We start from the raw sequence: 55952 nt of genomic DNA, 5'->3' as shown, positions 1-55952 counted from the left end.
TGCGGACCGGGCGGATTCGACATCCGGGTTACGGCAGGGTCAGGAGAGGAAGCCACCGTCGACGTTAAGGGCCACGCCGGTGGTGTAGCTGGACGCATCGCTGGCGAGGTAGAGCACGGTGCCGGCCATTTCGCTCGGGTCGGCGACGCGCTTGAGCGGGATGCGTTGCAGCGCCATCTTCAGGATGCTGTCGTTCTTGGTCAGCGCGGAGGCGAACTTGGTATCGGTAAGGCCCGGCAGCAGGGCGTTGCAGCGGATACCGAACTGCGCGCATTCCTTGGCGAATACCTTGGTCATGCTGATCACCGCCGCTTTGGTCACCGAGTAGATGCCCTGGAACTCGCCCGGCGAAACGCCGTTGATCGAGGCGACGTTGATGATGCTGCCTCCGCCGTTTTCCTTCATCAGCTTGCCGCCTTCGATGGACATGAAGTAATAGCCGCGGATGTTCACGTCGACGGTCTTCTGGAAGGCAGAGAGGTCGGTGTCCAGCACGTTGCAGAACTGCGGGTTGGTGGCGGCGTTGTTGACCAGGATGTCCAGGCGCCCGAACTGCTCGCGAATCTGCGCGAACACGCTCTGGATCTGTTCCATTTCGCCGATGTGGCAGGCGATGGCGGTGGCCTTGCCCCCTTCGGCGGTGATCGCGTCGGCCACGGCTTGGCAGCCATCGATCTTGCGGCTCGACACGATGACATGGGCGCCTTGCTGGGCGAGCAGTTTGGCGATCGCTTCGCCGATACCGCGGCTGGCGCCGGAGACGAAGGCGATTTTGCCGTCGAGGTCGAACAGGTGCGTCTTGGACATGGGGTTCCCCTTGTTATTGGTCGTTAGAGCCGAGACTTGCCGATGACTTGCAGGCTCATGTGCTCGAGCAGTTTGTTCATCTGGACGAACTGGGCGAAGCGCTTGTCCTGCGTCTGCCCGTGGTAGAAGCGGTAGTAGATCTGCTGGACGATGCCGGCCAGCCGGAACAGGCCGTAGGTGTAGTAAAAGTCGAAGCTGGGTATGTCGATGCCGGCCCGTTCGGCGTAATAGTCGACGAACTCCTGGCGCGTCAGCATGCCAGGTGCGTTGCTCGGCTGGCGGCGCATCAGCTGGACCGGCGCCGGGTCGCCGGCCTCGATCCAGTAGGCGAGGGTGTTGCCCAGGTCCATCAGCGGATCGCCGATGGTGGTCAGCTCCCAGTCGAGAACGCCGATGATGCGCATCGGATCATTCGGGTCGAGGATCACGTTGTCGAAGCGGTAGTCGTTGTGGACGATGCCGGGCTTGGGATGATCGGCCGGCATCTTGTCCTTCAGCCAGGCCTTCACCGGCTCCCAGCTCGGCGCGTCAGGCGTCAGGGCTTTCTCGTAGCGATCGCTCCAGCCGCCGATCTGGCGCTGCACGTAACCTTCCGGCTTGCCGAGGTCGCCCAGGCCGCAGGCCTGGTAATCGACGTTGTGCAGGTCGACCAGCTTGTCGATGAAGCTCTTGCACAGCGCGCGGGTGCGGGTTTCGTCGAGGTTCAGTTCGGCCGGCAGGTCGGCGCGCAGGATGATTCCCCTGACCCGTTCCATCACGTAGAACTCGGCGCCGATGATCGACTCGTCGAGGCAGTGCACGTAGGCTTTCGGGCAGTAGGGGAAATCGTCGCGCAGCTGGTTGAGGATGCGGAACTCGCGCCCCATGTCATGCGCGGACTTCGCCTTGTGCCCGAACGGCGGTCGGCGCAGCACGAACTCCTGGTCCGGGTACTCCAGCAGATAGGTAAGGTTGGAGGCGCCGCCGGGGAACTGGCTGATGCGCGGCGTACCATGCAGGCTGGGGATTTGCGTCTTGAGGTAGGCGTCGACGGCGGCGGGGTCGAGTTCCTCGCCATCGCGGATGCCGGTGGATTGATCAGTCAGCGTCATGTTTATCCCTTCTACTTATGATCGGCGCCTTTGATTATTGGACAATCTAATGCGCTTGCCGAAGCCTTCACAAGGCATGCGGGCCGTTATAGACCAGCGTGTTGCCGGCCGATCAGATTGCCTGATCGCCGTCCGGGCAATAAAAAACCGGAGTGAATGACTCCGGTTTTTTCGCTGCCTGGGTCGATCAGACCGGGAACAGTTCGCTCAGCTTCATGGCCAGCATCATGTCGCCTTCGGCACGAAGTTTACCGCCCATGAAGGCCTGCATACCGTCGGTTTCGCCGCTGGTGATGCCTTGCAGAGTCTCGGTGTCCATGATCAGGGTGACGTTCGGTGCGTCGGCGTCGCCCTTCTGCACGTCGCAGGTGCCATCCTTGACGACCAGGTAGTGGTTTTCGCCATCTTCGATGTTGAACTGAAAGACCAGATCCAGGCCGGCAGCCGCGCCAGCGTTGAACTTGGATTTCATGGTTTGGATGATGTCTGCGGAATTGCTCATGGTTTCGTTCCTTTGTTATGGATGATGACGGCCACGCAGGGCCGATTGGCCGGCGCTCAGCGGTAGGTGATGAGCTCCGGCGCCTTCAACAGTTCCAGATGCGCATGACTGTTGAAGGAAGCCAGCGACACTTCGTTGCCCCGAAACCGCAAGTGGCTGAGCGAAGTGTTGACGATCTGCCAGTTGAGTTCGAAGGCCTTGACCGCCGGAACCCCGATGATCAGTTGCAGCAGGGCGCTGATGGTGCCGCCCGAGGTGAATATCGCGATGCGATCCTTCGGCCCGGCGCTGCTCAGCAGCCGCTCGAGCCCGCCGCGGACCTGGTCGAGGAAGGACTGCCAGCTTTGCAGACCTTCGCGCTCGTGTTCGCCGGAAATCCAGCGGCCGATGATCAGCGAGAACAGGCGCTGGAATTCGGCGCGGTGCTCGGCGGCGTTGCGCATGACGTGCAGTGCGTCGGGCTCTTCGGCGAGGATGTCCGGCAGGTGCGCGCGGATCACCTCGTCGGCCTTGAACTCATTGAAGGCCGCGTCGGTTTCCAGTTCGGGAGTCGATAGCCCGGCATCGCGCATGCGGGCGACCGCGGTCGCACCGGTATGCTGCTGGCGGCGCAGGTCGCCGCTCAGGCAGCGGTCGAAGGTGATGCCGACACGCGCCAGGTGGTCGCCCAGCAGTTCGGCCTGACGCACGCCGGTGGCGGACAGTACGTCGTAGTCGTCGGCACCGAACGAAGCCTGGCCATGTCGAATCAGATAGATGCTGCCCACGTCCGCTTTCATCCCGGTACGCTGAAGTTCCGCGAGAGTAGGGGGATCGGCGGCGCACTGTCAACGAAAAAACATACGCTTGTTTGAATGCCGGCGACGAGCAGTCCAGTTGGCTTGCCGGTGGCTACCCACGGGCCGCCGCCGGTATGCTTGGGGAAGAACAGGTCGCCGGCACTGGCCGGCGCTTAGCAATGAAGGAGTCGATGTGGAGTTTCTGGCGGATTACGCAAGCTTTCTGGCCAAGACGCTGACGGTGGCGCTGGCGATCCTGGTGGTGCTGCTCGCCCTTGCCGTGTTGCGCGGCAGAGGGCGCAATCGGAGCAGCGGTCAGCTCAACGTGCATAAGCTGAATGATTTCTACAAGGGCCTGCGCGACCGGCTGGAGCAGTCGGTGATCGACAAGGACCGCCTTAAGAGCCAGCGCAAAGCGGAAGCCAAGGCGGAGAAACTGGCGAAGAAGGCCGCCGAGCCGAAGCCGCGCGTCTATGTGCTGGATTTCGACGGCGATATCAAGGCCTCCGCGGTGGAGAACCTGCGCCATGAGGTGACGGCGCTGCTGACCCTGGCGACGCCCAAGGACGAGGTGGTGCTGCGCCTGGAGAGCGGCGGCGGCATGGTGCACAGCTACGGGCTGGCGTCTTCGCAACTGGCGCGAATCCGCCAGGCCGGCGTTCCGTTGACCGTGTGCGTCGACAAGGTCGCGGCCAGCGGCGGCTACATGATGGCCTGCATCGGCGAGAAGATAATCTCCGCGCCCTTCGCCATCCTCGGTTCGATCGGCGTGGTGGCGCAGTTGCCGAACGTCCATCGACTGCTGAAGAAACACGATGTCGACTTCGAGGTGCTTACCGCGGGCGAGTTCAAGCGCACGCTGACGGTGTTCGGCGAGAACACCGAGAAGGGCCGGGAGAAATTCCAGGAAGACCTGGAGACCACCCATGAGCTGTTCAAGAACTTCGTCGCTCGCTACCGCCCGCAACTGGCAATCGACGAGATCGCCACGGGCGAGGTCTGGCTCGGCATGGCTGCGCTGGGCAAGCAGCTGGTCGACGAGTTGAAGACCAGCGACGAGTACCTGGCCGAGCGCGCCAAGGACGCCGACCTGTTTCATCTGCACTACGCGGAAAAGAAGAGTCTTCAGGAGCGCTTTGGCATGGCAGCCAGCGTCGCCGTCGATCGCGTGCTGCTGAACTGGTGGAGCCGGCTCAACCAACAACGATTCTGGTAGGAGGATGAGATGAGCACATTCAAGGCGTTACAGGCCAGCGAAGGCCAGGACGGTACATTCGTGCAGAGGGTGGTGGAGCGCGACGTCGCCGACCTGCCTGCCGGCGATGTGCTGGTCCGGGTCCGCTATTCGTCGCTTAATTTCAAGGACGCGCTGTCCGCCAGCGGCAATCGCGGTGTGACCAAGCAGTTTCCCCACACGCCGGGTATCGACGCCGCAGGCACTGTGGTCGAGTCCGCCGTGGGTGAATTCGCCGTTGGCGACGAGGTGATCGTCACCGGCTACGACCTGGGCATGAACACGGCCGGTGGCTTCGGTCAGTACATCCGCGTGCCGGCGCCCTGGCTGATCAAGCGCCCGCAGGGGCTGAGCCTGCGAGAGGCGATGGTGCTGGGCACCGCCGGGCTGACGGCGGCACTCTGTGTGGACAAGCTCGAGCGCGCTGGCCTCGATCCCCAGGCCGGTCCGGTGCTGGTTACCGGTGCCAGCGGTGGCGTCGGCAGCGTTGCGGTGGCGCTGCTCTCCAGCCTCGGCTACACGGTGGCGGCGGCTACCGGCAAAGCGGAGCAGGCGGACTACCTGCGCAATCTCGGCGCAACCCAGATCGTCACCCGCGAGGCGCTGCAGGACGGCCTGGAGAAACCCATGCTCAAGGAACAGTGGGCGGGCGCGGTGGATACCGTCGGCGGCGACATCCTGTTCAATGTGGTCAAGTCGCTGCGCTACGGTGGCAGCGTCGCCTGTTGCGGGCTGACGGCGGGCGTGGCGTTCAAGGGCAACGTCATGCCGTTCATCCTACGCGGCGTGAACCTGCTGGGCGTCGACTCGGTCGAGCTGCCGCTTGTGGTCAAGGCGTCCATGTGGGACAAGCTCTCGCTGCAATGGAAGTTGGCGAATCTGGACGAGTTGAGCGGTGAAATCAGCCTCGACGCCCTGCCCGAAGCGATCGCGGCGATTCTCGCGGGCAAGCAGGTCGGCCGCCTGCTGGTGAATCTCGGCTGAGCCGTCGATTCATTGGCCGGCATCAAGGTCGCCGGCCCGTTGAACTGGCACAGTGCTGCCCTCACTTAGCTGCCTGGGGGCATCATGAAAGAATTCCGCATTGCGCTGATCGGCGCGGGTGAAACCGGTACGCCGCTACTCGAACAACTCCTCGCCGCACCGTTCGTGAAGATGCTTGGCGTGGCCGACCTGGATGAGCGGAGCCCCGGTATGAACCTGGCGCGCCAGCATGGCGTGCATGTCACCACCGATTTCACCGAGCTGGCCGCGATTGGCGAGGAGCTGGATATCCTCATCGACGTTACCGGAAAGCCGGAAGTCCGCGAACTGCTGCGCAAGCAGATGATCGACAGCGGCAATCGCCACACCCTGATCATGCACGAGCTGATCAGTCTGCTGATGCTTTCGCTTTCGGCGGGCAGGCTGGTGGAGAGCAAGCACGTGGCGCTGGACTACCACGCCTGACCCTTGCGCCCGCACAAGAAAAAGCCCCGCTCTGCGGGGCTTTTTCATTCATGCACGGCGGCGTCGGAACAGAGGTAGCGGCTGGTCGGCGGATGCCTGGTAGACCTCGGAGAAATCATCCAGCCCCTTGAGGGCATCGAAGGGGTCCTTGTCCTCGCGCACGGCGAAGGCGTCGAAACCGCAACGCTTGAGGGCGAACATCTGGTCGCGCAGCACATCCCCGATGGCGCGCACTTCGCCCTTGTAGCCGTAGCGGGTGCGCAGCATATAGGCGGTAGAGGAGTGCCGGCCATCGGTAAAGGCCGGGAAGTTCAACGCGATCACCTGGAAGTGCTCCAGTTGGTCGGCGATTTCCTCGATCTCCTCACCGGCTTCCAGCCATACACCCAGCCCGCCGTCGCGCGCCTTGAGCGCGTGGGCGTGCTCGCGCCACAGCGCGAGCGGAACGATCAGGTCGTCGCAGTTGGGCATGCCGTCGAGCGTCGCGTCCTTGCCGAGCAGATGCCACGTCTCGTTGACGACCTGGCCGTCCTTAATGATTCGCTGCATATACGCGCTCCTTGAAGGGGTCGATCCCCACGCGGCGGAAGGTGTCGAGGAAGGTCTCGTCTTCGCTGCGTTTTTCCACATAGACGTTGATCAGCTTGTCGATCACGTCGGCCATCTCGTTCTGGGCGAACGAGGGGCCGAGGATCTGCGCCAGGCTGGCATCGCGACCCGAACTGCCGCCGAGGGACACCTGGTAGAACTCCTGGCCCTTCTTGTCGACGCCGAGAATGCCGATGTGGCCGACGTGGTGGTGGCCACAGGCGTTCATGCAGCCCGAGATGTTCAGGTCGATGTTACCCAGGTCGAAGAGGTAGTCGAGGTCGTCGAAGCGGCGCTGGATGGCTTCGGCGATGGGAATCGACTTGGCGTTGGCCAGCGAGCAGAAATCGCCACCCGGGCAGCAGATGATATCGGTCAGCAGGCCCACGTTCGGGGTGGCGAAACCGTGCTCGCGCAGTTCGCCCCACAGGGTGAACAGCTGACGCTGCTCGACGTCGGCGAGGATGATGTTCTGGTTATGGCTGTTGCGCACTTCGCCGAAGCTGTACCGATCGGCGAGGTCGGCGATGGCATCGAACTGCTTGTCGGTCACGTCGCCGGGCGCCACGCCGGTGGGCTTGAGCGACAGGGTCACCGCGCAGTAGCCGGGCTTCTTGTGCGGGAAGACGTTACGCGAGCGCCAGCGGGCGAAGCCGGGATGCTCGGCGTCCAGTTGCGCGAGCGCCGCATCCTGGTCTTTGAGTGCCTGATAGGCCGGGTCGACGAAGCAGCTGGCGACGCGTTGCAGCTCGGCCTCGGTCAGGGTCGTCGGGCCGTCCTTCAGGTGCTCCCATTCAGCGTTCACGCGCTCGGCGAACACCTCGGGGGTCAGTGCCTTGACCAGAATCTTGATCCGCGCCTTGTACTTGTTATCGCGACGGCCATAGCGGTTGTACACGCGCAGGATGGCGTCGAGATAGCTGAGCAGGTGCTTCCACGGCAGGAACTCGTTGATGAAGCTGCCTATCACCGGGGTACGGCCGAGGCCACCGCCGACGGAAACGCGGAAGCCCAGTTCGCCCTCGGCGTTCTTCACCGCTTCCAGGCCGATGTCGTGCACTTCGATGGCGGCGCGATCGCTAGTGGAGCCGTTCACCGCGATCTTGAACTTGCGCGGCAGGTGCGAGAACTCGGGGTGGAAGGTGGACCACTGGCGAATGATCTCGCACCACGGGCGCGGATCGACCAGTTCGTCCTTGGCCACGCCAGCGAACTGATCGGTGGTGGTGTTGCGGATGCAGTTGCCGCTGGTCTGAATCGCGTGCATCTGCACGGTCGCCAGCTCGGCGAGGATATCCGGGATGTCTTCCAGCTCCGGCCAGTTGAACTGCACGTTCTGCCGGGTACTGATGTGGGCGTAGCCCTTGTCGTAGTCGCGAGCGATCTTCGCCAGCATGCGAACCTGGCGAGAGGAGAGCAGACCATAGGGCACGGCGACGCGCAGCATGGGCGCGAAACGCTGAATGTAGAGGCCGTTCTGCAGGCGCAGTGGGCGGAACTCTTCACCGGACAGTTCACCGGCAAGGTAGCGGCGGGTCTGATCGCGGAACTGCTTTACGCGGTCCTCGACGATTTTTTGATCGTACTCGTCGTATACGTACATATAAGGTGGGTCCTGTTTTCAGGCTGTTCTACAGCTGCTAGCGCGCACGGTCGCGCTCTCCAGAACGGAGCCGCGGAAAGATACCAGCAAGCAGATATGCGCAAAAGTGCTGTTTAGGCATATCGAAAGAACGGCTAATGCTAAGCACTGCGTGTTGCATCACCTTGAGAGGCGCTGTCACATCGACTTAACTACTGCTGTGCCGTCCACAACAGTAAGGAGAACGGAATGAGCGAGCCGTCCGAACACCCTGAAAGCCGCGACAGCATCGTCGATGCCTGGGCGATCTTCATCCTGATCGTCATCGCGGTGAGCACTGCAGTCTTCTGGGTAAGCCATCAGTAGCGATGCCTGCTATACGCCAGCGATGCTGAGTACCAGTTTGACCACGCCGAGTACCAGAACCACGAAGAGCAGCGTGAAGAGCACGCCCAGTGCGATGAAATGCACCGGTTTGCCTCGGCTGAAATCGCGCGCGCGGTTTTTCCCGCTCTGCACGCCGAGTGCCGCAGCCAGCACGCTGCCGAGCATTTCGCGAAACGTCAGGGGTTTGTCGTCCGGTTCGTCTGTCATGTCTTGTTCCTTTTTTTCGTACAGTCTAGTTGCGGCTTTCGCGACGCCACGGTCTACTCGATCACTGGTGCTGACGTGGTTCATTGTCCGACAGCTTTTTTCCAGGCATGCAGATGGAGGTGGGGGTGGCATGCAGCCGAAGCCGTCGAGTAGGGCTGTCTCGCGACGTTTGCGTGCGCTCTGTGGCGCGTTGATTCTGGCCACTGGCGCGGCCGCTCGCGGGGAGCCGGTGAACGTCTACATCGGTCACGGGCAGATGCCGTTCGCGGACAGCGGGCCGGACCAGGTCGGGCTGTTCGGCGAGGTGATGGGCGAACTCTGTGCGCGCCTGACGCTGGAGTGCCGCATTCGCGACGTGCCCTGGAAGCGCGTGCAGCACGACGTCGCCGAAGACCCGCGAGGCATCGTGTTGAACCTGGGGCGCACGCCCGAGCGTGAGGGAAGCTTCATCTGGCTGGTCGACGTGGTGCCCACCTCCTACGTGCTGGTGAGCGTCGAGCAGCCGTTCGACAGCCTAGAGCAGGCGTTGCAGGCCGGGCCGGTCGTCGTCATGGGGGGGACGCCGCGCGCCGAGGAGGTGCATGCCCACAGTGCCGGCGCGCAGCGCGTGGTCGAGGTCACCGATCCGGAGATGGCCGCCCGCATGCTCGCCAGCCGGCGAGTGGTCGCCTGGTACGAAATCGACCTGCGCTCGCTTTACCTGTGGAAGCGCCTGGGCCTCAGCCATCAGCCGATGCATATCGGCAAGCCGATCTCGTCGACCGACAGCTACATCGCCGCCAGCCCGAAGTTTCGCGGTGCCCAGGCGCTGAAGGCACGGATGAGCGAGGCCTTTGAAGCCATGAAGCACGATGGCAGTTGGCGACGGATGCTGGCGGGCTACCTGGACGAGCGCAAGGTCGAGGAGCTTCTGCAGGCCGAACTCTGAAATGGCGCATTCGCCTGGCGGTTTGCAATTTCTTGCTGCTCCGGCGATCCCGTCACTTCGTCGAGCCGATCACCTTCATATCGCCTTGGGGCAGGGCACGCTGACGCCCGTCGCTGGTCAATAACGTCTATGAGCCCAGCGGCCCTTTCCTGCGTCCGCTGTCAGACGACCGACCAGCGAAGCCAGCCGATGCAGACGACACAAGAGCAGTACGCCAATTTCCGCGCGGTCTGGGTTGCCCAGGCGCAGGCGAATCCCTGGGTGACCGTCGGCCTGGTGCTTGCCTTGCTGGCGTTGCTCGGGCTGATTTTCAGCGCCGGTTTGAACGCCTTCGAGGAAAACCCGGAGCGTCTGCGCTATGCGCTGTATGGCGGGTTCGCGGGGTTCGCCGCCACCGCCATTGGTGCGTTGCTGGCGATCGGCTTGCGCAACATTTCCTCTCGCCTGCAGGACGTGATGTTGGGCTTCGCCGCCGGGATGATGCTCGCCGCCAGCTCGTTCTCGCTGATCCTGCCGGGGCTTGACGCCGCCCGGGAAATCACCGGCAACGACGTACTGGCGGCCTGCACCGTGGTGCTCGGCCTCGGCCTAGGCACCTTGCTGATGGTTGGCCTGGACCGTTTCACCCCGCATGAGCACGAAATCGGTGGGCGCCACGGTCCGGAAAGCCAGCGGATCAATCGGGTCTGGCTGTTCGTCTTCGCCATCACGCTGCACAACCTGCCGGAGGGCATGGCCATCGGCGTGGGCTTCGCCGGTGGCGACCTCACCGTCGGCATTCCCCTGGCTAGCGCGATCTCGCTGCAGGACATTCCAGAAGGCTTGGCGGTGGCCATGGCGCTTCGCACCACGGGCCTGTCGGCGCTGAGCGCGGCGCTGATCGCCGTCGCCACCGGGTTGATGGAGCCACTGGGTTCGCTGCTCGGCGTCGGCATCTCCAGCGGCTATGCCATCGCCTATCCCACCAGCATGGGACTGGCCGCCGGGGCGATGATCTTCGTCGTCAGCCACGAGATCATTCCGGAAACCCACCGCAACGGACATCAGAGCGCCGCGACCATGGGGCTGATGGGCGGTTTCGCGGCGATGATGTTCCTCGACACGGCGCTCGGTTAGCGACGCCGCAAGCGTCTCAGTGCAGGCCGAGCCCGGCGAGGAAGTCGTCGACCTCGGCGGTGTAGCCGGCGTCGGTACCGAGCAGTTCATTGATCTGCCGGTGCGAGTAGTCCTTGCGGATCACCCTGGTTTTCACCCCGAGTCGGTCGGTCTTGGCGGTGAACATGTCCACCTGGGCGCAGGAGTCGTCGCGTCGGGTCGAACAGACGGCGAGCAGCGGATGCATGGCCGCCGTCACCGCGTAAAACGGTGACGCCGACTTCCACAGCGCCTTGTCCTTGCCGAACGCGCGGTCGTAGAGCGGCAGATGCCGGGTCTGCATGATGGTCTCTATGTCATAGGCGGCGCTGTCCAGCGCGACGGTTCCGAGCCAGGGCCTGGGCACCACGCCGGCGCTCAACGTTGCATCGGTGGCCAGCAGCGAGACGAGATGCGCACCGGCCGAATGCCCCATCAACACCACCCGGGCGGGGTCGCCGCCCCAGCTGGCAGCCTGGCTTTGCACCGCCGCAAGGGCGCGGGCCACATCGCGGGCCTGCTCGATCGGGTCGGCATCCGGGAGCAGCCGGTAGTTGGTGGAAACGAAGATGTAGCCCTTGGCCAGATAATGCGCGGCCTTGTTGTCGACCACCGGGCTGTTGCGTTTGTCGCCCTCCGACCAGCCGCCACCGTGAACCATCAGGATCAGCGGGGCCGATTGCGCATGCGGCGGCAGATAGACGTCGAAGCGTTGCAGGGCGGCGGTACCGTAGCTCAGGTCCCGCCGGACCTGGCTACCGGCGGGCAATGACGCACGCACGGTGGATTCGTTCTTCTCTGCCCGAGCGGCCTGGCGGGCTTCTATCGCGTCGCGGAGCGGTCCGGCCTGGGCGACGCTGCCGGCGAGCGCAGCGATCAGGAACGCATGGACGAGGTGTTTTCCAACAGGCGAGGGCATGGCTACTCTCCGACGGGGAAAAGACGCGATGCTAGCCGATGGCTGCGCCCGGGCGATAGACGGTCGTGGCGGCCTCAGCCCGGCCGCCGTTGCAGCCTACGCGTATTGACCACATCCACCGCGCGGGCGCGCAACTGGCCGCAGCCACCCTCGATGTCCTGACCGGCCGAATTGCGCACCTTGGTCAGTACGCCGCGGCTGTGCAGGTAGCGCACGATCTCGACGATGCGCGTGCCGGCCGGGCGCTGGTACTCGTCGTCTTCCAGGCTGTTGTAGGGAATCAGGTTCATCACCGCGTACTTGCCCCTGAGCAGGCGCAGGATGCCGTCGAGTTCTTCCTGGCTGTCGTTGATTCCGTCGAGCAGCGTCCACTGGTACTGGATCGGAAACCCCACCGTGCGGGCGTAGGTTTCGCCCAGCTCGACCAGCTCGTCGGGATCGATGCGCGGCGCGCGCGGCAGCAGGCGCTGGCGCAACGCGGCGTCGGTACTGTGCAGCGAGAGGGCGAGGGCGGGCTTGACCCGCTGCTGCGGCAGGCGCTCGAACACCCGCGGATCGCCGACCGTGGAGAAGACCAGATTCTTGTGGCCGATGCCGCCGTCGGTGCCGAGCAGGTCGATGGCCTCGAGCACGTTGTCCAGGTTGTGCGCCGGCTCGCCCATGCCCATGAACACGACCTTTTTCACCGGGCGAAAGCGCCGGGCGAGGGCAACCTGGGCGACGATTTCGGCGCTGCCCAACTGGCGTAGGAGACCGCTCTTGCCGGTCATGCAGAACACGCAGCCCACCGCGCAGCCGACCTGGCTCGACACACAGAGTCCATCACGCGGCAGCAACACGCTTTCCACCATCTGCCCGTCGGCCAGCGCGACCAGCAACCGCGCGGAGCCGTCGGCGGCCGGGTGTTCGGAGCGCAACCGAGCCAGCCCGGCAACCTCACCGGCGAGCGCCGCCAGGCCCTCGCGGACGCTCAACGGCAGGAAATCCTGGGCCTGCTGGTGGCGGGTGCCGCTGTCCAGAGGCAGACCCTTCAGCCAGGCACGGCTGATCCGGCCGATGTGCACGGGCTTGGCGCCGAGGTCGGCGAGGCGCTGGTGAATGTCTTGGATACGCATGGGGCGCGAATCCTACCATTGGCGCGGATACAGGCGAAGGTGGCCGCTACGGTTGGCTCTGTCGCAAATCCGACATCGGCCACCCATTCAAAGGCTGTCGCTGTGCGGTTTCCGACAAGGGTTTTTGGTTTTTAGCAAAAATCCTTGTGGATCATGTGGTTAGAGAACTCTCATAGGCTGGCCCGGTTTCTGCTCTGGCGTGTACCAGCGCCCGGCATTCCGGGCGATCAAGGACCCCCACTCAGCGAGAGATGAACGATGGCCAGGATCGGACTTTTTTTCGGCAGCAATACCGGCAAGACCCGCAAGGTCGCCAAACTGATCAAGAAGCGCTTCGACGACGACACCATGGCCGATCCGCTCAACGTCAACCGCGCCACCCCCGAGGACCTCGCTCAGTATCAGTACCTCATCCTCGGCACCCCGACTCTGGGCGACGGCCAGTTGCCGGGGCTGTCCTCGGACTGCGATAGCGAGAGCTGGGAGGAATTCCTGCCGCAGCTCGAAGGCGTCGACTTCACCGGCAAGACGGTGGCGCTCTATGGGCTGGGTGATTCGGTGAGCTACGCCGACGAGTTCCTCGACGCGATGATCGTGCTCTATCGCTTCGTCGTCGAACGCGGTGCAAAGGTGGTTGGCGCCTGGCCCACCGAGGGCTACGACTTCGAGCACTCCGAGTCGATCGTCGATGGCAAGTTCGTCGGCCTCGCGCTGGACCTCGACAACCAGAGCGGCATGACCGACGAACTGCTCACCGCCTGGCTCGGCCTGATCGCCAAGGACTTCGACCTTCCGCTGTAAGGCCGTCGCCGCGAAGGCGCCGACGGGCGCCTCGCTCAGACAATATCCAGCGAGCGCTTGTGCTGTGGCGTCGGGAAGGCGGCGTCCAGTGCGCGAAGGTCCTCGGCATCCAGTTGGATCTCCAGCGCCGCCGCGTTTGCCTGCACATGTTCCGTCTGCACCGCTTTCGGGATGGCCAGAACCGGGCGCTCGTCCCACTGAGGGCGGATCGCCCAGGCCAGCAAAATCTGCCCGACGCCGGCGCGGTGCTTGTCCGCCACGGCCTGCACCTGCGGGTGAGTCCACACCGCGTCGTCCAGCCCGCCCGCCTGGGCCAACGGGCAGTAGGCCATGACCGGCATGCGCCGTTCCGCCTGGTAGGGCAGCGGTCGAAGTCGATCCCGCGCGAACCGAGGTTGTAGAGCACCTGGTTGGTCTGGCACTGCGCGCCGAAAGGCGTTTCGGCCAGCTCGCGGAGGTCGTCGACATCGAAGTTCGAAACGCCGTAGCTGCCGATCTTGTCTTGGGCGATGAGCGTCTCGAAGGCGCCGAGGGTTTCCTCCAGGGGCGTCGACGAGCGCCAGTGCAGCAGGTAGAGGTCCAGGTGCTCGGTGCCCAAGCGCCGCAAGCTGTTCTCGCAGGCCTTGATCAGGGCGTCATGTCGGGCGTGGCTGGGCAGTACCTTGCTGACCAGGAACACCTCGTCGCGGCGCCCGCGGATCGCTTCGCCGACGACCTCCTCGGAACGACCGTTTCCATACATCTCCGCGGTGTCGATCAGCGTCAGGCCGAGGTCGAGCCCCATTCGCAGCGCGCGGACCTCGTCGTTGCGACGTGAGGATTGCTCGCCCATCCGCCAGGTGCCCTGGCCGATGGCGGGGATGTTCCTGGCGTTGGGAAATCTGACCTGGGGAAGAGGCATGCGGGTGTCCTCGAGGAAGAGGGTTTCTGGGCGTCCATCTTCTCCGATGGCGAATCGATGCCAGCGTTCCCCGTGCGACGAGCAGAAGCCAGTTACTGTCGGGCGCCGGCTTCTCGGGCCGCGGGAGACGCTGGCGTGCTATCGTTCGCGCCGCTGCAAACCTGCACGTGGAGCTCCCATGAAATTCATACACCAGCGCGAACACCTCAACGAAGACGACCTCGTCATCATCGAATGCTCGCAGACCTGCAACATCCGCCTGATGAACGACGCCAACTTCCGTGCGTTCAAGAACGGCGGCCGCCATGTCTACCACGGCGGCGCCTTCGATACCTTCCCGGCGAAGATCACCGTGCCCAGCACCGGTTTCTGGAACATCACCCTCGACACCGTCACTCGCAAGGCCATCAGCGTCACGCGCAAGCCGACGCTGAAGCACTCGATCAAGATCGTCCGTCGCTCGAGTTCGCGCCTGAGCTGATCGCGTTCGGCATGCGCGGCTGCGGCTTGCGCAACGGCCAGTAGTTCTTGATCGGCAGGAAGAACAGCGCGAACAAACGCACCCGTTCGATGATGTAGTAGAGCGCGATGGGCAGCGCGCAGGCGAGGGTGAAGGAGATCAACCCGGCGGGCATGCCACTGATTCCCAGCTTGGTTTCCAGCAGGTAGTAGGACTTGTTCTGGATGAAGGCGTGGAAGATCAGGATCAGCAGGCTCGCCTCGCCGATGTAGGAAAACACCCTCGCCACCACCGCCTTGCCCTGGCCGAGAAGATGGGCGACGGCCAGCGTGATGTAGATGCCGCAAACGGCTTCCAGCGTGGTGATCACCACGTCGTCGTACAGCCGCTTGTTCAGGTCCATGGTGGCATTGAAGGCGTAATGGCAGATCGCGAAGATCGCCAGCGCTCCCAGCAGCAGCGGGAGCGAAAGGCTGAAGTTGAACACCTTCTCGCGCAGCCAGTACCCCAGCAGGAAGAAGCCCAGCGTGACCGGCAGCAGGTCAAGGCTGAACGGCATGCCCTTGAACTCGTACTGATCGCCCGGAAACGACAGCCCGCGTATCCAGTCCTGATTCATCGCCACGGCGCCGAGCATGAAAAAACTTGCCATGAAGGCCAGGCGCGGGCGGATACCCAGTTGCAGCTTCTCGAACGCCGAGATGCCCAGCCAGGCAACGATCGTCAGCAGGAACAGGTGGGTGAGGAACCAGAGCGGCGACCAGTAGCTGGTCATCCCGTTCTCATCGCCGTACAGCGTGCGCAGGCTGCCGCCGGTACTGTGCAGTACGCGCGCGGCGTATTCGGCGAAGTTCAGCGGCTTGGCCAGGGCGACCGCCAGACCGAACAGAATCAGCGTTACGAAATAGGGTTTGAGTAGCGAGTCGAACTTGTTGAAAGACAGTTTCGCCAGTGAGTCGGTGTGGCGAAAGAACAATCCCGAGAGGAAAAAGAAGAACGGCATGTGGAAGGAATAGATGACATTGAACAGATCGGTCTTGGTGTCCGAGACGATCCAGTTGTGGCCGAACACCACCAGCAATATCCCCATGCCCCGCGCAATATCGATATGTGCATATCTGGCTTTCATGAAGTCCCCTTTCATCGATAATGGAAGTCGATCGGCCGATGTCCGACAAGACTGCGTTTCCGAGATGGAGAGACACAAAAGCGAAATGCTATGCCCGTCAGAGCCCGGCGAATCGGACTCGCCAACAGGCCTTGTAGTAGCCCACTGCTGCTGGCGTCGTAATTAATGACGTTATAGGTTAATGACGGTTAATACAGGCGGCGAATAAAACTGACTAGCGGTAAATGACTGTCTGGTCATATCCGGTTATTCAAAATAAAGGCTTCGATATTGAACTTATTTAAATATCGAGGGACTAAGGCATAACTCATGGTGGCGAACTGCAATTAATGGCTAACTGTCATCGCCAATTCAGTCAAGTTGATTTTGAAGTGCCATTATTCTCGCGAGCCCACCCTGTTCTAACACGGGATCGAATGAATGGGCGGCGGGGAAGTTGTCTGGGTATTACCTTTTATCCACGCGCCTATTAGCCGTGAAGTAATCCGCTTCACGAATCAGTTGATCCCAGGCGGGAAGAGCCTCGTGGTACGGCGGGATACCGCTTTCGCCCGTTGTGGGCAGGGCGAGCAGAAGCTTGTCCACCTTCTCCGAACCCTTGAGCAGAATCACTTCGCCGGCATGCGCGTCGCTCAGCAGAGCGCACAGTTCCGCATGGTTGGCCGCGTACAGGATGACGCCGTTGCGTTCGTCTTCTTCCGCCCCTTTCAGCGAGGGGGGCTTGGCTCCGAAGAAAACCAGCCGCTCGCAGTGCGGCCTGGCCAGCGCATAGGCGCGGTTGTAGCTGCGCCCGGTGGAGCCCGGATAATCGGAAATCTTGCCGATCACGATGGTCCTGCGCGGCGCCTCGGGGAATGCGTCCATGAGCGAAAACGCCAGGCCGAGGGTGGAGAGCGGCGACTTGATGGTGTCGCACAGGTAGGTCGGACCTCCCGCGACGCGATGGATCGAACATCGTCCCGCCATCTGCACGTAGCTTCGCGCGCGCTCGGCGATTTCGGTCAGCGACATCCCCTGATGGTGGGCGCAGGCGATTCCGGCCAGCGCGCTGACGATGAAGTGCCTGCCCAGCAGGCCGATATCGAACGCCGCGGTTTCCGCGCCGTGGGTGCAATCGAACCGTAGCCGGCCGTCCGCCGAAACCCGCACGTCGCTCGCGCGGAAATCCGCCTCCGGGCTTTCTCCGAAGCGCACCGCCCTGCCTGGCGCCAGCTCGGCCATCTTCGCCACCAGCGGATCGTCGGCATTGAGAAATGCGGTGCCGCCGGCCTCGAAGACATGGGAGACCAGCTTGCCTTTCTCCTGCGCGGTCGCGTCGGTCCCGCGGTAGTTGGTGTAGTGGTCGTTGGATATGACGGTGACGATGGCCAGCTGCGGCTGGACGAGCGCCGCGGAGGCATCGATGGCGCCCGGCCCGTGGCCGCTGATCTCGAAGATGGCGATCTCGTCCCGCGCCTCGAGTCGCTGGATGCGCCGTGCGATGGCCTCGCTGGTGTTGTAGATCAGCGAAAGCGCGCAGCGCTTCCTGTCGGACAGCAGGTGGTGGAGAAAGGCCGCCGTGGTGCTTTTAGCGCCGCTGCCGGTTATCCCGATGAAGGTGGTCTCCCCAAGACTCCGGCGATGGGCGAGGGCCTGCTCGCGGGCGACATCCGCCCGCGAAAGCGCCTGCTGGCCCAGAAGTCGCGCCCGGATCTTGCGAAAGGAACGCAGCAGATTCATCGGCGCCGCTTCAGTTGTCGTAGCCGAGGTTCGGCGCCAGCCAGCGTTCGCTGATCGCCAGCTCCTGGCCTTTGCGAACGCTGTAGCGTTCGACCTGGTCCTTGTCCACCTTGCCGACGGCGAAGTACTGCGCCTGCGGGTGGGCGAAGTACCAGCCGCTGACGGCCGCCGCGGGGAACATCGCATAGTGCTCGGTGAGGAACACGCCGCTGCGTCCGGCCTTGTCGAAGTCGGACTCGGGATCGAGCAGGGCGAACAGCGCTTTCTTCTCGGTGTGGTCCGGGCAGGCCGGATAGCCGGGGGCCGGGCGGATGCCCTTGTAGGCTTCCTTGATCAACTCTTCGTTGCTCAGGTGCTCGTCCGGCTGGTAGCCCCAGTATTCCTTGCGCACCTGTTCGTGCAGCCATTCGGCGCAGGCCTCGGCGAGGCGGTCGGCCAATGCCTTGACCATGATCGAGTTGTAGTCGTCGCCGGCGTTCTGGTACGCCTTGGCGACTTCCTCGGCGCCGATGCCGGCGGTGGTGATGAAGCCGCCGATGTAGTCGCGCACGCCGCTGTCCTTCGGCGCGACGAAATCGGCCAGCGACAGGTTCGGTTTACCGTCCGGCTTGATGGTCTGCTGGCGCAGGTGGTGCAGCGTCGCCAGCGTCTCTCCCTCGTCGCCATAGACTTCCAAGTCGTCGTCCTGCACCTGGTTGGCCGGCCAGAAGCCGAAGACGGCGCGCGCCTTGATCAGCTTCTCGTCGATCAGTTTCTTCAGCATCGCCTGGGCATCGGCGAACAACGCGGTGGCGGCCTCGCCGACCACCTCGTCGGTCAGGATGCGCGGATACTTTCCGGCCAGGTCCCAGGAGATGAAGAACGGTGTCCAGTCGATGTATTCGGCCAGCGTCGCCAGGTCAATGTCGTCGAGCAGCCTGACGCCGGTAAAGGAGGGCACCGGGGCCTGGTAACCGGCCCAGTCGAACGACGGCTTGTTGGCGACCGACTGTTCGTAGCTCAGGCGTTCGGTACGCGCGCTGCGGTTGGCGGTGCGCTCGCGTACCTCGACGTACTCGGCGCGAGTGCGCTCGACGAAGCCGGCCTTGAGTTCCTTGGACAGCAGCTGGGTCGCCACACCGACCGCGCGGGAGGCGTCGGTGACGTAGACCACGGCGTCGTTCTGGTATTTCGGTTCGATCTTCACCGCGGTGTGCGCTTTCGAGGTGGTGGCGCCGCCGATCATCAGCGGCAGGTGGAAATTCTGCCGCTGCATCTCGCGGGCGACATGCACCATCTCGTCCAGTGACGGCGTGATCAGCCCGGACAGGCCGATGATGTCGCACTTCTCGGCGATGGCGGTCTGCAGGATCTTCTCGGCCGGCACCATCACGCCCATGTCGACGATGTCGTAGCCGTTGCAGCCGAGCACCACGCCGACGATGTTCTTGCCGATGTCGTGCACGTCGCCCTTCACCGTCGCCATCAGGATCTTGCCCTTGGCTTCGGGTTTGTCGCCTTTTTCCGCCTCGATGAAGGGAATCAGGTGCGCCACGGCCTGCTTCATGACGCGAGCGGACTTGACCACCTGCGGCAGGAACATCTTGCCCGAGCCGAACAAGTCGCCGACCACGTTCATCCCGCTCATCAGCGGCCCTTCGATGACCTCGATCGGCCGCGCGCACTGCAGGCGGAACTCCTCGGTGTCTTCGACGATGAACGCGGTGATGCCCTTGACCAGCGCATGTTCCAGGCGTTTGCCTACCGGCAGCGCGCGCCATTCCTCGGTTTCCGCTTCCTTGATGCTGCCGTCGCCCTTGAACTTGTCGGCGATGGCCAGCAGCGCATCGGTGCCTTCAGGCGTGCGATTGAGCACCACGTCTTCCACGGCGTCGCGCAGCTCTTTGGGAATCTCGTCGTAGATCTCCAACTGGCCGGCGTTGACGATGCCCATCGTCAGGCCGTTCTGGATCGCGTAGTAGAGGAACACCGAGTGGATCGCCTCGCGCACCGGGTTGTTGCCGCGGAAGGAGAACGACACGTTGGAGACGCCGCCACTCGACAGGGCGAACGGCAGGTGGTCGCGGATGTAGGCGCAGGCCTCGATGAAGTCCACCGCGTAGTTGTTGTGTTCCTCGATGCCGGTGGCGACGGCGAAGATGTTCGGGTCGAAGATGATGTCTTCCGGCGGGAAGCCGACTTCATCCACCAGGATGTCGTAGCTGCGCTGGCAGATCTCGCGCTTGCGCGCCGCGGTGTCGGCCTGGCCGGCTTCGTCGAAGGCCATCACCACCACGGCGGCGCCGTAGCGCTTGCACAGCCGGGCGTGGTGCTTGAACGCCTCGACGCCTTCCTTCATCGAGATCGAGTTGACGATGCCCTTGCCCTGGATGCACTTGAGGCCGGCTTCGATCACGTCCCACTTCGAGGAGTCGATCATGATCGGCACGCGGGAGATGTCCGGCTCGCCGGCGATGAGGTTGAGGAACTTCACCATCGCCGCCTTGGAGTCGAGCATGCCCTCGTCCATGTTGATGTCGATCACCTGGGCGCCGGCCTCCACCTGCTGCAGGGCGACTTCCAGGGCCTCGGTGTAGTTCTCCTCGCGGATCAGCCGGGCGAACTTGGCCGAGCCGGTGATGTTGGTGCGCTCGCCGACGTTCACGAACAGCGAGTTGCGATCGATGGTGAACGGCTCCAGGCCGGACAGGCGGCAGGCCTTGGGAATCTCCGGGATGACGCGCGGCGGGTACTTGCCGACGGCTTCGGCGATCGCCTGGATGTGCGCCGGGGTGGTGCCGCAGCAGCCACCGATGATGTTGAGGAAGCCGGAGGCGGCGAATTCCTCGATCACCACGGCCATTTCAGCCGGGGTTTCATCGTATTCGCCGAAGGCATTCGGCAGGCCGGCGTTCGGGTGGGCGGACACGTGGGTGCCGGCCTTGGCGGCCAGTTCGGCCAGGTACGGGCGCAGATCGGCGGCGCCAAGGGCGCAGTTCAGGCCCACGGAAATCGGCTTGGCGTGCGCCACCGAGTTCCAGAAGGCTTCGGTGGTCTGCCCGGACAGCGTGCGGCCGGAGGCATCGGTGATGGTGCCAGAGATCATGATCGGCAGCTCAAAGCCGATCTCCTCGAACACGCCTTGCACGGCGAAGATCGCCGCCTTGGCGTTCAGGGTGTCGAAGATGGTTTCGATCAGGATCAGGTCGGCGCCGCCCTCAATCAGGCCACGGGTGGCTTCGGTGTAGTTCTCCACCAGTTCGTCGAAGGTGACGTTGCGATAGCCGGGGTCGTTGACATCCGGGGAGATCGAGCAGGTGCGGCTGGTCGGGCCGAGCACGCCGGCGACGAAGCGCGGCTTGTCGGGTGTCTCCAGCGTCTTCGCATCGGCCACGCGGCGTGCCAGACGGGCGCCTTCGACGTTCAATTCGTAGACCAGCGCTTCCATGCCGTAGTCGGCCTGGGACACCTGGGTGGCGTTGAAGGTGTTGGTCTCGAGTATGTCGGCGCCGGCGTCCAGGTAGGCCTTCTCGATGGCACCGATTACGTCCGGACGGCTGAGGATCAGCAGGTCGTTGTTGCCTTTGACGTCGCTCGGCCAGTCGGCGAAACGTTCGCCGCGGTAGTCCGCTTCCTCCAGCTTGTAGCTCTGGATCATCGTGCCCATACCGCCGTCGAGGATGAGAATGCGCTCGCGAAGTGCGTGCTGGAGGGCCTGGAGGCGGGCGCGATCGTGCATGGTGACTACCTGGGGTAAAGCGGGAAGAGGGCGCGAATGATAGCAAAGATGCGCTACGGCTAATCCTCACCCGCATTTGTATGAGAAATACTCATGCAGGCGTCGTGCCTTGGCGGTCGCCAGCCCCGCTAGAATCGCGGCTCATTTTTTCCGGAAAAACGCTACATGCGCATCCGCTTGCTTCTCGCCGTATTCCTGGTGACGTCCGCACAGGCGCTGGGCGCCGAGGGCATCTCCTATAGCCGCGACATCCAGCCGATCCTCACGCAGAAGTGCGTGGCCTGCCACACCTGCTACGACGCGCCCTGCCAGTTGAATCTGGGCGGCACCGAGGGCGTCGTGCGCGGGGCCAGCAAGCTGCCGGTGTATGACGGCGAGCGGCGCAAGGCGCAGGAGCCGACGCGGCTTTATCTGGATGCCCGGGGCGAGGCGGCCTGGCGGCGCAAGGATTTCTATTCGGTGCTTTACGACCGCGATGGCCAGGCCGCGCTGATGAAGCGAATGCTGGAACTCGGCCGGCAGGAACCGCCGGCGCCGAACGCCAAGCTGCCGGCCGACCTGGATATCAGCATCGGCCGCGACAACCAGTGCCCGCTGCCGGAGGAGTTCGACGCCTACGCCAAGCGCTTCGCCCATGCCGGCATGCCGTTCGCCGTCACCGGACTCAGCGAGCAGGAATACACCACGCTGCAAACCTGGCTGGCGCAGGGCGCGCCGGTGGATCAGCAGGACATGCAGCCGAACCTGAGCGAGGCGGCGCAGATCGCCGACTGGGAACGCCTGCTCAATGCGCCGGGCGCGCGCGAGGCGCTGGTCAATCGCTGGCTGTTCGAGCACCTGTTCCTCGCGCACCTGTATTTCGACGGTGGCGAAAGCGGGCATTTCTTCCAGTTGGTGCGCTCGCGCACGCCGAGCGGCCACCCGATCGACCCGATCGGTACGCGTCGACCGAACGACGATCCGGGCACCGTCTTCTACTACCGCCTGTGGCCGATCCAGGGCGTGATCGTGCACAAGACGCACATCACCTATCCGCTCAGCGCGCAGAAGCTGGCGCGGGTGCGCCAGCTGTTCTACAGCGGCGACTGGCGGGCCGATGCGGTGCCCGGGTACGGCGCGCAGCGACGCGCCAACCCGTTCGAGACCTTCGCCGCGATTCCGCCGCAGGCGCGTTACCAGTTCATGCTGGATAACGCCGAATACTTCGTGCGCACCTTCATCCGCGGGCCGGTGTGCCGCGGGCAGATCGCAACGGACGTGATCCGCGATAGTTTCTGGACGACCTTCCAGGCGCCCGAGCACGACCTTTACCTGACCGACGCCAAATACCGCGAGGAGGCGACGCCGCTGCTGGCGATGCCGGGCCAGTTCGACGACGTAGGCGAGCTGCTCGGCCTCTGGCTCGCCTACCGCGACAAGCGCAACGCCTATGAGCAATTGCGCATGAAGGCCTACGCCAAGGCGCCTCCAGCCGCTTGGGGCGATATCTGGCGCGGTAATGACAACGCGCTGCTGTCGATCTTCCGCCACTTCGACAGCGCGTCGGTGCGCAAGGGGCTCATCGGCGACGTGCCGAAAACCCTCTGGCTACTCGACTATCCGTTGTTCGAGCGGACCTACTACCAATTGGTGGTGAACTTCGACGTGTTCGGCAACGTCTCGCACCAGGCCCAGACACGCCTGTATTTCGACCTGATCCGCAATGGCGCCGAGGTGAACTTCCTCCGCCTGCTGCCGGCCGCGGCGCGGCAGGCCGAGCTGGACAGCTGGTACCAGAACAGCGGGCGGCTGAAGATGTGGCTGGATTACCAGGGCATCGATACGCACACGCCGAGCGTGCTGGGCTTGCCGGAAAAGGACGCCAAGCGCGCCTTCGGACTGGCGCTGGTGGAGCATCTCGCGGCGGACAATGCATATCCCGACCCGATCAATCGCTGCCGCGACGGACGCTGTTTCCGCCCGCAGGCGGCGCCGGTGCTGCAGCGGGTCGAACAAGCGCTGAGTCGCCTGGTAAGCCGGCCGGCGAGCGAACTGGAGGTGATCGACGAACTGCCGGAGGCGACCCTGCTGCGGGTCGAGCGGGGCGACGGTGGAGGCGAGATCTACACGCTGCTGCGCAACCGCGCGCACAGCAACGTGGCCTTCCTGCTTGGTGAGTCGCTGCGCTACCAGCCCGGCCTCGACACCCTGACGCTGTATCCGGGCGTGCTGACCAGCTACCCGAACTTCATCTTCGACCTCCAGGCGAGCGAGGCCGACGCGTTCGTCGCCGCGCTGGAGCAGGTGCGCGACCCCGCGAGCTTCGAGCGGGTCGTGAAGCGCTGGGGCATCCGACGCAGCCATCCGGATTTCTGGCACTACTTCCTCGATCTCTCAAGCTACCTGCGCGAGAACGAGCCGGTGGAAGCGGGGATGCTCGACATGAACCGCTACCAGAACCTCTAGCAGGCATCGCGCGACCCTTCCGCCGGGCGGCGGCGACGAATTTTCTGCCCTCGAGTGCGGTCGACATCTTCAGAAAGATGCAGGGCCGCGCCGGGCAGTGGCGGACTTTCCAGACTGCGGCGGGCGAAACAGGCGGTGTATGGCCGGACGCCGGGAAGGCGTCTCGCACGAGTGACGCAGTATGTTGATTTCGCTTCAGGCGCTCAGAGCGGTCGCGGCCTGGATGGTGGTTTGCCACCACGTGATGCAGGTGTTCTTCGACTTCAAGGCAGACAGCCCGATCGGGCAATTCTTCGTGCAGAAGGGCGCCATCGGCGTCGATATCTTCTTCGTCATCAGCGGCTTCGTGATCTACCTGTCAACGGCGGGCAAGGACATCCAGGCCGGGCGTTTCCTGCTCAATCGGATCATGCGCATCGTGCCGGCGTACTGGCTGTACAGCCTGCTGATGGCGGCGATCATTCTCTATGCCCAGCAAATGACCCCAGGGCAGACCTTCGAGCTGCGTCACCTGATCCTCTCGCTGCTGTTCATTCCGGCGGAAAACCCCGGCGGCTACGGGCTGTACCCGACGCTGAACGTCGGCTGGACGCTGAACTACGAGATGTTCTTCTACCTGGTGTTCGCCCTGTCGCTGGTGGCGCCGCAACGCCTGCGCCCGCTGTTGATCGCGGTCACGCTGGCGCTGGTGAGCACCTTGCTGGCGCATCAGGACTGGCTGAGCAATTTCTACCGCAACAGCATCGTGTACGAGTTCCTCTTTGGCGTGGCCATCGGCATCGCCTATCGGCGTGGCTGGATCGGCCAGGGCAACTGGCTGCCGTTGCTCATCCTGGCGGTATCGATGGCACTGGTGCTGCACCTCGATGCCTCGTCGCGGCTGCTCAACTGGGGCGTTCCCAGCGCGTTCATCGTCGTCGCCTGCGTCGCGTTGGAACCTTGGTTCGCGCGGGTGAGGCCGCTGAAGATGCTCGGCGACTGTTCCTATTCGGTGTACTTGGTGCACGTCATCGTGCTGTCCACCGGCTGGTACCTGTACGAACGCTTCGGCTTCGACGAGTACTGGGTGATCGCCGCGTGCATGCCGGCGATCCTGCTGATTTCCTGGGCGAGTTACCAACTGATCGAGCGCCGGCTGTTTTTCCGCACCCGGCGCTGGCTCGAACCGCAGGCGGCGCGGGCGGATGCCTGAATGCTTTCCCGACTAAAAAGCTAGGACTTTATCCGGGTGGCCGCTTTGGCGTAGACTGCGTGCATGTATCGCGAGGAACTGACATGAGCGCTATCACCATTACCGACGCCGCCCACGACTATCTGGCCGACCTGCTGGCCAAACAGAACACCACGGGTATCGGCATTCGCGTTTTCATCACCCAGCCGGGCACGCAATACGCGGAAACTTGCATCGCCTATTGCAAGCCGGGCGAAGAAAAACCCGAAGACACCGCGTTGGCGTTGAAGAGCTTCACCGCCTGGATCGACTCGGTGAGCGAAGCCTTCCTCGAAGACGCCGTGGTGGATTACGCCACCGACCGCATGGGCGGCCAGCTGACCATCAAGGCGCCGAACGCGAAAGTGCCGATGGTCAACGAGGACAGTCCGCTCAACGAGCGCATCAACTACTACCTGCAGACCGAGATCAACCCCGGCCTGGCCAGCCACGGCGGCCAGGTCACCCTGGTGGATATCGTTGACGAAGGCGTTGCCGTGCTGCAGTTCGGCGGTGGTTGCCAGGGCTGCGGGCAGGCCGACGTGACCCTCAAGGAGGGCATCGAGAAAACCCTGCTCGAACGGATTCCGCAGCTCAAGGGCGTGCGTGACGTTACCGACCATAGCGTTCGGGAAAATGCGTACTACTAATGAATCGACAGTGAAGAAAGCGGCCCAGGTGCCGCTTTTTTTATGTCTTCCGGCCGGGCCGCAGCCCGCGATATGACGGGCGTTTGCGGCTTTTTTTTGGGCGCATGGCTCGACTTCCGGCCGCGCTCGGGCGATAAACGTATGGCGAATGCCCGCGACGTTTCATCCCATTGTCGTGATTGAATTTTTGAGCTGCGAGACGGCTGCCTATGTCCCTGATCCCCCTGCTCGTCTGCGATGATTCCAACATGGCGCGCAAGCAGTTGCTGCGCGCGCTGCCGGTGGACTGGGCGGTGTCCGTTACGCAGGCCACCAACGGCCGCGAAGGGCTGGAAGCGATTCGCCGAGGCCAGGGCGAGATCGTCCTGCTCGATCTGACGATGCCGGAAATGGACGGCTACGAAGTGCTCGCCGCCATGCGGGCCGAAGGGCTGTCCAGCCGCGTTATCGTGGTGTCCGGCGACGTTCAGGAGGAAGCGGTACGCCGCGTGATGGCGCTCGGTGCGCTGGCCTTCCTGCGCAAGCCGGCCGATCCGCAGGAGCTGGCCGATACGCTGAAACGTCTGGGTCTGCTGGGCGCGCCTGGTAGTCCTCCGGTGCCGGTGGCGAGCCTCGCCGAAACCGCAGTCGGCTTCCGCGATGCCTTCCGCGAGACCGTCAACGTCGCCATGGGCCGGGCCGCGGCGTTGCTGGCTCGGGTGCTCAAGGTGTTCGTGCGGTTGCCGGTACCCAATGTGAACATCCTCGAAGTCGGCGAGCTGCACATGGCGCTGGCCGATGCGCAGCGTGGCGAGCGCCTGACCGCGGTCTGCCAGGGTTACATCGGCGAGGGTATCGCCGGCGAGGCGCTGCTGATCTTCCACGACTCCGAAGTGGCCGACATGGCGCGACTGATGCGCTGGTCACCGAGCGAGTACTCGGAGATGGAAATGCTGCTGGACCTCTCCAGCGTGCTGATCGGCGCCTGTCTCAGCGGTATCGCCGAACAGATCGACGTGGTGTTTTCCCAGAGTCATCCGCAGGTTCTCGGTGCCCATGCCGGCCTCGACGACCTCATCCAGGTCAACCAGCGGCGTTGGAAGAAGACTCTGGCGGTGGAGATCAGCTACAGCCTGGAAGGGCACGACATACACTTCGACCTGCTGCTGCTGTTCACCGAGGATTCGGTGGAGCTGCTGTCGCGCAAACTCGCTCACGTGATGAACTGACCATGGCAGAGATTGATCTGGAAGAATTCCACTGGCTGGCGGCCATCGTGCAGGGTATCGATGTCGGCGTGGTCGTGCTGGACCGCGCCTACCGCGTCGAGGTATGGAACACCTTCATGGAGAACCGCTCCGGGCTGCAGCCCAGCCAGGCCTATCACCGCTCCTTCTTCGAGCTGTTCCCGGAGGTCAACGAGGAGTGGTTCCGCATGAAGGTGGAGAGCGTGGCCACGCTCGGCACGCCGGGTTTCACGGTCTGGGAGCAGCGGCCGTATCTGGTGCGCTTCAAGAACTATCAGCCGATCACCGGGCGCGAAGACTTCATGTACCAGAACACCACGCTGCTGCCGTTGCGCTCGGTGAACAGCGAGATCGGCCACATCTGCCTGGTGATCTACGACGTCACCGATGTGGCGATCAACCGGCGCCAGTTGCAGACGGTCAACGCCAAGCTGGAGGGGCTATCGCGCATCGACCGTCTTACCGGGCTGTTCAACCGAGACCACTGGGACGAGTGCCTGCGGCATGAGTTCGCCCGCACCCAGCGCTACGACAGCCCGCTGTCGCTGGTAGTGATGGACATCGATCACTTCAAGGCGATCAACGACCGCTTCGGATACCTGGCGGGCGACCAGGTCATCCAGCGCCTGTCGGAGTTGCTCCGCGAGCACATCCGCGATGTCGACATCGCTGGGCGCTACAGCGGCGAGGAGTTCGTCGTGCTGCTGCCGGATACCGGCAAGGACGGCGCGCTGGTGTTCGCCGAGCGACTGCGCACTGCGGTGGAGAAGTTGCGGGTCGAGCATGACGGCCATCTCATCCCGTTCACCATCAGCCTGGGCGTGGCCCAGCCCACCGCACTCTGCGTCGATCACCACATGCTCATCGAGTGGGCCGACCAGGCGCTGTACAGCTCGAAGAGGGGCGGGCGCAACCAGGTCTCGGTATACCTGTAGCGCCGCTCAGGCACAGTCGGCCTTGGATTCGGCGGCGCTCTGCAGATTTTCGAGAAACTTCATCAGCGCGACTTCCTCCACGCGCAGCCCCTTGCGCGGCCTCGGCTTCTTCAACTCGGCCAGCGTGCCGTCGCCGAAGGCATCGATCACTGCCGGATGGATGTAGCACTTGCGGCAGATGGCCGGGGTGTTGCCTAGCTGGCTGGCGACCGCCTTGACGATCTCCACCACCTGCTTGCGGGTGTCCTTCTCGCCGGCCTGCCTGCTGCTTTCGCAGAGGCTTTCCAGGGCCAGCGCGCTGCCGGCCCAGGTGCGGTAGTCCTTGGCGGTGAAGTCTTCGCCGGCATGGGTCTGCAGGTAAGCGTTGATGTCGGACGAGGTCACCAGGTGGCGTTCGCCATCCTCGTCGAGGTACTGGAAGAGGTGCTGGCCGGGCAGTTCCAGGCAGCGTTTGACGATCCTCGCCAGGCGCGGGTGGCTGAGTTTGACGTCGTGCTCGATGCCGCTCTTGCCGCGGAAATGGAAACGAATGGCGGTGCCTTTGACGTCGACGTGGCGGTTGCGCAGCGTGGTCAGGCCGAACGACTTGTTCTCCTTGGCGTAACGACTGTTGCCGACGCGGATGAGCGTCGAGTCCAGCAACGAAACGACCGTGGCCATCACCTTGTCACGGCCCATGCCCGGTTGTGCCAGGTGTTTTTCCAGCGTGGCGCGCAGCTTGGGCAGGGCACGTCCGAATGCGAGCATGCGTTCGTACTTGTCCGCATCGCGAACCTCGCGCCAGCGTGGATGGTAGCGGTACTGCTTGCGTCCGCGTGCATCGCGGCCGGTGGCCTGCAGGTGCCCGCCGGGATTGGGGCAGATCCAGACGTCGGTGTAGGCCGGCGGGATCGCCAGCTTGTTGATCCGGCTGATCTCGCTCTCGTCTCGGATACGCTCGCCGTCGACATCGAAGTAGACGAACTTGCCGCGCAGCTTGCGTCGGCTGATGCCGGGCTGCGTATCGTCGACATAGCTGAGGTCGGGCGGGAGCGGCGAACAGAGCGGCGTGCCGGTGTCCGCGGACTCGTTGGGCGGCACCGGCAACCGTCCTTCGGCCAGCGGCGGTATCAGGCGCATACGTACTCCTTGAAGCGAACGCGCTGCCAGGCAGCGAGGGATCTGGGGTGCTGCTGGCGACTCAGGCGTCGGAGCCGCGATACAGCTCGCCTTCCTTCTCGGCGCTGTTGCGCAGCAGCAGCTCGATGGCCATGGCCATCTCGTCGATGGCTTCGCGGTAGAGCGCGGGGTTGTCCTGGGTTTCCGCCTGGTCGGCGTGTTTACGGGCGGTGTTGAGGTGCTGAATGATTTCGGAGTGATCGCCGAGCATCGTCTGGTTCCTCTGGTGAGTGTCTGCATGGCCTAGAAACAATGACCCGGTTTGGAAGGCCGCGGTTCAGCCCCACCGGTCAGCGCGCCCGCGGGCGGTCAGGGCCATGGACCATTGTTTGCGTTCGCAGCGAGGGCAGGGGCCGCCCTGCCCGTAGTCCAGCAATTGGACGAAGCCGCAGCGGCAGCAGGCATAAAGGCCCTGCTGATGGGCACTCTCGACGACCACCCGCTCGCTGGGCGGAAGCACGGACAGCCCGTGGCGCGTCTCATCGCTGTCGAAAAAGTACAGGCTCACATCGCCGTTCACTTCGAGGATGCCCAAGCGCACCTGGCCCAAATGCTCGACGCCTTGCTGGCGCAGTTCCATGAAGAACTCGTCGTCGGAGATGTTGGTGGCCTCCAGCGTCGGCAAGTCGTACTGGCCGTCGCGGATGATCACCATCGGCTTGCCCTCCATCCAGGCGCCAAACCGTGGGCTGTGCGCCATGGCGTAGGTGGTGGCGCGATACAGCACCAACAGGGTGATGAAGACCATCACGATCGGCAGCAGGGGTACATCGTCGTAAAAGGACACGTCGCCCGCCGCGGAGCCCAAGGTAAGGATCACCACCACTTCAAATAGCGACAGCTGGCGCACGCCGCGGCGTCCGGAAATCTTCAAGAAGGCGAACACCGCGAGGTAGGCGAAGCTGGCGCGCAGCGCAACCTCGCCGAGGAACAGCGGTGGGAACTCGTCCAGCAGCATGCGTTTGAGATCGAACGCTTCCATTGCTCCCACCTGGTTTCAGCAGTGTTTGATGTCCACCTGGAAGGGCATCGACCAGGGATACAGCGCATGCCCGTCCTTGCTCAGCTCCAGCCGAGCCTGCTCGATCAGTCCGGCGAAGCGGATCGGCTCGCTGTACTGCGAGCGCGCCAGGTGGGCGATGGAGTAGAGAATCCGGCCGGCGTTATCGCTCACCTTCAACGAGAAGCTGGCGTCCTCGCGGTCGGCGACGGTTGTGCAGTGCAGCGGGAGGAAGGCGTGATCGATGATGCGTCGGGCATCGTCGAGGGTAAGGTGCGTGGTGCTCATGGTGATCCTCCCGCCAGTGCTGAGGGATAGACCGGAGCAGCGCTCCCGGAGTTCGTCACCGGAGGTGGGTACGCCGTCGGCACGCGCATACGAAAAGGCCCGGCGATTGCCGGGCCATTCGATTCACTCGGGCATGCTCCAGGGGGAAAGCCTGAAGCCTTCCTCGCTCAGTTCCTGCCGCGCCTGCCGGAGGATTTCCGCCAGTTGCTGCGGATCGCAGTAGGTGGTGCGGGAAATCTTCGAGCGACCGAGGACCCGGGTGCAGGTGCTGTCGACGACGCTCAGGCTCAATTCACCACTGCCTTCTAGCGGAGCCCAGGCTACGCATTCGAACGGTTGGAAAGCGCGGCCGGCGATCAAAAGTGCTTCGTTGACACGGAGCGGGGCGTTCATGGGGGCGGTCTCTTAAAAGTGCCTAAATGGAGGGGCCTGGTACGGTCACTTGCAGCAGGCTCGGTCATGTCATTGATGTCGGTGCTAAGCCGGAAGTCACGGGATGTCGACAATCGAAAAATAAATGTCGCGTGTAGGGATTTTTTTGCGGGGTTCCTATTCGGTTCGGCGGGTGAATGGGTTGTTTGGATGAATCACTTCAAGGTCGGTTTCCAGCGCCTGGATCAGTCGGTCGATCTCCTTGTGGGTGAGCTTGGTGTTGCAGTGGATTCCAGTGACGGTCAGCAAGGGGGCAGCGGTCAGTGGGTCCAGCACCCGGACCAGAAGGCTGTCCGGCGTCTCGAAGGAAACCTCCAGACCCAGCGGTCTGAAGTGGCGCCGCATCAGTTCCAGCGCCTGGGTCAGGGTGAGCCTGTTCAACCATGGGGTCCTACTTGCAACGCAGAGATGCGAACCCGGCATGGGTTCGAATGGACAAGGCGAAACTAGCACCACGCCAGCGACGGCTCCTTGACCCGCGGCAGCTGAATTCCGCCGTGGCGTGAATCCGATGAACGTACGAAGAGCCGCACGACCCTGCGCTGTCCACCGTGGGTACCCACGCGATGGAGAAGAAGATGCACACGATCAGATTCCCGCTACTCGTCCTGGCCACCGTCATTCCCCTCGTCAGTCACGCGGGCGCCGGTTTGAGCCTGGAAGACCAGCGTCGCCAGAGCGGCGAGCAGATGGAAAACAACCGCCAGCAGGTAGGCGACAACATCAACCAGATCCGAACCCCGGCCGATCAGGCGGCGCCGGGCGGGGCCAACTCCGCCAGCGGCATGTCGACTAACGGCAATTCGGTGAACAGCGGCAACGGCACCCCCGCGACCACCGGCCAGCAGCGCTCCACCACCGAGCCCGGCACGCCCACCACCGGCCAGCAGCGTTCGACCGTTGCGCCTGGTACGCCCACCACGGGCCAGGAGCGTTCCACGGTCGCGCCGGGTACGCCAACCACTACGAGCCCGGGCAACACCGACGGCACGCTCAACCAGAATGGCGCGAACCCGAGCAATTCCAGCGGCGCGGGCACCAGCGGTACCGGCAGCAATAACGGTGGAGCACCCATCGGCGGAAGCGGCGGTAACTCCGGCTCCGGCTCAGGCTTCGGTTCGGGTTCAGGCGCCGGCGGTTCCGGGGGCTCGGGTGGAGCCGGAGCAGGCGGCGCTGGCGGCGGTAGCTGAAACGCTCACTGGCGTGGATAGACGATCACGGCCGCGCGCAGCTTGCGCCGGCCGAACCGACTCATCTTGTCGAACTCGGCGTGGCTGACCGGCACGTGCTGGCAGTCCATCTGCCGGCGATGGATGCTGTGGTCCACATCCGGGTCGTGCAGGTACACGAAGTCCTCGTCGCTGTCGGTGACGATCACCCAGTGCGGCGCCTTGGAGCGCGTCAGCCGATAGCTGCTGATCAGCACCAGCGGTTGCCCGCCAGCGGCGAGTGCGGCCGGAATGTCCCGCGGCCCACGTTTTAGCGACTGCACGTCGCTTTTCTCCAGCTCGGCACAGAAGTCTTCATGCACCACGCGCATCACCGCGCGTTTCTCCTCGCTGCGCACGCCGTCGAGGAACAGCGGCCCGCTGACGCTCACCATCAGGCTGACGCGAAACCCGCGGCGCCAGGCGGCCAGCGCGAGGCCATGGGGGCCACAGCCGCCATGCCCCGCGGTCATGTAGATGGTGGTCGCCTCGCGCCACAGGCGCAGTTCCTCGCGACGGGTCATGCGAAAGTCGCGATCCAGAGCTGCCATGGCCATCAGTAGAGATGCCGGGCCACAGGTGAAGTCGGTGGTCTGCCGATAGTAGGGCGAGCGCTTGTGCCGACCCTGGCTGAGTTGGCGAATGCGTTTCTCATAACGCAGCGCTTCGGTATGGTCCTCGTAGTAGTCGCTGAGGCGGGCGAAGGGCAGGTAGCCGTTGCGTTCGTAGAGGGCGATGGCGGCGCCGTTGTCCGGGCGGACCTCCAGGCGCAGGAAGGCGCAGTCGTTTTCCAGCGCGGCCTGTTCCGCGGCCTCCAGAAGCCGCTGGCCGAGGCCGCGGCCGCGCGCCTGCGGATCGCTGGCGATGGAGTACAGGCGCGCCAGCGAGGTGCCCTGGTGGAACAGCACCAGCGCGTAGCCGAGGAGGCGCCCGTCTTCCTCGGCGAGCGTCAGACGGGCGTTGGCGCGCGTGATCATCCAGTGGAAATTCCGCCGCGAGAGGCGGTCGTGGTCGAAGCAGCGGTTTTCCAGTTCCACCAGGGCGGCGATGTCTTCGGCCGTGGCGAGGCGTAGGGCGGCTTTCATCGATAAGGAGTTTCCAGAACGGGCGAACGCGATGTTTGTCTCGCATGTCCTAGCACAGACAGGCGGGGGCGCCTTTTGCTCCCGGCATATGAGCGGGAGCGATCGTGAGCAGACTCGTCATTGTGGTCGAGCGCAAGGAGGACTGGACCTCCTACTATCCAAGCGAAGATGTCATCAGTGTCCAGGAGTATCTGGAACAACCCAACGACGATGCCAGCGGCAAACGGGTTCAGGTGATCAACCTGTGCCGCAACTACAAGTACCTCGGCCACGGCTACTACTGCTCGCTGCTGGCCGAGGCGCGCGGGCACCGGGTGATCCCCAGCGTGCGCACCATCAGCGAGCTGGCGCGCAAGGCGCTTTACAGCCTGGCGCTGGAATACCTCGACAAGTCCCTCGACAGGGCGCTGGCTGACCACCCGTTCGGCAGCACCGACGGCTTCACCCTCACGCTGTATTTCGGCCGTACCGAGATCGAACCGCTGCAGGACCTGGCGCGCCAGCTGTTCGAGGCGTTTCCCTGTCCGCTGTTGCTGGTGGAATTCCGCCGCAACGACAGTTGGCACATCACCGGGATCAAGCCCGGTAGCCTGCACAAACTGCGCGACGACCAGGAGGACCACTTCGCCAACGTCCTCGACGCCTTCAACCGCAAGATCTGGCGACGCCCACGTTCACGCCGGCTGGTGCGCTTCGACCTGGCCATCCTGCAGGACCCGGACGAAGCCTTCCCGCCGTCCAATCGCAAGGCGCTGAAGAACTTCATCCGCGTCGGCAAGCGCCTCGGCATCGAGGTGGACCTGATCGAGAAGAAGGACTTCTCCCGCCTGGCCGAGTACGACGCGCTGTTCATCCGCGAAACCACCAACGTCAGCGACCACACCTACCGCTTCGCCAAACGCGCCGAAAGCGAGGGGCTGGTGGTGCTCGACGATCCCGCGTCCATCCTGCGCTGCACCAACAAGGTGTACCTCACGGACCTGCTGCGCGCCCACAAGCTGGGCATGCCGGCCACGGAAATACTCTACAAGGACCGCCCGCACGAACTGGACAACCTGGGCGAGCGGCTGGGATTCCCGCTGGTGCTGAAAATCCCTGACGGCAGCTTTTCCCGGGGGGTGATCAAGGTCGAGGATCAGCAGGCGCTGCTCAAGGTGACGGCCGAGCTGTTCGAGCGCTCGGTGCTGCTACTGGCGCAGGAGTTCTTCTACACCGAGTACGACTGGCGCATCGGCATGCTCAATCACAAGCCGATCTTCGCCTGCAAATACTTCATGTCCAAGGGCCACTGGCAGATCTACGACCACCGCCCGGACGCCCAGGAAGTCAGTGGCGACTTCCAGACGCTGCCGGTGGAAGAGGTGCCGCGCGAGGTGCTGGAGCTGGCGACCACCACGGCCAATCTGATCGGCGACGGGCTCTACGGGGTGGACTTGAAGCAGGCGGGCGACAAGGTGGTGGTCATCGAGGTCAACGACAACCCGAACATCGACGCCGGCATCGAGGACGTGCACCTGCAGGACGAGCTCTATGCTGCGGTGCTGCTGGAATTCGTCCGGCGCCTGGAGCTCAAGCGCAAGGGCCAACCCTGGTCGGAAAACCAGGAGGGTGTGATCTAGGGCGTCGCCGTGAATGCGATGGCGCGCTCACGGCAGCGTACCGCCGTCGACGCCGGTCAGACGCGGAACTGGCCGAGCAGCCGTCCCAGTTGGTCGGCGAGCTGACCGAGGTTCTTGCTCGCGCTGCGCGTCTCCTCGGCGGACAGTGCGCTGGTGTGCGCCAGACTCGCGGCTTCGGTGACGTTGCGGTTGATGTCCTCCACCACATGCGATTGCTGCAGCGTGGCGCTGGCGATGGAGGCATTGGCGCCGGCGAGGTTACGCATCGACTGGGAGATCAGTTGCAGGCTCTCGCTGGCCTGGCTGGCCTGGCCGACGGTCAGTTGCGAGGCCTCGCTGCTTTCGTGGATGACCTTCACTGCGGCGCCGGAGTTGGTTTGCAGGCGCTCGATCATGCCCTGGATTTCTGCCGTCGATTGCTGCGTGCGCTGGGCCAGCAGGCGCACCTCGTCGGCCACCACAGCAAAGCCGCGGCCCTGTTCGCCGGCGCGGGCGGCCTCAATGGCGGCGTTGAGCGCGAGGAGGTTGGTCTGCTCGGCGATGGCCCGGATCACTTCCAGCACCTTGCCGATCTGCGAGCTTTCCTGGGCCAGCGCCTGGATCACCTGCACGGCCTGGCCGATGGTGCCGGACAGCTGGTCGATCTGGTGCAGGCTGTTGTCGATGTTCTGCTGGCCCTGGTTGGCCTGCTCCTCGGCGTTGCGCACTTCGCTGGCCGCTTCCTCGGCGCTTTTCGCCACGTCCTGCACGCCATAGGTGACTTCGTTGATCGCGGTGGCGACCAGTTCCATCTGCTGCGACTGCTGCTGGCTGGTCTGGTAGCCCTGGTTGGCAACGCCGTCCAGCGAGCGCGCGGCTTCGTCGAGCGAGCGCGAGGCGGCGAGCGATTCGCCGATGACCTGGCGCAGCTTGAGGGTGAAGGCGTTGAAGTGCCTGGACATCTGCGCCAGCTCGTCGTTGCCCTGGGTGTCGAGGCTGCGCGTGAGGTCCGCCTCGCCGCTGGCGATGTTGGCCATGGCGCCGACCGCGGCGTTCAGCGGCACGACGATGCTGCGTGCGATCAGCATCACCAGCAGGGTCATCACCACGGCGATGCCCAGGCCGATCAGCGATGCGTGCAGCGCCTGGCCGTAGAACTGCGCCTGCATGTCGTCGATGTAGATGCCGGTGCCGAGCACCCAGCCCCAGGGCTCGAACAGCTGGATATAGGACACCTTGGGTAGCGGGTCGGCGCTACCGGCCTTCGGCCAGCGGTAGTCCACCATGCCGCCGCCCTGTTTGCGCGCGAGGGCGACCATTTCGTTGAACAGCTCTTTGCCGTCAGGGTCCTTGATCGTCGAGAGGTCCTGGCCTTCGAGCTTCTGGTTGACCGGATGCATGATCATCTTCGGCCCGAGGTCGTTGATCCAGAAGTACTCGGTCTTGTCGTAGCGCAGGCTGCGGATCATCGCGGCGGCCTGCGTCTGGGCTTGCTCGCGGGTCAGGGTGCCTGCAACCTCCTGGTCATGGAAGTTCTGCAGGATGGCGCTGGCGCTCTGCACCAGATGACGGGTCTTCTCGACCTTCCCCTCGTAAAGGTCGTTGTGGATCTGTTGCAGCATGAACACGCCGAGCGCCACCAGCATGGCGACAGCAACCGCGAGAATCAGCATCAGCCGGCGGCTGATGGGCAAACTTCGGAGACTGCGCATGGTGAAGCCCTCGATATTGTTGTTATTGCTCTAGCGTGGGAACTGTAGCGGTTCCACGACTGTCCGAAACCCGGTTTGCCAGCCTTTAGCCAGCTTCTGATAGCATTTCGGCAAAACGCGGGCAAACCTGAGCGTGGGGCGTTTATGTCGCACCCCTGCGCACCGAGCCGTATGCGTTTTTAAAACTGGGAACTGGGGGAATGATGGATCTTTGGAGCGCCTTTCAGGCACTGGTTCTGGGTATTGTCGAAGGGCTGACCGAATTCCTGCCGATCTCCAGCACGGGCCACCTGATCGTGGTCGGTGACCTGCTGGAGTTCAACGGCGACCGATCCACCGCGTTCAAGATCATCATCCAGCTGGGCGCGATCCTGGCGGTGATGTGGGAGTTCCGCAGCCGCATCATCGACGTGGTGGTCGGTCTGCCGACGCAACGTCGCGCGCAACGTTTCACGTTGAACCTGCTGATCGCCTTCATTCCGGCGGTGATCCTCGGCCTGCTGTTCGCCGACCTCATCGAACACTGGCTGTTCAACCCGATTACCGTCGCTACCGCGCTGATCATGGGGGGTGTGGTGATGATCTGGGCCGAGCGGCGCGTGCATACGATTCGCGCCGAAACGGTCGACGACATGGACTGGAAGCTGGCCCTGAAGGTCGGTTTTGCCCAGTGCCTGGCGCTCATTCCGGGCACCTCGCGCTCCGGCTCGACGATCATCGGCGGGCTGCTGTTCGGCCTCTCGCGCAAGGCGGCTGCGGAATTCTCGTTCTTCCTGGCGATGCCGACGATGGTCGCGGCGACAGTCTATTCGCTCTTCAAGTACCGCGAGATCCTCCACCTCAGCGATCTTCCGGTGTTCGCCATCGGCTTCATTTCCACCTTCGTCGTGGCGATGATCACCGTGCGCGCGCTGCTCAAGTTCATCGCCAACCACAGCTACGCGGTGTTCGGCTGGTACCGGATCGCCTTCGGCTTGGTGATTCTGGCGACCTGGCAGTTCGGCTGGATCGACTGGAGCACGGCCCAGGGCTGAGGCGATTCGCAGGGACGCGAGCGATGGAACTGCGCGGCACCTTGAAAAGCTGGAACGACGAGAAGGGCTTCGGCTTCATCGTTCCGCAGGCGGGCGGGTCTCAGGTCTTCGTGCATGTCTCGGCGATGCGCGGCGAGCGTCGCCCACGGCCCGGCGACACCGTGCTTTATACGATGTCCAGCGAGCCCGGCGAACGTCCGCGCGCCGGCCATGCACGGTTGCCGGGGCTGTCGCTGGACGATCCGGCGATCCGCCAGAAACCACGCGACACCGCCAGGCCCGCCACCCGCCACAGCGCCTCCCCGGCACGCACGACGGGCAGGCCACTCCATCTGCCGCTGAAACTGATGCTCTTCGCGCTGCTGTGCCTGTTGCCGGCAGGCGGCGTCGCCCCGTTGGCCTGGCGCGGGAGCTTCTGGCCGGCGACCGCCTATCTGCTGCTCAGTGTGCTCGCCTTTCTGCTCTACGGGATCGACAAGCGCCGCGCGCTGTCCGGCGGCCGGCGCACGCCGGAAAACACCCTTCACCTGATCGAGCTGCTGGGCGGCTGGCCGGGCGCGTTGATCGCCCAGCAGGTGTTTCGCCACAAGACGCGAAAGCTTTCCTACCAGCTGCTTTTCTGGCTGATCGTGCTGTTGCACCAGGCGTTCTGGATCGGTTGGCTGTTGCTTGGCCGGCGTTTCATTACGTTCTAGCGACGCTCGGCCTGGCGGTACATCCACAGGCTCAGCAGCAGGCCGGCGAGCGCCATCAGCGCGGCACTGAAGAAGATGCTGGCGAAGCCCAGGCCATTGGCGATGGCGCCCATCAGCGGGCCGGCGATGCCCAGCGCGATGTCGAAGAACACCGCGTAGGCGCCCAGCGCCGAGCTGCGGCTGGAGGCGGGTATCCGCGAGATCGCCTCGACTCCAAGGGCCGGATACACCAGCGACAGGCCGAAGCCGGTCAGCGCCGCGCCGCATAGCGCCAGCCAGGGCTGATGGGCGAAACCGAGCAGCAGCAAACCCAGGCATTCCACACCGAGACAGGCGATCGCCACGCGATAGCCGCCCAGTCGTTTGATCGCGCCACCGAACAGCAGTCGCGCGCCGATGAACGAGGCGCCGAACGCCGTGAGACAGTAGGCGGCGCCGGTCCAGCCCAGGCTGGCGTAGTACAGGGTGATGAAGGTGCCGATGGTGCCGAAGCCGATCGAGCCCAGCGCGAGCCCCAGCCCGTTGGGAGCGATCTGCCAGAGCACCCGGCGAAACGGCAGCCGCTCGCCGGGAACGATGGGCGCCGGCGGCCGGTTCCAGGCCAGGCCCAGGGCGCCGACGCCCAGCAGGGTGATCGAGGCACCCATGCTCCACAGGCCCAGCTCAGCGACCATCAACACCCCGAGCGGTGCGCCGATCGCCACTGCGCCATAGGCGGCGATGCCGTTCCAGGAAATCACCCGCGCGGTGTTTTCCGCTCCGACACGGCCGATGCCCCAGCTGATCGCGCCGGTGCCCACCAGGCCCTGCGAAATGCCCAGCACCACGCGGCCGGCGAGCAGCAGGCCCAGGCTGGCGGACGGCCAGGCCTGGATCGAGGTGGATATCAGCGTAAGGATGCCGCTCAGGGTGCAGCCGACGAGGCCGAACGTCACCGCCTTCTTCGCGCCCAGGCGGTCGGCCGTGGCGCCGGCCAGCGGTCGGGAGAGCAGGGTGGCGAGGTACTGGCTGCTTATCACCACGCCCGCCAGCACCGAGCCATATGCCAGGTCGTCGTGTACGTAGCCAGGCAGAACGGCCAGTGGAATGCCGATGCTGAGGAAGGCGATGAAGGTGAAGAAGACGATGCTGATGATTTGCAGCGTGATCGGTGGAGAAGGCTGCGCAGGCGGGCTCATGGACACTCGAAGCGGTGGCAGAACAGGTTCGCCATGATCGCCTGTCCCCGGTAATTAAGAAAGCTAGCTAAGCAATTCACTCGTCGTCCAGCAGCAGCCCGATCCGCTTGCGCTTTGGCAGGCGCCCCACCACAAGTTGGTGGGAACGGCGCAGCAGGAGGGATAGTTCGGCATCGCCCAGCGGGAAGGGCGGCGCCATGGCGATCCAGTGGGCCCGGGCCAGATAGGGCGCCGGATGAATGCCGGGACGGTCGCAGAAGCCGAGGAACAGGTCGGCGTCGACCTTGAAGGCGAGGCGTTCGCCGAGGAAATCGGCGATGGCGAACATCTTGTTGCCGGCGACCGAGAACACCCGGTTATGGCCCCACTTGAGGTCCTCCCGGGCGCCCGGCAACTGCAGGCAGAAGGCGGCGACGGCATCCGGTGACATGTTCCGTTCTCCTCTCTTTGGTGCGATTGGGTCGGCTCGACAGCACGCATCTCACGACGGATCATGGCTGACCTTCAACCCCGTGCAGCAGGAAATTCCATGTCCCTCTCCATGTATCAGGCCTCCGTCCCGGTGTTCGTGCGCATGTTCGGCAACCTGTCGGCGATCCTCGACAAGGCCGCGGCCTTTGCCGAAGCGAAGAAGATCGACCCCTCCGTGCTGGTCAATGCGCGTCTGGCGGTCGACATGCTGCCGCTATCGAAACAGGTCCAGATCGCCAGCGATGCGGCCAAGGGCGCCGGCGCCCGCCTGACCGGCAGCGATGTTCCGAGCTTCGCGGACACCGAAACCACCTTTCCCGAATTGCAGGCGCGCATCGCCAAGACCGTGGACTTTCTCAAGGGCCTGGATGCCGCGCAGTTCGACGGCAGCGAGTCGAAGGAGATCGTGCTCACGCTGGCGAAGGGCGAGGTGACGTTCACGGGCGATGCCTACCTGCTGAACTTCGTGCTGCCTAACTTCTATTTCCACATGACCACCGCCTACGCGATCCTCCGCCACAACGGCCTCGACCTGGGCAAGATGGACTACCTGGGCGCTCTCTGATCGGTCCTCTGGTCCGATCCGTGCATCGTTCCCGCGACCCGGCGCCCCTGTGCGTCCGGGGCTCGCGGAAATGCACGGGAGGGGAGCATGTCAGGGCGTTTTTTCACAGTGTTCTTGGCGACCATGCTCAGCGCGCTGCCGATTGCAGGGCATGCCGCTCCCAGTTGGGGCGTCGGTCTGCACCGGCTGACGCTGGAGGACCCGGTCGACCACCAGCCGATGAGCGCCGTCGCGTTCTATCCGTCCTGGGTCAAGCGCGGCGACACGCATATCGACCTGTTCCGCATCGCTGGCCGCGAAGACACGCCGCCGGCGCCGGGCCGCTTCCCGCTGATCGTGCTGTCCCATGGCAATGGCGGCTCGCCCCTGGCGCATCATGACCTGGCGACCGCGCTGGCGCATCGCGGCTTCATCGTGCTGGCGGTGCAGCATCCCGGTGACAACGTCGACGACCAGAGCCGCATCGGCCGCTTCAGCAACCTCTATGGCCGCCCGATGCAACTCTCTGCGGCGATCGACGCAGTCGGCCAGGACAAACTGCTCGGAGAGGAAGTCGACAGCCGCCAGGTCGGGGTGATCGGCTACTCGGCGGGCGGGGAGTCGGCGTTGATCCTGGCCGGCGGCCATCCCGAACTCCAGCACCTTCGCCAGTACTGTGAAAAACAGCCGGACGACGCCGAAGCCTGTGAGCGCGCGGCGAGCCTGGCGATCGACGATGACGTGGTGGAAGCCGCGCCAGATTCGCGGGTGCGTTCGCTCCTGCTGCTGGCGCCGCTCGGCCTGATGTTCGGGCGCCAGGACCTGGCCGACGTCCAGGTGCCCGTGCTGCTCTACGCCGGCGCCGAGGACCACCTGCTGCTGCCGGCGGAAAACGCCGCGGCGCTGGCGCGGCGTCTGCCGGGACCTGCCGATTACCGTGTGGTGTCGGGTGCCGGGCATTTCGTCTTCATGGCGCCCTGTTCGGCGGAGATGCGCGAGGCCGCGCCACAGCTCTGCGACGACGGCGAAGGGGTCGATCGCATGGCCGTCCACGACAGCCTCAACAGTGAGGCCGTGCGCTTCTTCAGCCAAACGCTGACGGCCCCCCAGACCGCCGCGCAGTTGTAGCGCTGCTAGCGTGGGACCGCGGCGATCCGCCCGGCCCGCCACCGGCCGCGCTAACCGCCCATAGAGGCCGTGCTGCGAGGAGCGTGCGGCGGCGCTTGAGCCGCCGCGCTTCCAAGCCTTCATGCAACTGCCCCGGGACCTATGCGACAATATGCACAAATCTGGCATGACCCCCCGCATTTGTTGCCCCACAGCTCGGCCATAGCGTGCAGGTGCTGCTCACGATCTGTGCCCGCTGTCGTCTATCGACCGACTCCAGCAACTCTCAAGTTACTGATAGGTAAACCTCTTGATCTCCACCGCAAACATCACCATGCAGTTCGGCGCCAAGCCGCTGTTCGAAAACGTGTCCGTCAAGTTCAACAACGGCAACCGCTACGGCCTGATCGGCGCCAACGGCTGTGGCAAGTCGACTTTCATGAAGATCCTCGGTGGTGACCTGGAGCCGTCCGGTGGGCAGGTGATGCTCGAGCCGAACGTGCGCCTCGGTAAGCTGCGCCAGGACCAGTTCGCCTACGAAGAATTCAACGTGATCGACACCGTGATCATGGGTCACGAAGAGCTGTGGAAGGTCAAGGCCGAGCGCGACCGCATCTACTCGCTGCCGGAAATGAGCGAAGAAGACGGCATGAAGGTGGGCGAGCTCGAAGGCGAGTTCGCCGAGATGGACGGCTACACCGCCGAGTCCCGCGCGGGCGAGCTGTTGCTCGGCCTGGGCATTCCCCTGGAACAGCACTTCGGCCCGATGAGCGAAGTCGCCCCTGGCTGGAAGCTGCGCGTGCTGCTGGCCCAGGCGCTGTTCGCCGACCCGGACGTGCTGCTGCTCGACGAGCCGACCAACCACCTGGACATCAACACCATCCGCTGGCTGGAAAACATCCTCACGGCGCGTAACAGCACCATGATCATCATTTCCCACGACCGTCACTTCCTCAACTCGGTCTGCACCCACATGGCCGACCTGGATTACGGCGAGCTGCGCCTGTTCCCGGGCAACTACGATGAATACATGATGGCGTCCACCCAGGCCCGCGAGCAGCTGCTGGCCGACAACGCCAAGAAGAAGGCGCAGATCGCCGAGTTGCAGACCTTCGTCAGCCGCTTCTCGGCCAACGCCTCCAAGGCCAAGCAGGCCACCAGCCGCGCCAAGCAGATCGACAAGATCCAGCTGGCCGAGGTCAAGCCGTCGAGCCGCGTCAGCCCGTTCATCCGCTTCGACCAGACCAAGAAATTGCACCGCCAGGCGGTGACCCTCGAGAAGCTGTCCAAGGCCTTCGACGACAAGGTGCTGTTCAAGAACTTCAGCTTCCAGGTCGAAGCCGGCGAGCGCGTGGCCATCATCGGCCCCAACGGCATCGGCAAGACCACGCTGCTGCGTACCCTGGTTGGCGAGATGGCCCCGGACGCCGGCAGCGTGAAATGGACCGACAGCGCAGAGGTGGGCTACTACGCCCAGGATCACGCCCACGACTTCGAAGCCGACGAGACCCTGTTCGAGTGGATGGGGCAGTGGACCAGCGGCGAGCAGAACATCCGCGCCGCCCTGGGCCGCATGCTGTTCTCCTCCGATGAGATCCAGAAGTCGGTGAAGGTGCTCTCCGGCGGGGAACAGGGCCGCATGCTGTTCGGCAAGCTGGCCTGCCAGAAGCCCAACGTGCTGGTGATGGACGAACCGACCAACCACCTGGACATGGAGTCCATCGAGGCGCTCAACCTGGCGCTGGAGAATTACCCCGGCACGCTGATCTTCGTCAGCCACGACCGCGAGTTCGTCAGTTCCCTGGCCACGCGCATCATCGAGCTGTCGGACAACGGCGTGACCGACTTCAGCGGCACTTACGACGACTACCTGCGCAGCCAGGGCGTGATCGTCTGACGCCTCGCCGCCTCATGAAAAGCCCCGCCGATGCGGGGCTTTTTCGTTGCGGCGCGCTGCGGTCCGCTCATCTTCGGCGGTAGCGATCAACAGCGGTGATTGGTCTTTCGGCGGCCGCTCGTACAAGCTCGCAAGCGAAGCGCCTGAAAGACGCTCGCTATCGCCGTACTAGAGACGCTGTATTAGATGGCCTGCGTAGCGGGGGCTAGTCTTGCCTCGTACGGAACGACCGACCGTTGCCACCGGATGAGCGTCGAAGAATGGACCGCGAGCCCGTTCTGAGCCTCCCGGGGCCGCCGCTTCGTCGAGCCATTGCGGCGATAGACCGATCGCATACCCACACGCTGATTTCACTCATCGCTGCCCGGCATCCGGGGCCGGATGGAAAGCGGGATGAGTACCACCGAGGGATCACCCATGACGACCGAATCGAAATGCCCGTTCAACCACGCCGCGGGCGGTGGCACCACGAACCGTGACTGGTGGCCGAACCAGCTGAACCTGAAGATTCTTCACCAGCATTCGTCGCTGTCCGATCCGATGGGTGAGGATTTCGACTACGCCACGGCGTTCAGGAGCCTCGACTTCGAGGCGGTGAAGGCCGACCTGCGGGCGCTGATGACCGACTCGCAGGACTGGTGGCCAGCGGACTTCGGCCACTACGGCCCGTTGTTCATCCGCATGGCCTGGCACAGCGCCGGCACCTACCGCACCGGCGATGGCCGCGGTGGCGCCGGTGCCGGCCAGCAGCGTTTCGCACCCCTCAACAGCTGGCCGGACAACGTCAGCCTGGACAAGGCGCGCCGGCTGATCTGGCCGGTGAAGCAGAAGTATGGGCGCAACATCTCCTGGGCCGACCTGATCGTCCTCACCGGCAACGTCGCCCTGGAGTCCATGGGCTTCAAGACCTTCGGCTACTCCGGCGGCCGCGCGGATGTCTGGGAGCCGGACGAAGACGTGTATTGGGGCACGGAGACCACCTGGCTGGGCGGTGACAACCGCTACGGCAAGGGCGCCAAGGACATGCAGCCGCCGGGCGAGGGCGACCTGGTCGCCGAGCCAGAAAAACACGGCGAGGAAGAAAGCCGCACCAACCAGGGCGAGCGCCATCTGGAAAACCCGCTCGCCGCCGTGCAGATGGGCCTGATCTACGTGAACCCGGAAGGTCCCGAAGGCAACCCCGACCCGGTCGCTTCGGCGAAGGACATTCGCGAAACCTTCGGTCGCATGGCGATGAACGACGAGGAAACCGTAGCGCTCATCGCCGGCGGCCACGCCTTCGGCAAGACCCACGGCGCCGGCCCTGCGGACAACGTCGGCGCCGAGCCCGAGGCGGCCGACCTGGAAGAACAGGGCCTGGGCTGGAAAAGCACCTTCGGAACCGGCAAGGGTGGCGACACCATCACCAGCGGCCTGGAAGTCACCTGGACCTCTACGCCCACCCGCTGGAGCAACGAGTACCTGGAAAACCTCTTTGGCTTCGACTGGGAACTGACCAGGAGCCCGGCCGGCGCCCATCAATGGCAGCCGAAGAACGGCGCGGGTGCCGGCAAGATTCCCGATGCCCACGATCCGAGCAAGCGCCGCGCGCCGAGCATGCTGACCTCCGACCTGGCGCTGCGCTTCGACCCGGCCTACGAGAAGATTGCCCGACGCTTCTTGGAAAACCCGGATCAGCTCAGCGATGCCTTCGCCCGCGCCTGGTTCAAGCTGACTCACCGCGACATGGGCCCGCTGGCGCGCTATCTCGGGCCGGAGATGCCCACCGAGGAACTGCTCTGGCAGGACCCGATTCCGGCCCTCGATCACCCCCTGGTGGACCAAGCCGACATCGATGCCTTGAAAGCCCGGATCCTCGCCTCCGGATTGACGGTGTCGCAGCTGGTTTCCACCGCCTGGGCGGCGGCGTCCACCTTCCGCGGGTCCGACAAGCGCGGCGGTGCCAACGGCGGACGCCTGCGCCTGGCTCCGCAGAAGTTCTGGCAGGCCAACCAGCCCGAGCAACTGGCGAAGGTGCTGTCCACCCTCGAGGGTATCCAGCAGGCGTTCAATGCCGCGCAGTCCGGCGGCAAGAAGGTGTCCCTCGCCGACCTGATCGTGCTGGCGGGCGGCGTCGGTGTCGAGCAGGCGGCGAAGAACGCCGGTCATGCGGTAACAGTGCCGTTCACGCCGGGGCGGATGGATGCCTCGCAGGAGCAGACCGACGTCGAGTCGTTCGGCTTCCTCGAGCCGATCGCCGATGGCTTCCGCAACTACCTCAAGGGCCATTACAAGGTGTCGGCCGAGGCGCTGCTGGTGGACAAGGCGCAACTGCTGACGCTCACCGGGCCGGAAATGACGGTACTGGTCGGCGGTCTTCGCGTGCTGAACACCAACGTCGGGCAGACCGCCCACGGCGTGTTCACCCAGCGCCCGGAGACCCTGAGCAACGACTTCTTCACCCATCTGCTGGACATGGGCGTGAAATGGCGCGCGCTGTCACCCGCGAAAGACCTGTTCGAAGGCCGCGATCGCAAGACCGGCGCGGTCAAGTGGACCGGCAGCCGTGTCGATCTGGTGTTCGGCTCGCACGCGCAGCTGCGCGCCATCGCGGAGGTCTACGCCAGCGCCGACGCGCAGGAGAAATTCGTCCGGGATTTCGTCGCGGCCTGGACCAAGGTGATGAACCTCGACCGTTTCGACCTGGCCTGAGCTGGCGTTCGGCTGTAGCGAGCCCCGGCCTGAGCGATCAGGTCGGGGCTTCTCTTTGCGGGCTTCAGCGCAGGTGGGCGAGTTGTGAACCGGGCGATTCCAGTTCGCGATCCTTTCCAGCCGAGGGGCGGATCGTTCTGCCGGCGGGTTTTGCGTTCAGTGGTGCGCGAGGTTTTGCCTAACCCACTGCCCGGCGGTGGTCACCGGAATCGACTGTCGCGCGTTGAACGTGTCCGCCTTGGGCCATGCCACGCCTCTGCCTTGGGCGAACACGGCGCGGTACTTCTTGATGGGATGCGTCGGGTCCTTCTCCAGTTCCTGGAGCAGGTACGGAACGGTCCAGACGTTACGCTTGAACGGCCGGCCCAGCGCACGCTCGAGAAGGCTCGCGACCTCGCCGTACGTCACGGTATCTCCCGCGAGGTAGAGGATCTCGTTACGCCAGCGAGGTTCGTAGAACACGATTTCCGCAGTCAGTACGCCGATGTCGTCCGGAGTGGTGAGCGTCACGCTGTTATCGAGGCTGCCCAGGGCGTTCAGGGTATCGTTTTCGAAGTCGACCACCCCGAACATGGGCTCGAAAAGGAAGCTGGTGAACATGCCGGTCGAGATGATCACCCATTCGGTTTTGTCCTGGGCGCGAAGCAACTCGCGCACATCGAGCTGGGCATCGAACAGATCCTGCGGACTACCGCGGCCGATCACGTCGTAGTCGACGCCGAACTGCCAGGGGAAGTAGCGCTTCACGCCCGACCTGAGGGCCGCCGTCGCCAGCTTCATGGGCGTTTCCGCACCCGCGACCATGCCTGCGCAGCCTATTACCGTGTCGAACCGCGCGAACACTTCGGCAAGCTGATCGATCGAATCATTCACCAGGTCCGCGACGACCATCTGGATGCCGAGGCCTCGAAGCTCGTCGATTTCCGCCTTCTTCGCAGGCGCCTGGGTGTTGATGGTCGAGTCCCGGAGCAGGACGCTGATTCGGCCGCCGGGCGCGCGTTTCGCGACTCGCGCCAGGTTGCGCAATACCGGAAGGCCAAGTTCGCCCGCGCCCAGGACGAGAATCGATTGAGGGGAGAGCGGGGTCGCTTCGGTCATGATTAATCCTGATCAAGTTGCCTATAACATGGGCAAATGCTTTCACGATCCGTCGGCGCCCGTAAGAAGGCACACGTGTGATACCAGGGGGAAAAATGGCTGATCGGGAAACGCTGAACCGGGCAGAGATCGTCTGCCAGGCGCTTAGCGAGGATGATGATGGCGTCAGGCGAGAGGTCCTCGCCCACGCCGGTAGCCGCTGGTCGCTGGGCATCCTGCATGCCCTGGGGGTGTATGGAAAGATGCGCCATGCCGAGATAAAAAGGCAGATGACGGGCGTGACTCAGCGAATGCTGACGAAGACCCTGCGTTCGATGGAGAGAGACGGCCTTCTGACGCGACAGGAGTTCAGCGAGATTCCCCCACGCGTCGAATACGAGCTGACAGCGCTGGGGATGGCGCTGTTGATCCGCATGTCGCCGATTTGGGCCTGGGTCGTCGAGAACGTCGAGGACGTGCGCAAGGCGCGTCGTAGTTTCGATAGCCAGGAGGGCAAAAGGCCGTCGTGGCAGACACCCACGCCGCTCCCGGTGGATCAGGAATCGTCCGGGTAATCGTCGCGCGAGGACCTTGGCCGTGCATACCGGCGAGGTAAGCCGCACGCACGGCGCCGCCCGTTCACCACCACGGGAGCCGGATCTGCATCGCCCGAGCGTAAGCCCGTTGGCCACCGATCTCAGGTGGCAACGCAACGGGGCGACATCGGAAGACGGCGGTCAGAAGGACGAAAGGGCGCCGGCAGAACTGAGTCGGGTCATCGCCAGTTCCGCGCGGATTTCATCGACGACCTGCTGTGCGCCCGAAGGGGTGTCCAGTTTGAAGAGCGGAATCCCGGTTACCACCAGATGCGTCATGTCGTCGGTAGCGTCGTAAATCCTCACGCTGAAGCTGTCGCGTTCCAGCGTGCACTTGCAATTAAGGGGGGTGAACGACGATTCGATCAAGGTTCTCGCGGCCTCGAACCGTGTGGGCATGGATCAACTCCGACAACGCAACGGGAAAGCGCCCAGGCGCTTCGTTCAAGTCGGCATCATAAAGGCAAAAAGTGCGTTCACCCAATGGGCTTGTCCTGCGATTTCCGCTCGCCCAGTGACTGTTCGAGTGTGTCGCGTTCGCGGCGCAAGTCTGCCAGCACGGTTTCCAGCAGGCTGATGTTGCGGAACTGCTGCACGGTGAGCGTCCGGCTCAGCAATCGGTTATTGCCCAAGATCGGCGCGATGATCTCGATATGGTCATTGTCTCGTTGATCGATGAACAGATCGGGGTTACGCAGGCTGAAACTGCTGTAGGGCATGGGGCGCTCGGTATATCTAGTTTTGTAGGACGGTCGACACTGTACAAAATTGATGGGCGCAGGGCGAATGGGTTCTGTCCATTCGTCGAGTGGCAGGTGTCGAAACACTTGAGGCGGCCTGCCAGCCGCTCTATGGCCAGGGTTTGACCCGCTGGTCAGGCGTTCGGCGCGGTAGTCGGCAGTGCGCTATACCAGTCACTAGCGCTTGCGGTCCGGTTGGAGGCGCTGCACCCACACCGTCGAATGTCTTCGAGGGAGATGCCATGAACTGCCTGATCTGCAATGCCGACGCCCATGAGTTCCACAACGGATTCGACGGGATCGAATGCGAATGCCATCACTGCGGGCATTACGCCATCACCGATGTGCTGCTGAAAATGCGCCACGGACGTCACTTCGACGTGTTCGATACACGCGTGCTGCTTGCCGTGCTGCGCGGCGAGCATCCCCACGCCGTGCCCGTCATCACCGAGGCGAACGTCTACTGGCAACGCCTGCTGGCCTGAGCAGCACGGGGCGTCGGAACCGTCGGTTGTTCCCGAAGGTCTTTTCCCCAACGGGCAGCGATTGCCCGAATCACCGCGGAGTCGTCCGCGTCTGACCGAGGGGAACAGCCGATATGGATATTTTCGAAGCACTGCGCCAGAGCCACGACCGCCAGCGTGAATTCGCCACGGCGGTGATCGCCACGCACGGCGACACGCCCGATCGCGCCGAAACCTATCAACAACTGAAAAGCGAGCTGGTGGCCCATGAGCGCGCCGAGGAGCGGCATTTCTACATTCCGCTGATGGAGTACGACAATGGCGTGGACCTTTCCCGGCACGCGATTTCCGAGCACCACGAGATGGACGAGATGATGGAAGAGCTCGAGGCCACCGATCCCTCGAGCCCGGCCTGGCTGCCGCTCGCCAAGAAGCTCAAGGAAAAGGTTTTCCATCACCTCGAAGAGGAAGAGCACAAGTTCTTCCAGATGGCGGGCAAGCTGCTTTCCGAGCAGCAGAAGACCTCGTTGACCAAACCGTACTTCGAGGATTACGAGGCCAGCCTGGCCGAGGAGGCCTGATCCATGCGGCGATCAGGTTCGACCGCCGCGAACGTTGCCTGACCAACGACCTCGAATCCCGAAGATACCCATCACGCAGCGAGGTAACCATGAACGACAACGAACTGGATCACAGCCAATCGAAAACCCCCTATGACGAGCCGGATGTGACCATGGTCGACGGCGGCGATAAGGAAACCGGCGAAGACCCGGATTTCGACGATGTCGAATCCGACTCCGCCGGTACCTACGACAGGGAAGGGTGAGCCCCCACGAGGCGAACGAAAAAGCCCGGCCGATGCCGGGCTTTTTCGTGCGCAGCGGCGGGTTCCGCCTGATTTGTTTACGTGCGAAAAGTTGACAGATCGACGCTGCGTGCCGCGCTGCCTAAGGTTTGGCAAACGAACCAAGCCGAAAATGGAGCACGAAGATGCTGTCGATCGAACTGATGCTGGAAAACCTCGAGGCCAGCCTGGCTGTGCTGGCGTTCATGGGCGCCCTGGCCTGGCTGGCCTACGCGCCGAGCGGGTCGCGCTCCCTGCGCGGCTGATTCAGCGGTACAGCCAGCGCTCCAAGTCATCCAGGTTGGCCACCACGATCTGCTGCGCCGCTGCTTTGGCCTGAACCTTCGTGGGGTCGATCTGGTAGCGCTGCAGCACGTACTGCACCAGCGCGCCACGGCTGGGAACGGCCAGTCGGCCGTCCTGCATGCCGTAGTCGGCTTCGATGATCGCCTTCTGTTCCGCGGACAGCCGCGGGTCGGCGGTGAGGATCACGTCCAGCTCGGTATTCCAGCCTTCGTCCTGTTCGCGACCGTGCTCCGAGGGGGCGAAATGTTCCGGCTCGCCACGGAAACGGCTGAGCACGAAATCCCGGTAATCGCGGTTCTTCTCGCAATAGGCACGCACGTGCCAGCGCATGCCGGTGTAGACCAGCGTGTGCGGGCTGATCACGCGGAACTCCGGCTCGGGCGTGCTCAGCGAGACGTACTCGGTCTCCAGGCGCAGCCCCTCGCGGCAGGCCTGCAGGATCGGTCGCAGGACTTCCGGGCGGATGCTCCGATCCGGCACCTGCAGCACTTCGGTATGGGCGTAGGCGAGGGCCAGGCCCTCGATGTGGGGTGCCCGTTCGCGGTTGCGATCGAGCAGGTGCAGGTAAGCGCTGGCGCTGCCGTCGATGAACAGCGGGGCGAAGCCGGGCGCCGGTTTGTAGCCCTTCAGGCGCTTGTCGTAGACGAGGTTTTCCGGGGCGTGCTCGCCGAGGTAGGCGTTGATGTCCTTCGACGCCTGCTGGCGGCTGATTCCGAAGCTCTGCATCAGGTGCCCGGTGGTGAGCCGGCCTTCCCACCAGGCGACGGTTTCGATCAGCCGGTAGCGCTGCGCCAGGTCCCAGCGGACTTGTTCGATGGATCGCTTCATACACCTCCCATCCGTGCGAAAACTTTACACGCTACCGACCAGCCGATGGACGTGTCGCCTGAAGCTACATATCTTGTCCCGGTCGATCAAGCGGCGTGACCGCCGCAGTGAGGAGAAGCAACGATGCAAGCGAACCTGATCTGGGCCTTAGTCGGCGCGGCCGTCCTGTTGATAGCCGGGCTGGCGGCGGCGTTGGCGATCGTCGGCGGACGTCTGCGCGGGCTGACCGCGCAGCTGGCGGAGGGGCGCCGGCAGCTGGATGCGCAACAGAGCATGGATACCCAGCGCATGCTGGAAAGCATGGAGCTGCAATCGGCGGTGCGCGCGGAAAAGGCCCATGTCGAGCAGTTGCAGCGCCAGTTGGCGTTCTCCCGCGAGGAAACCGAGGGCCTGCGCAGCCGCCAGTTGCTGGAACAGCGCCGCCAGGAAGAACTTGCCGGCCAGGCGGAAGCGGCCAAGGCACAGAGCCAGCAGCTCGGCCTGCAGCTCGATGAACTGCGCCAGACCCATGCGCGCCTGGAACTGGCCAACCAGAACCTGCAGGAGCGCTTCGCCACGCTCAGCCGCGAGCACGCCACGCTGGCCTCGACCCTGGAGCAGAAACAGCAGCATTTCAGCGAGCAGCAGCAGTTGCTCAAGGACAGCCGCGAGCAGCTCAAGCTGGAGTTCGAGCAGCTTGCCGGGCAGATCTTCGAGGCCAAGGGCCAGGCCTTCGCGCAGACCAGCCAGCAATCGCTGGATGCGCTGCTCAAACCGTTCCGTGAGCAGATCGAAGGCTTCCGCGCCAAGGTCGAGGACATCCACCACAAAGACACCCAGCAGCAGGCGACCCTGGCGCAGCAGATCGTTCAGCTCAACGAGCTGAACCGGCAGATCACCCAGGAAGCCCAGGACCTGACGACCGCGTTGAAAGGGCAGAAGAAGACCCAGGGCAACTGGGGCGAGCTGATTCTGGAAAACGTGCTGGAGCGTTCCGGGCTGATCGAGGGGCGCGACTTCAAACGCGAGGCCAGCTTCACCACCGAGGAGGGCCGCAAGCGCCCGGACGTGCTGGTCTACCTGCCGCAGAACAAGCACCTGATCATCGACGCCAAGGTCTCGCTGAATGCCTACACGCGTTACATCAACGCCGAGGACGAAGCCGAACGGCGCCTCGCGCTGGTCGAGCACGTCGGCGCCATCGGGGCGCGGATCAAGGAACTCGCCGACCGCCATTACTTCAGCCTGCCGGGGCTTAACACGCCGGAGATGGTGTTCATGTTCATCCCCATCGAGTCGGCCTTCGTCGAAGCCTTGAAGGCGGACGAGACGCTGTTCCAGCGCGCCATCGAACGCAACGTGCTGGTGGCCACGCCGACCACGCTGCTGACCAGCCTGAACATCGTCCGTCAGCTGTGGCGTTTCGAGGAACAGAACAAGCACACCGCCGAACTCGCCGACCGCGCGGGCAAGGTCTACGACAAGCTGCGCACCTTCCTCGGCAGCATGGACACTGTGGGCAGCAGCCTGGAAAAGGCCCAGGACGCCTATCGGCGCGCCTGCGATCAGCTGATCAGCGGCAAGGGCAACCTGGTCAAACAGGTCAACGATTTCCGCCAGCTGGGCGTGGCGGTGAAGGGCGAGATGGCCGAAGCCTGGGTGGATCGAGCGGAACTCGAACTGGGGCTGATCGATGGCGAACGCATCGAGTAAGGCGAGCGTCGGGCAGGGTCGGTGCGCGCGGCGCACCCTACGGGCATCGAGCCTTTGTAGGGTGCGCCATGCGCACCGTCGGTCTGCACTTGGATGCGGGGGGTATGGATGGGGCTGCCGGGCAAGGGTCGGGGCGGGTAGGCCGATCCGGTATAGCCGGCGCGCGCGGCGCACCCTACGGGCATCGAGCCTTTGTAGGGTGCGCTATACGCACAGGGGACACGGTTAGACGCGGAAGCGCGTCACCAGGCCGTTCAGGTCGATGGCCAGGCGCGAAAGCTCCTGGCTGGCGGCGTTCGTCTGGTTGGCGCCGGCAGAGGTCTGCACGGCCAGGTCGCGGATGTTCACCAGGTTGCGGTCGACTTCGCGGGCCACCTGGGCCTGTTCCTCCGAGGCGCTGGCGATCACCAAGTTGCGCTCGGTGATGTGGCTGATGGCCTCGGTGATCTGCTGCAGCGCGGCACCGGCGGCGCGGGCCAGCTCCAGGGTGGAGTGGGCGCGTTCGTTGCTGGTCTGCATCGAGCTCATGGCCTGATCGGTACCCTGCTGGATACCGTTGATCATCTGCTCGATTTCCTGGGTCGACTGCTGGGTGCGATGCGCCAGGGCGCGTACCTCGTCGGCGACCACGGCGAAGCCACGCCCGGCGTCGCCGGCGCGGGCCGCTTCGATGGCGGCGTTGAGAGCCAGCAGGTTGGTCTGCTCGGCGATCGAGCGGATCACGTCGAGTACGGTACTGATGTGGCGAACCTTATCCGCCAACTGCTCGACCTGCTGCGCGGTGCCGGTGACGTCTTCGGCCAGGTTGCTGATCGAGTCGACGGTCTTGTTCACCTGCTCCTGGCCCAGGCGGGCGGTGCGGTCGGAGTCGCGCGAGGCTTCCGAGGTGGCCACGGCGTTGCGCGCCACTTCGTCCACGGCGGTGGTCATCTCGTTGACCGCGGTCGCGGCCTGCTCGATTTCCTGGTTCTGCTGGTGCAGGCCCTTGCTCGAATCCTCGGTGACCGCGTTCAGCTCCTCGGCGGCCGAGGCCAGCTGGGTGGAGGAGTCGGCGATGCCCTGGATGGTGCGCTTGAGGCTTTCCTGCATGCTGTGCAGCGAGCCTAGCAACTGCGCGGGCTCGTCGCCGCCACCGACCGCGATGGTGTGGGTCAGGTCGCCCGATGCCACGGTCTCGGCGACTTTCACCGCCTGATTGAGCGGCGTGACGATGCTGCGCGTCAGCAGCATGGCGAGCAGGCCGGTCAGCCCCGCGGCGACCAGCATGAACACGATCACGCCGGTGATCGCATTGTTGAATTCCTGCTCGGCCCGGGCTGCGGCTGCATTGCCATCGGCCTGGTTTATCTCGATCAGCTTCTCGAACTCGGCGCCGAGATTGTCGGAGAGGGTTTTGTAGTCCGCCATCAGCAGGGCGCGCATGTCGTCGATGCGATCCTGGCTGGACAGCTGGACGAGTTGCTGGTTGATTCGCGCGTACCCCGCCAGGGCGGTTTTCACGGATTGGTACTGGGCGCGCTCGGTATCACTGGAAATCAACGCCTCGTACTTATTCTGGGCATCCTTGAGCTGGCCCAGGAGCACATTGAGACGTTCGATCGTGTTGCTCAGTACAGCGGCTTCGCGATCGACCACGATCCGGTAGGAGGTGATGCGGACGCGCAACATCTTCTCGTTGAGAACGCCTAGCGCGCGGAAGCTGGGCAGGCCGTTCTCCACCACCTTCACGGTCGCCGCGCGGATGATGCGCATCTCGTACAGGGAGAAGAGGCCAAGGAGCACGACCAGCAGTGCGACCATGGAAAAACTGAGTATTGCCCTCGGTGCGATCTTGAGACGCCGAAGAAACATGGGGAGAACCTCAAAGTACTAAGCCGTTTGTTTTTTTGATGCACCGTTTGGCGCAGGCATCGACAGATCGTTTATCGGCATGCGGCGCAGGAGCATGAGCCCATTTTTGGCGGGTTTTGCTTCTTTCGAGTGGGGCGAGTGGGGCGTTTTTCAGCGCTGTTCGGCGGGCGCCAAACGAAGCGCTCTAGGACGAGGGCACGCGCCGAAACGGGCGTTTCACTCGCGGTAGAAAACCTGCACCAGGTGATAGCCGAATTGTGACTTCACCGGGCCGTGGACGGTGCGCAGCGGCTTCTTGAAGATCACCTGGTCGATGCTGCGCACCATTTGCCCCGGGCGTACTTCGCCGAGGTCTCCGCCGCGCTTGCCGGACGGGCAGATCGAGTGCTTGCGCGCCAGCACGTCGAAGGCTTCGCCGCCGTCCAGGCGCTTTTTCAGTTGCGCGGCTTCGGCCTCGGTCTTGACCAGGATATGGCGGGCCATGGCTTTTGGCATGAAGGACTCCTGCGATAGATTGACGGCGATTGTGCCCGAGCGTCCGGGCTTCATACAGCCGAACAGCCGCGGAGCGAGCCCAATGGATATCCAATCGATGCTGAGAGTCCTTGCCGTACAGGATGGCTCGGACCTCTACCTGTCCACCGGTGCGCCGCCCTGCGCCAAGTTCAACGGCGTGCTCAAGCCGCTGTCGGCCGAGCCGTTGCGCGCGGGCGAGGTGGCGGCCATCGCCGCGTCGGTGATGGATGCCGAGCAGCGTGCCGAGTTCGAGCGCGAGCTGGAAATGAACCTGGCGATCTCGCTGCCGCAGATCGGCCGGTTTCGCATCAACATCTTTCGCCAGCGCAACGAGGTGTCCATCGTCGCGCGCAACATCAAGCTGGACATCCCCAAGTTCGAGGACCTCAAGCTGCCCGAAGTGCTGCTCAAAGTGGTGATGGAGAAGCGCGGCCTGGTGCTGTTCGTCGGAGGCACCGGCTCGGGCAAGTCGACCTCGCTGGCGGCGCTGATCGATTACCGCAACCGCAACAGCGGCGGTCACATCATCACCATCGAGGACCCGGTGGAGTACGTACACCGGCACAAGAAATCGATCATCAACCAGCGCGAGGTCGGCGTGGACACGCGCAGCTTCCACGCCGCGCTGAAGAACACCCTGCGCCAGGCGCCGGACGTGATCCTGATCGGCGAGATCCGCGACCGCGAGACCATGGAGCACGCGCTGGCCTTCGCCGACACCGGGCACCTGGCGATCTCCACGCTGCACGCCAACAACGCCAACCAGGCGCTGGACCGGATCATCAATTTCTTCCCGGAAGAGCGCCGCCCGCAGTTGCTCAACGACCTGGGCAACAACCTCAAGGCCTTCGTCTCCCAGCGCCTGGTCAAGACCCGCGAAGGCAAGCGCCGCGCTGCGGTGGAAGTGCTGCTGGGCACGGCGACCGTGAGCGACATGATCAAGCGCAGCGATTTCAGCTCGATCAAGGAAATCATGGAGAAATCCAGAACCCTCGGCATGCAGACCTTCGACCAGGCGCTGTTC

General features: G+C 64.0%; 54 protein-coding genes and 1 pseudogene. 26 read left to right on the top strand and 29 right to left on the bottom strand.

All coding sequences use genetic code 11. From position 1 onward, the window contains the following. Positions 1 to 39: 39 nt before the first annotated feature. The 4 genes from B2X67_RS12130 to B2X67_RS12115 all read right to left on the bottom strand — a co-directional run bounded on the left by B2X67_RS12130 (position 40) and on the right by B2X67_RS12115 (position 3167). Positions 40 to 807, bottom strand: coding sequence for an SDR family oxidoreductase (locus B2X67_RS12130; RefSeq protein WP_090230437.1), 768 nt, complete (start codon positions 805 to 807; stop codon positions 40 to 42). Positions 808 to 830: 23 nt separating this feature from the next. Then, positions 831 to 1898: a phosphotransferase family protein gene (locus tag B2X67_RS12125; RefSeq protein WP_286785633.1), complete on the bottom strand. Its 1068-nt coding sequence runs from the start codon at positions 1896 to 1898 to the stop codon at positions 831 to 833. Between the two features lie 187 nt (positions 1899 to 2085). After that, positions 2086 to 2400, bottom strand: coding sequence for an SCP2 sterol-binding domain-containing protein (locus B2X67_RS12120; protein ID WP_090230441.1), 315 nt, complete (start codon positions 2398 to 2400; stop codon positions 2086 to 2088). Between the two features lie 56 nt (positions 2401 to 2456). Beyond that, positions 2457 to 3167, bottom strand: a complete 711-nt coding sequence (locus tag B2X67_RS12115; protein WP_286785632.1) for a histidine phosphatase family protein — start codon at positions 3165 to 3167, stop codon at positions 2457 to 2459. A gap of 205 nt (positions 3168 to 3372) precedes the next feature. Between B2X67_RS12115 and sohB the strand changes: the two genes are divergently transcribed. The 3 genes from sohB (at position 3373) to B2X67_RS12100 (ending at position 5862) form a co-directional block, all read left to right on the top strand. Then, positions 3373 to 4395, top strand: a complete 1023-nt coding sequence (sohB, locus tag B2X67_RS12110) for a protease SohB (protein ID WP_286785631.1) — start codon at positions 3373 to 3375, stop codon at positions 4393 to 4395. 9 nt (positions 4396 to 4404) lie between these two features. Beyond that, positions 4405 to 5397, top strand: a complete 993-nt coding sequence (locus tag B2X67_RS12105; RefSeq protein WP_286785630.1) for a YhdH/YhfP family quinone oxidoreductase — start codon at positions 4405 to 4407, stop codon at positions 5395 to 5397. 84 nt (positions 5398 to 5481) lie between these two features. Further along, positions 5482 to 5862 carry a hypothetical protein gene (locus B2X67_RS12100; RefSeq protein ID WP_286785629.1) on the top strand — a complete coding sequence of 127 codons (381 nt, stop codon included), beginning with the start codon at positions 5482 to 5484 and terminating at the stop codon, positions 5860 to 5862. Between the two features lie 48 nt (positions 5863 to 5910). Here B2X67_RS12100 and B2X67_RS12095 read toward each other — a convergent pair whose 3' ends face one another. The 3 genes from B2X67_RS12095 to B2X67_RS12085 form a co-directional block, all read right to left on the bottom strand. Beyond that, positions 5911 to 6411: a DUF934 domain-containing protein gene (locus B2X67_RS12095; RefSeq protein WP_286785628.1), complete on the bottom strand. Its 501-nt coding sequence runs from the start codon at positions 6409 to 6411 to the stop codon at positions 5911 to 5913. Then, complete coding sequence (locus B2X67_RS12090) at positions 6395 to 8053, bottom strand: nitrite/sulfite reductase (RefSeq protein ID WP_286785627.1); 1659 nt, start codon at positions 8051 to 8053, stop codon at positions 6395 to 6397. The genes B2X67_RS12095 and B2X67_RS12090 overlap by 17 nt, the downstream gene beginning before the upstream one ends. A gap of 354 nt (positions 8054 to 8407) precedes the next feature. Further along, entirely contained in the window at positions 8408 to 8626 is a 219-nt protein-coding gene (locus B2X67_RS12085; protein WP_090230458.1) for a DUF2970 domain-containing protein, read from the bottom strand. A gap of 229 nt (positions 8627 to 8855) precedes the next feature. Here B2X67_RS12085 and B2X67_RS12080 point away from each other — a divergent pair, with 229 nt between their 5' ends. Together B2X67_RS12080 and B2X67_RS12075 are read left to right on the top strand one after the other, a co-directional pair. Further along, the gene (locus B2X67_RS12080; RefSeq protein WP_286785626.1) at positions 8856 to 9554 is read left to right on the top strand and encodes a substrate-binding periplasmic protein; all 699 of its coding nucleotides are present in this window, start codon (positions 8856 to 8858) and stop codon (positions 9552 to 9554) included. Between the two features lie 189 nt (positions 9555 to 9743). Beyond that, positions 9744 to 10670, top strand: a complete 927-nt coding sequence (locus B2X67_RS12075; protein WP_286785625.1) for a ZIP family metal transporter — start codon at positions 9744 to 9746, stop codon at positions 10668 to 10670. 16 nt (positions 10671 to 10686) lie between these two features. Here the strand turns inward: B2X67_RS12075 and B2X67_RS12070 are convergent, their stop codons facing one another. Further along, complete coding sequence (locus B2X67_RS12070) at positions 10687 to 11607, bottom strand: alpha/beta hydrolase (RefSeq protein ID WP_282342541.1); 921 nt, start codon at positions 11605 to 11607, stop codon at positions 10687 to 10689. 74 nt (positions 11608 to 11681) lie between these two features. Beyond that, complete coding sequence (locus tag B2X67_RS12065) at positions 11682 to 12722, bottom strand: RNA methyltransferase (protein WP_286785624.1); 1041 nt, start codon at positions 12720 to 12722, stop codon at positions 11682 to 11684. 258 nt (positions 12723 to 12980) lie between these two features. Here B2X67_RS12065 and B2X67_RS12060 point away from each other — a divergent pair, with 258 nt between their 5' ends. Beyond that, positions 12981 to 13523, top strand: a complete 543-nt coding sequence (locus tag B2X67_RS12060; RefSeq protein WP_090230471.1) for a flavodoxin — start codon at positions 12981 to 12983, stop codon at positions 13521 to 13523. A gap of 35 nt (positions 13524 to 13558) precedes the next feature. On the opposite strand, the pseudogene B2X67_RS12055 reads toward B2X67_RS12060, so the two are convergent. Further along, a pseudogene (locus B2X67_RS12055) lies at positions 13559 to 14424 on the bottom strand (aldo/keto reductase). Between the two features lie 178 nt (positions 14425 to 14602). On the opposite strand from B2X67_RS12055, the gene B2X67_RS12050 reads away from it, so the two are divergent. Further along, positions 14603 to 14905: a DUF1883 domain-containing protein gene (locus B2X67_RS12050; protein ID WP_090230475.1), complete on the top strand. Its 303-nt coding sequence runs from the start codon at positions 14603 to 14605 to the stop codon at positions 14903 to 14905. Here B2X67_RS12050 and B2X67_RS12045 read toward each other — a convergent pair. From B2X67_RS12045 to metH, 3 genes are all read right to left on the bottom strand, one after another. Further along, positions 14868 to 16013, bottom strand: coding sequence for an acyltransferase family protein (locus B2X67_RS12045; protein ID WP_282342533.1), 1146 nt, complete (start codon positions 16011 to 16013; stop codon positions 14868 to 14870). The genes B2X67_RS12050 and B2X67_RS12045 overlap by 38 nt on opposite strands. A gap of 447 nt (positions 16014 to 16460) precedes the next feature. Further along, positions 16461 to 17732 carry a Mur ligase family protein gene (locus tag B2X67_RS12040; protein WP_286785623.1) on the bottom strand — a complete coding sequence of 424 codons (1272 nt, stop codon included), beginning with the start codon at positions 17730 to 17732 and terminating at the stop codon, positions 16461 to 16463. 10 nt (positions 17733 to 17742) lie between these two features. Continuing rightward, positions 17743 to 21450, bottom strand: coding sequence for a methionine synthase (gene metH, locus B2X67_RS12035; RefSeq protein WP_286785622.1), 3708 nt, complete (start codon positions 21448 to 21450; stop codon positions 17743 to 17745). 165 nt (positions 21451 to 21615) lie between these two features. Between metH and B2X67_RS12030 the strand changes: the two genes are divergently transcribed. The 5 genes from B2X67_RS12030 (at position 21616) to B2X67_RS12010 (ending at position 27916) form a co-directional block, all read left to right on the top strand. Beyond that, positions 21616 to 23895, top strand: a complete 2280-nt coding sequence (locus B2X67_RS12030; RefSeq protein WP_286785621.1) for a fatty acid cis/trans isomerase — start codon at positions 21616 to 21618, stop codon at positions 23893 to 23895. A 181-nt stretch (positions 23896 to 24076) separates the two neighbouring features. Beyond that, positions 24077 to 25087, top strand: a complete 1011-nt coding sequence (locus B2X67_RS12025) for an acyltransferase family protein (protein WP_286785620.1) — start codon at positions 24077 to 24079, stop codon at positions 25085 to 25087. Positions 25088 to 25170: 83 nt separating this feature from the next. Beyond that, a complete protein-coding gene (gene nfuA / locus B2X67_RS12020) occupies positions 25171 to 25755 on the top strand; it encodes a Fe-S biogenesis protein NfuA (RefSeq protein WP_090230489.1) in 585 nt (194 codons plus the stop codon). A gap of 209 nt (positions 25756 to 25964) precedes the next feature. After that, the gene (locus B2X67_RS12015; RefSeq protein ID WP_286785619.1) at positions 25965 to 26963 is read left to right on the top strand and encodes a response regulator; all 999 of its coding nucleotides are present in this window, start codon (positions 25965 to 25967) and stop codon (positions 26961 to 26963) included. Between the two features lie 2 nt (positions 26964 to 26965). After that, complete coding sequence (locus tag B2X67_RS12010) at positions 26966 to 27916, top strand: sensor domain-containing diguanylate cyclase (protein WP_286785618.1); 951 nt, start codon at positions 26966 to 26968, stop codon at positions 27914 to 27916. 6 nt (positions 27917 to 27922) lie between these two features. Here B2X67_RS12010 and B2X67_RS12005 read toward each other — a convergent pair whose 3' ends face one another. From B2X67_RS12005 to B2X67_RS11980, 6 genes are all read right to left on the bottom strand, one after another. Next, the gene (locus tag B2X67_RS12005; RefSeq protein ID WP_286785617.1) at positions 27923 to 29035 is read right to left on the bottom strand and encodes a DNA topoisomerase IB; all 1113 of its coding nucleotides are present in this window, start codon (positions 29033 to 29035) and stop codon (positions 27923 to 27925) included. A gap of 61 nt (positions 29036 to 29096) precedes the next feature. Beyond that, a complete protein-coding gene (locus tag B2X67_RS12000; protein WP_286785616.1) occupies positions 29097 to 29285 on the bottom strand; it encodes a hypothetical protein in 189 nt (62 codons plus the stop codon). Positions 29286 to 29351: 66 nt separating this feature from the next. Continuing rightward, positions 29352 to 30056: a DUF421 domain-containing protein gene (locus B2X67_RS11995; RefSeq protein WP_286785615.1), complete on the bottom strand. Its 705-nt coding sequence runs from the start codon at positions 30054 to 30056 to the stop codon at positions 29352 to 29354. Positions 30057 to 30071: 15 nt separating this feature from the next. Then, positions 30072 to 30362 (bottom strand): hypothetical protein, encoded by a 291-nt coding sequence (locus B2X67_RS11990; RefSeq protein ID WP_286785614.1) that lies wholly within the window; start codon positions 30360 to 30362, stop codon positions 30072 to 30074. 123 nt (positions 30363 to 30485) lie between these two features. After that, a complete protein-coding gene (locus B2X67_RS11985; RefSeq protein ID WP_286785613.1) occupies positions 30486 to 30755 on the bottom strand; it encodes a hypothetical protein in 270 nt (89 codons plus the stop codon). A 156-nt stretch (positions 30756 to 30911) separates the two neighbouring features. After that, complete coding sequence (locus tag B2X67_RS11980) at positions 30912 to 31175, bottom strand: DUF1652 domain-containing protein (RefSeq protein ID WP_286785612.1); 264 nt, start codon at positions 31173 to 31175, stop codon at positions 30912 to 30914. Between the two features lie 185 nt (positions 31176 to 31360). Here B2X67_RS11980 and B2X67_RS11975 point away from each other — a divergent pair, with 185 nt between their 5' ends. Continuing rightward, complete coding sequence (locus tag B2X67_RS11975; RefSeq protein WP_286785611.1) at positions 31361 to 31984, top strand: hypothetical protein; 624 nt, start codon at positions 31361 to 31363, stop codon at positions 31982 to 31984. A gap of 5 nt (positions 31985 to 31989) precedes the next feature. Here the strand turns inward: B2X67_RS11975 and B2X67_RS11970 are convergent, their stop codons facing one another. Next, positions 31990 to 33087: a GNAT family N-acetyltransferase/peptidase C39 family protein gene (locus B2X67_RS11970; protein WP_286785610.1), complete on the bottom strand. Its 1098-nt coding sequence runs from the start codon at positions 33085 to 33087 to the stop codon at positions 31990 to 31992. A gap of 104 nt (positions 33088 to 33191) precedes the next feature. On the opposite strand from B2X67_RS11970, the gene B2X67_RS11965 reads away from it, so the two are divergent. After that, positions 33192 to 34706: a RimK family protein gene (locus B2X67_RS11965; protein WP_282342511.1), complete on the top strand. Its 1515-nt coding sequence runs from the start codon at positions 33192 to 33194 to the stop codon at positions 34704 to 34706. A gap of 56 nt (positions 34707 to 34762) precedes the next feature. Here the strand turns inward: B2X67_RS11965 and B2X67_RS11960 are convergent, their stop codons facing one another. Continuing rightward, on the bottom strand, positions 34763 to 36397 hold the full coding sequence (locus B2X67_RS11960; protein ID WP_286785609.1) for a methyl-accepting chemotaxis protein: 1635 nt from the start codon (positions 36395 to 36397) through the stop codon (positions 34763 to 34765). Between the two features lie 203 nt (positions 36398 to 36600). Here B2X67_RS11960 and B2X67_RS11955 point away from each other — a divergent pair, with 203 nt between their 5' ends. Further along, positions 36601 to 37431: an undecaprenyl-diphosphate phosphatase gene (locus B2X67_RS11955; protein WP_282342568.1), complete on the top strand. Its 831-nt coding sequence runs from the start codon at positions 36601 to 36603 to the stop codon at positions 37429 to 37431. Between the two features lie 23 nt (positions 37432 to 37454). Beyond that, a complete protein-coding gene (locus B2X67_RS11950; protein WP_286785608.1) occupies positions 37455 to 38126 on the top strand; it encodes a DUF1294 domain-containing protein in 672 nt (223 codons plus the stop codon). On the opposite strand, the gene B2X67_RS11945 is transcribed toward B2X67_RS11950, so the two are convergent. Both B2X67_RS11945 and B2X67_RS11940 read right to left on the bottom strand, forming a co-directional pair. Continuing rightward, positions 38123 to 39304, bottom strand: a complete 1182-nt coding sequence (locus B2X67_RS11945; RefSeq protein WP_286785607.1) for an MFS transporter — start codon at positions 39302 to 39304, stop codon at positions 38123 to 38125. The two genes, B2X67_RS11950 and B2X67_RS11945, sit on opposite strands and share 4 nt — an antisense overlap. 76 nt (positions 39305 to 39380) lie before the next feature. Continuing rightward, positions 39381 to 39734 (bottom strand): MmcQ/YjbR family DNA-binding protein, encoded by a 354-nt coding sequence (locus B2X67_RS11940; RefSeq protein WP_286785606.1) that lies wholly within the window; start codon positions 39732 to 39734, stop codon positions 39381 to 39383. Positions 39735 to 39833: 99 nt separating this feature from the next. Between B2X67_RS11940 and B2X67_RS11935 the strand changes: the two genes are divergently transcribed. From B2X67_RS11935 to katG, 4 genes are all read left to right on the top strand, one after another. Then, entirely contained in the window at positions 39834 to 40340 is a 507-nt protein-coding gene (locus tag B2X67_RS11935; protein WP_286785605.1) for a DUF1993 domain-containing protein, read from the top strand. An 87-nt stretch (positions 40341 to 40427) separates the two neighbouring features. Continuing rightward, positions 40428 to 41447: an alpha/beta hydrolase family protein gene (locus B2X67_RS11930; protein WP_376747803.1), complete on the top strand. Its 1020-nt coding sequence runs from the start codon at positions 40428 to 40430 to the stop codon at positions 41445 to 41447. A 289-nt stretch (positions 41448 to 41736) separates the two neighbouring features. Continuing rightward, a complete protein-coding gene (locus tag B2X67_RS11925; protein WP_286785604.1) occupies positions 41737 to 43323 on the top strand; it encodes an ABC-F family ATPase in 1587 nt (528 codons plus the stop codon). 417 nt (positions 43324 to 43740) lie between these two features. Beyond that, positions 43741 to 46014 (top strand): catalase/peroxidase HPI, encoded by a 2274-nt coding sequence (gene katG, locus B2X67_RS11920; protein WP_286785603.1) that lies wholly within the window; start codon positions 43741 to 43743, stop codon positions 46012 to 46014. Positions 46015 to 46170: 156 nt separating this feature from the next. Here katG and B2X67_RS11915 read toward each other — a convergent pair whose 3' ends face one another. Then, the gene (locus B2X67_RS11915) at positions 46171 to 47112 is read right to left on the bottom strand and encodes an aromatic alcohol reductase (RefSeq protein WP_282344023.1); all 942 of its coding nucleotides are present in this window, start codon (positions 47110 to 47112) and stop codon (positions 46171 to 46173) included. 95 nt (positions 47113 to 47207) lie between these two features. Here B2X67_RS11915 and B2X67_RS11910 point away from each other — a divergent pair, with 95 nt between their 5' ends. After that, entirely contained in the window at positions 47208 to 47666 is a 459-nt protein-coding gene (locus B2X67_RS11910) for a winged helix-turn-helix transcriptional regulator (RefSeq protein WP_286785602.1), read from the top strand. 162 nt (positions 47667 to 47828) lie between these two features. On the opposite strand, the gene B2X67_RS11905 is transcribed toward B2X67_RS11910, so the two are convergent. Then, a complete protein-coding gene (locus B2X67_RS11905) occupies positions 47829 to 48086 on the bottom strand; it encodes a DUF1652 domain-containing protein (RefSeq protein ID WP_282344027.1) in 258 nt (85 codons plus the stop codon). Positions 48087 to 48163: 77 nt separating this feature from the next. Then, the gene (locus tag B2X67_RS11900) at positions 48164 to 48406 is read right to left on the bottom strand and encodes a hypothetical protein (protein WP_282344028.1); all 243 of its coding nucleotides are present in this window, start codon (positions 48404 to 48406) and stop codon (positions 48164 to 48166) included. A 263-nt stretch (positions 48407 to 48669) separates the two neighbouring features. Here B2X67_RS11900 and B2X67_RS11895 point away from each other — a divergent pair, with 263 nt between their 5' ends. The 3 genes from B2X67_RS11895 (at position 48670) to B2X67_RS11885 (ending at position 49717) form a co-directional block, all read left to right on the top strand. Continuing rightward, the gene (locus B2X67_RS11895) at positions 48670 to 48912 is read left to right on the top strand and encodes a hypothetical protein (protein ID WP_286785601.1); all 243 of its coding nucleotides are present in this window, start codon (positions 48670 to 48672) and stop codon (positions 48910 to 48912) included. A 113-nt stretch (positions 48913 to 49025) separates the two neighbouring features. After that, positions 49026 to 49472, top strand: coding sequence for a hemerythrin domain-containing protein (locus tag B2X67_RS11890; protein WP_090230549.1), 447 nt, complete (start codon positions 49026 to 49028; stop codon positions 49470 to 49472). 89 nt (positions 49473 to 49561) lie between these two features. After that, positions 49562 to 49717 (top strand): hypothetical protein, encoded by a 156-nt coding sequence (locus B2X67_RS11885; protein ID WP_282344033.1) that lies wholly within the window; start codon positions 49562 to 49564, stop codon positions 49715 to 49717. A 285-nt stretch (positions 49718 to 50002) separates the two neighbouring features. On the opposite strand, the gene B2X67_RS11880 is transcribed toward B2X67_RS11885, so the two are convergent. Beyond that, positions 50003 to 50869: a helix-turn-helix transcriptional regulator gene (locus B2X67_RS11880; protein ID WP_282344035.1), complete on the bottom strand. Its 867-nt coding sequence runs from the start codon at positions 50867 to 50869 to the stop codon at positions 50003 to 50005. A gap of 123 nt (positions 50870 to 50992) precedes the next feature. On the opposite strand from B2X67_RS11880, the gene rmuC reads away from it, so the two are divergent. Beyond that, positions 50993 to 52561 carry a DNA recombination protein RmuC gene (rmuC, locus tag B2X67_RS11875; protein WP_286785600.1) on the top strand — a complete coding sequence of 523 codons (1569 nt, stop codon included), beginning with the start codon at positions 50993 to 50995 and terminating at the stop codon, positions 52559 to 52561. Positions 52562 to 52786: 225 nt separating this feature from the next. Here the strand turns inward: rmuC and B2X67_RS11870 are convergent, their stop codons facing one another. Continuing rightward, positions 52787 to 54412: a methyl-accepting chemotaxis protein gene (locus B2X67_RS11870; RefSeq protein WP_282344039.1), complete on the bottom strand. Its 1626-nt coding sequence runs from the start codon at positions 54410 to 54412 to the stop codon at positions 52787 to 52789. A 216-nt stretch (positions 54413 to 54628) separates the two neighbouring features. Then, positions 54629 to 54907: a peptidylprolyl isomerase gene (locus B2X67_RS11865; protein ID WP_090230560.1), complete on the bottom strand. Its 279-nt coding sequence runs from the start codon at positions 54905 to 54907 to the stop codon at positions 54629 to 54631. Between the two features lie 82 nt (positions 54908 to 54989). On the opposite strand from B2X67_RS11865, the gene B2X67_RS11860 reads away from it, so the two are divergent. Continuing rightward, positions 54990 to 55952, top strand: a 963-nt coding sequence (locus tag B2X67_RS11860; RefSeq protein WP_286785599.1) for a PilT/PilU family type 4a pilus ATPase, incomplete at its 3' end; no start/stop codon positions are given.

This window comes from Pseudomonas sp. UBA3153, from assembly GCF_002364635.1.
GTDB lineage: Bacteria > Pseudomonadota > Gammaproteobacteria > Pseudomonadales > Pseudomonadaceae > Pseudomonas_O > Pseudomonas_O kuykendallii.
This window is presented reverse-complemented; position numbering and strand designations above follow the sequence as displayed.

Bases quoted from the DNA above. Each gene is read 5' to 3' on its own strand.
- B2X67_RS11940 (WP_286785606.1), bottom strand. From the start codon at position 39,734: ATGTCACCGGATGCCGTCGCCGCCTTCTGCCTGCAGTTGCCGGGCGCC.
- katG (WP_286785603.1), top strand. From the start codon at position 43,741: ATGACGACCGAATCGAAATGCCCGTTCAACCACGCCGCGGGCGGTGGC.
- nfuA (WP_090230489.1), top strand. From the start codon at position 25,171: ATGAGCGCTATCACCATTACCGACGCCGCCCACGACTATCTGGCCGAC.
- B2X67_RS11975 (WP_286785611.1), top strand. From the start codon at position 31,361: ATGGAGAAGAAGATGCACACGATCAGATTCCCGCTACTCGTCCTGGCC.
- B2X67_RS12050 (WP_090230475.1), top strand. From the start codon at position 14,603: ATGAAATTCATACACCAGCGCGAACACCTCAACGAAGACGACCTCGTC.
- B2X67_RS12005 (WP_286785617.1), bottom strand. From the start codon at position 29,035: ATGCGCCTGATACCGCCGCTGGCCGAAGGACGGTTGCCGGTGCCGCCC.
- B2X67_RS11995 (WP_286785615.1), bottom strand. From the start codon at position 30,056: ATGGAAGCGTTCGATCTCAAACGCATGCTGCTGGACGAGTTCCCACCG.
- B2X67_RS12130 (WP_090230437.1), bottom strand. From the start codon at position 807: ATGTCCAAGACGCACCTGTTCGACCTCGACGGCAAAATCGCCTTCGTC.
- B2X67_RS12075 (WP_286785625.1), top strand. From the start codon at position 9,744: ATGCAGACGACACAAGAGCAGTACGCCAATTTCCGCGCGGTCTGGGTT.
- rmuC (WP_286785600.1), top strand. From the start codon at position 50,993: ATGCAAGCGAACCTGATCTGGGCCTTAGTCGGCGCGGCCGTCCTGTTG.
- B2X67_RS12070 (WP_282342541.1), bottom strand. From the start codon at position 11,607: ATGCCCTCGCCTGTTGGAAAACACCTCGTCCATGCGTTCCTGATCGCT.
- B2X67_RS12040 (WP_286785623.1), bottom strand. From the start codon at position 17,732: ATGAATCTGCTGCGTTCCTTTCGCAAGATCCGGGCGCGACTTCTGGGC.
- B2X67_RS11900 (WP_282344028.1), bottom strand. From the start codon at position 48,406: ATGCCCTACAGCAGTTTCAGCCTGCGTAACCCCGATCTGTTCATCGAT.
- B2X67_RS11960 (WP_286785609.1), bottom strand. From the start codon at position 36,397: ATGCGCAGTCTCCGAAGTTTGCCCATCAGCCGCCGGCTGATGCTGATT.
- B2X67_RS11985 (WP_286785613.1), bottom strand. From the start codon at position 30,755: ATGAACGCCCCGCTCCGTGTCAACGAAGCACTTTTGATCGCCGGCCGC.
- B2X67_RS11885 (WP_282344033.1), top strand. From the start codon at position 49,562: ATGAACGACAACGAACTGGATCACAGCCAATCGAAAACCCCCTATGAC.
- B2X67_RS12105 (WP_286785630.1), top strand. From the start codon at position 4,405: ATGAGCACATTCAAGGCGTTACAGGCCAGCGAAGGCCAGGACGGTACA.
- B2X67_RS12085 (WP_090230458.1), bottom strand. From the start codon at position 8,626: ATGACAGACGAACCGGACGACAAACCCCTGACGTTTCGCGAAATGCTC.
- B2X67_RS11890 (WP_090230549.1), top strand. From the start codon at position 49,026: ATGGATATTTTCGAAGCACTGCGCCAGAGCCACGACCGCCAGCGTGAA.
- B2X67_RS12060 (WP_090230471.1), top strand. From the start codon at position 12,981: ATGGCCAGGATCGGACTTTTTTTCGGCAGCAATACCGGCAAGACCCGC.
- B2X67_RS12065 (WP_286785624.1), bottom strand. From the start codon at position 12,722: ATGCGTATCCAAGACATTCACCAGCGCCTCGCCGACCTCGGCGCCAAG.
- B2X67_RS11935 (WP_286785605.1), top strand. From the start codon at position 39,834: ATGTCCCTCTCCATGTATCAGGCCTCCGTCCCGGTGTTCGTGCGCATG.
- B2X67_RS11945 (WP_286785607.1), bottom strand. From the start codon at position 39,304: ATGAGCCCGCCTGCGCAGCCTTCTCCACCGATCACGCTGCAAATCATC.
- B2X67_RS11895 (WP_286785601.1), top strand. From the start codon at position 48,670: ATGAACTGCCTGATCTGCAATGCCGACGCCCATGAGTTCCACAACGGA.
- B2X67_RS12095 (WP_286785628.1), bottom strand. From the start codon at position 6,411: ATGCAGCGAATCATTAAGGACGGCCAGGTCGTCAACGAGACGTGGCAT.
- B2X67_RS12045 (WP_282342533.1), bottom strand. From the start codon at position 16,013: ATGAAAGCCAGATATGCACATATCGATATTGCGCGGGGCATGGGGATA.
- B2X67_RS12010 (WP_286785618.1), top strand. From the start codon at position 26,966: ATGGCAGAGATTGATCTGGAAGAATTCCACTGGCTGGCGGCCATCGTG.
- B2X67_RS11915 (WP_282344023.1), bottom strand. From the start codon at position 47,112: ATGACCGAAGCGACCCCGCTCTCCCCTCAATCGATTCTCGTCCTGGGC.
- B2X67_RS12000 (WP_286785616.1), bottom strand. From the start codon at position 29,285: ATGCTCGGCGATCACTCCGAAATCATTCAGCACCTCAACACCGCCCGT.
- B2X67_RS11865 (WP_090230560.1), bottom strand. From the start codon at position 54,907: ATGCCAAAAGCCATGGCCCGCCATATCCTGGTCAAGACCGAGGCCGAA.
- B2X67_RS11880 (WP_282344035.1), bottom strand. From the start codon at position 50,869: ATGAAGCGATCCATCGAACAAGTCCGCTGGGACCTGGCGCAGCGCTAC.
- B2X67_RS11970 (WP_286785610.1), bottom strand. From the start codon at position 33,087: ATGAAAGCCGCCCTACGCCTCGCCACGGCCGAAGACATCGCCGCCCTG.
- B2X67_RS11955 (WP_282342568.1), top strand. From the start codon at position 36,601: ATGGATCTTTGGAGCGCCTTTCAGGCACTGGTTCTGGGTATTGTCGAA.
- B2X67_RS11950 (WP_286785608.1), top strand. From the start codon at position 37,455: ATGGAACTGCGCGGCACCTTGAAAAGCTGGAACGACGAGAAGGGCTTC.
- B2X67_RS12025 (WP_286785620.1), top strand. From the start codon at position 24,077: ATGTTGATTTCGCTTCAGGCGCTCAGAGCGGTCGCGGCCTGGATGGTG.
- B2X67_RS12125 (WP_286785633.1), bottom strand. From the start codon at position 1,898: ATGACGCTGACTGATCAATCCACCGGCATCCGCGATGGCGAGGAACTC.
- B2X67_RS12120 (WP_090230441.1), bottom strand. From the start codon at position 2,400: ATGAGCAATTCCGCAGACATCATCCAAACCATGAAATCCAAGTTCAAC.
- B2X67_RS11870 (WP_282344039.1), bottom strand. From the start codon at position 54,412: ATGTTTCTTCGGCGTCTCAAGATCGCACCGAGGGCAATACTCAGTTTT.
- B2X67_RS12100 (WP_286785629.1), top strand. From the start codon at position 5,482: ATGAAAGAATTCCGCATTGCGCTGATCGGCGCGGGTGAAACCGGTACG.
- B2X67_RS11905 (WP_282344027.1), bottom strand. From the start codon at position 48,086: ATGCCCACACGGTTCGAGGCCGCGAGAACCTTGATCGAATCGTCGTTC.
- B2X67_RS12090 (WP_286785627.1), bottom strand. From the start codon at position 8,053: ATGTACGTATACGACGAGTACGATCAAAAAATCGTCGAGGACCGCGTA.
- B2X67_RS11910 (WP_286785602.1), top strand. From the start codon at position 47,208: ATGGCTGATCGGGAAACGCTGAACCGGGCAGAGATCGTCTGCCAGGCG.
- metH (WP_286785622.1), bottom strand. From the start codon at position 21,450: ATGCACGATCGCGCCCGCCTCCAGGCCCTCCAGCACGCACTTCGCGAG.
- B2X67_RS11990 (WP_286785614.1), bottom strand. From the start codon at position 30,362: ATGAGCACCACGCACCTTACCCTCGACGATGCCCGACGCATCATCGAT.
- B2X67_RS12030 (WP_286785621.1), top strand. From the start codon at position 21,616: ATGCGCATCCGCTTGCTTCTCGCCGTATTCCTGGTGACGTCCGCACAG.
- B2X67_RS11930 (WP_376747803.1), top strand. From the start codon at position 40,428: ATGTCAGGGCGTTTTTTCACAGTGTTCTTGGCGACCATGCTCAGCGCG.
- B2X67_RS12015 (WP_286785619.1), top strand. From the start codon at position 25,965: ATGTCCCTGATCCCCCTGCTCGTCTGCGATGATTCCAACATGGCGCGC.